Origin of the sequence: Streptomyces longwoodensis, from assembly GCF_001514125.1 — a bacterium.
GTDB classification, from domain to species: Bacteria; Actinomycetota; Actinomycetes; order Streptomycetales; family Streptomycetaceae; genus Streptomyces; species Streptomyces longwoodensis.
Genome location: NZ_KQ948568.1, coordinates 1 through 55469 on the forward strand (window position 1 = coordinate 1; position 55469 = coordinate 55469).

The following is a 55469-nucleotide window of genomic DNA, read 5'->3' on the forward strand; positions in this document are numbered from 1 at the left end:
CCTAGGGGGCGTCCAGGAACTCGCGGAGCGCGAAGGCCACCAGGGTGATCACCGCCGTCCACACCACGACCGCCGTGGTCGGGTAGGTCCAGGTGAACAGCACGACCGCCGCGACCACCAGGATGGCCGCGCCGATCCAGCGCTTGTAGCGGTGGACGAACCGCCCGACCGCGCCGAGCCGCAGTCCCGCCGACGTCGCCACGTCGCGCAGCCCGCCGACGCCCCTGCGGCAGCCGGTCCGGGTGAACACGGCGATCCGGGACGGGCCGCAGAGGAAGGCGCCGGCCGCGGTGAACAGGGCGACCGCGGCGAGCGCCCGCACACCGGCCCGCAGGAATTTGACCAGCGCGTCGTACACGGAGCCCGCGGCGGCTTCGGAGGCCGCGGGAGGCAGGTGGTTGAGGTAGGCGTCGCGGGCGACGGTGAGGCCGATGCCGAGCACCAGCATGGCCACGAACACGGCCAGCGCGGCCCCGATCAGCGCGTGGCGGCGGTTGAACGCCACGTACACCCCGGCGGCGGCGATCAGCAGGGCGATGACGGGCAGCCAGCCGCCGAGGATCTCCAGCACCCGCACGTACGACCTGATCTTGCCGATGTCCTGCGACGCGAACACCACGAAGTCCGTGTGGACGGCCGGGATCTTCGAGGCGGCGGAGAAGCCGGCGTCGACCAGCTGGTTCTTGACGTCGGCGACGATCGGGCCGAGGTCGATGACCACCTGGTTGTCCTCCAGCTTCACCGCGCCGTCGGACCGGCCCGTCAGGGCCTTGTCCAGCGCCGAGTGGGCCCTGCGGTTGCCGTTCACCCAGACGGTCTCGAAGGCGCTGCTCGTGACCACCCGCTCCACCGTGCTGTTGACCAGCTGCTTGAGCCCGTCCTCGATGGGGCCCTTCAGGCTGCCCACCAGCTGGGTCAGCCGGGGCGGGGCGTCACGCTGCGACGCCGCGTCCGTCAGCTCCTTGACCAGCGCGTCCACGTCGATCTGGGCGAGCACGGCGCCGGTGACCCGGTTGGTGACCGCCTTCTGCACGTCGGGGTCGCTCGCCAGCGGTCCGACGGTGGCGACGTAGCGGTCGGTGTCCTGCACGATGCTGTTCGCCCACACCGCGACGACGGACAGCAGTGACAGCAGCGCGGCGAGGAGGATCAGCAGGACCGAGCCGAGCGTGCGGAGGGGGTGGTGGCGCGGGGTCAGGGACGGGCCGGCGCTCTCCAGCGCGTGCACCCGCTGCCGCAACGCGTTCAGCTCATCGCGCTCCCCGGCCGGGAGCCCGTCGCCACCGCTGTCGTTCATGAGGCCAGCAGATGCGGGCGGGCCCGGGGGCGCCACCGGGGGCGGACCAGGCGGGTGATGGGTGAGCCGGGGGGCGGCGCGAGCCGCGCGGAGGTGCGGCGGGGGTGTGGCGCGGGCCGCGCGGAGGGGCGGCGGGGGCCTGGGGGGATTGCACGGAGTGCGGCGGGGGCGGCCCGATGGTGCAATGGGAGGGACATGACGCCGGGGGTGGCGCCGAGGTGTCACAGGGGGAAGCCGCGAGCACCAGAGGTGACGCCGTGAGCGACGAATTCGAAGAAGTGGGCCCGATCGACTACCTGGTCGTCGAGTTCCCCGGGAACCGGATGACCGGCGAGGGCCTCCCCCTCCTCGTCGACCTGGTGGACCGCGGCGTCATCCGCATCCTGGACCTCCAGTTCGTCCGCAAGGACGAGGACGGCTCCGTCTCCGGCCTGGAGATCACCGACCTCGACGGCGACGGCCGGCTGGACCTGGCCGTCTTCGAGGGCGTCTCGTCGGGACTCCTCGGCCAGGACGACCTGGAGGAGGCGGCCGGCGCGCTGGAGCCCAACACCTCCGCCGGCATCCTCATCTACGAGAACGTGTGGGCCGCGCCGTTCGCCGCCGCCCTGCGCCGCGGCGGGGGCCGGCTGGTCGCCTCCGGGCGCATCCCGGTGTCCGACCTCGTCTCCGCCCTCGAGGCGGCCGAGGCCACGCAGTAGGCACAGCGCTCGCGAGGGCGTTCCCGTACTTCAGGCAGGTTCCCGGGCATGCCCGGGCATTATCGTGCAGAAGGGACACCGTCATGCCAGGTCTTCTCCGCGGGGTCGCGCGGACCGCCGTCGTGGCCGGGACCGCGACCGCCGTCTCCAACCGGGTGTCACGCCGGCAGCAGGGGCGATGGGCGGCGCAGCAGGGCTACGACGCCCCCGCGGCGCAACCGGCGTACCAGGCGGCGCCGCCCGCGGCTCCGCCGCCTCCGGCCGCCCCCGACATGACCAGCAAGATCGAGCAGCTCAAGCAGCTCGGGGACCTCAAGGAGCAGGGCGTGCTCACCCAGGCCGAGTTCGAGGAACAGAAGCGGGTGATCCTCGGCTCCTGACCGCCCGCGGTTGTACCGTCTGCACGAGTTGACGGCGTTCGTGTGCGGGGGAGGCGGTCGGGATGACCGGCATCGGTGGGGATTCGACGGGGGCGGGGTCCGTGAGCGGGCCGAGGCCCGTCGAGGTCGACGGCTCCGGGTCCGTCGAGGTCGACGGCTCGGGTTCCGTCGCGGGGTCCGGGGTGCGGCTGCCGCACGTGCGGGGCTTCGCGCGGTGGCCGATGGAAGGGGGATCGCCGAAGGAGGAGGGCAAGGCGCTGCGGCGCCGGGTACCGCGCGGGGCGCACGCCGAGTTCGACCTGGACCCCGGCCGCCCGGACGCGGTCGCGGCCGTCGAGGAGTCCAACCAGGGGCGCATCCCGGAGCTGACGCCGATACGGGTGGGACGGATGGCCGCCTCGCCCTTCGCCTTCCTGCGCGGCTCGGCGGGCCTCATGGCCCACGACCTCGCCCGCACCCCGATGACCGGGGTCCGCGCGCAGATCTGCGGTGACGCCCACGCGGGGAACTTCGGCCTGTACGGCGACGCGCGCGGCGGCCTGGTGATCGACCTGAACGACTTCGACGAGACGGTCGACGGGCCCTGGGAGTGGGACCTCAAGCGCCTGGCCGCGTCGCTGGTGCTGGCGGGCCGCGAGGCCGGCGCCGACGAGGCCACCTGCCGGGCCGCGGCCCACGACGCCGCGGGCGCCTACCGCCGCACGATGCGGCTGCTGGCCCGGCTGCCCGTCCTCGACGCCTGGAACGCGATCGCCGACGAGGAACTGGTCTCCCACACCGACGCGCACGACCTGCTGGGCACGCTCGACCGGGTCTCGGAGAAGGCGCGCGCGAACACCAGCGGGCGGTTCGCCGCGCGGTCGACCGAGCCGACCGGGGACGGCGGCCGGCGCTTCGTGGACGCGGCACCGGTGCTGCGCCGGGTCCCGCACGCGGAGGCGGTCGCGGTCACCGCGGCCCTGGAGGACTACCTGGCGACCCTGCCGGAGGACCGCCACCCGCTGCTGTCCCGGCACGCCGTGCAGGACGTCGCCTTCCGCATCGTCGGCACGGGCAGCGTGGGCACGCGCTCCTACGTCGTGCTGCTCCTGGACCACCGCGGCGAACCGCTGGTGCTCCAGGTGAAGGAGGCCCGCGCGTCGGCGCTGGTGCCGCACCTGCGCACGGCCGGCTTGGAGGTGGCCCCCGTCGAGCACGAGGGCCGCCGGGTGGTGCTGGGCCAGAAGCGCATGCAGGTGGTCAGCGACGTGCTGCTGGGCTGGACGACCGTCGACGGCCGCCCCTTCCAGGTGCGGCAGTTCCGCAACCGCAAGGGCAGCGTCGACCCGGCCGCCCTGGCCGCCGACCAGATCGACGACTACGGCCGCATGACCGGCGCCCTCCTGGCCCGCGCCCACTCCCACAGCGCGGACCCCCGGCTGATCTCCGGGTACTGCGGCAAGAACGAGGAGCTGGACGAGGCCGTCGCCGCGTTCGCCGTCGCCTACGCCGACCGCACGGAGGCGGACCACGCGGACCTGCTGGCGGCGGTGCGGTCGGGGAGGGTCGCGGCGGAGACGGGGGTGTGACGGGGGTGCGCGGGGGGCCGCCTCCCCGGCGTCCCCCGGGGGCCCGTCGGGCGTGGCCTACGCTGGTCGGGTGACGACCCCCGAAGCTGAGCAGGCGCGGCCCGAGGAGCGGCTGGAGCGGGCCGTGCGCGCCGCCGAGCAGGCGCTGATCGAGTTCGAGATCGCCGTGGAGACCTTCCGCGTCGAGGTGGAGAACTTCTCCCGCCTGCACCACCAGAAGCTGGGCCCCATGTACGCCCGGATCGACGAGCTCGACGCCCTGATCGCCGAGGCGCGGGCCGCCCGCACCGGCGATCCCGAGGACCGGCGCCTGGCCGAGGAGGCGCGGGCGCGGGTGCTGCCGATGCCGGGGGTCGAGGAGTTGTTCCACGGCTGGATGGACGGCGACGGCCTGTTCCCGGAGGCCGCCGCGATGCTCACCGACCAGTCCGTGCGGCCGCCGGAGCGGGTGCGCCCCAGCGACGAGGCCCGCAGGCTCTACCGCGACCTGGCCCGCAAGGCCCACCCCGACCTCGCCCGCGAGGAGGACGACCGCAAGCGGCGCGAGGAGTTCCTCACCCGGGTCAACGGCGCCTACGCCCGCGGCGACGAGGCCCTGCTGCGCGAGCTGGCCGAGGAGTGGGCGGCCGGTCCGGTGCCGCCGCAGGACCGGCCCAGCCGCAGCGAGGAGCTGTACGCCCGCCTGGAGTGGCTGGCCCAGCGCAAGGAGATGCTGACGCAGGTCGCGAGCGAGCTGGAGGGCAGCCCGATCGGCTCGATGCTCCGGCTGGCTCCCGACGACCCCGACGGCCTCCTGGACGAGATCGCCGAGAAGCTGCTCGCCGACGTGGCGGCCCGCGAGGCGGAACTGGCCGGGCTGCTGGGCTGAGCCCCCTGGGCGGGCGGGATCCGTGGGGCCGGGATCCGTGGGGCCGGTGGGGGTTGCCGTCGCGTCCGGTAGCGTCGGACGCATGAGTTTCGGAGCTGGTGTGCCCACGGTCGAGGTCGGCGACCTCAAGGACGACGACTTCCTGCTGGACGTCCGCGAGGACGACGAGTGGCAGGCGGGCCATGCCGCAGGTGCCCTGCACATCCCCATCAGCGAGTTCGTCGCCCGCTACGGCGAGTTGACCGAGGCCGCCCCGCAGGACGGCCGGATCAACGTGATCTGCCGCTCCGGCGGCCGGTCCGCCCAGGTCACGATGTACCTGGTGCAGCAGGGCATCGACGCCGTGAACGTGGCCGGCGGCATGCAGCACTGGGAGGCCGCCGGCCGCCCCGTGGTCACGGACGCGGGCGGACCGGGCTTCGTCGTCTAGCAGCCGCAGCCGCGACCCGTCCCTACCGGTCGAAGTCCAGCTCCACGGCCTCGGTCACCGGGTGCGACTGGCACGCGAGCACGTAGCCGGCGTCCGTCTCCTCCGGCTCCAGCGCGAAGTTGCGGTCCATGCGGACCTCGCCGGAGACCAGGAAGGCCCGGCAGGTCCCGCACACCCCGCCCTTGCAGGCGTAGGGCGCGTCGGGGCGGTTGCGCAGCACCGTCTCCAGCAGGGACTCGCCCTCCTGGACCGGCCAGGTGCCCCCGCGGCCGTCGAGCCGGGCGGTGACCGTGCTGTGCGCGGGGGCCCCGGTGGTGACCGTCGGGGCGACCGGGTCCACGTGGAAGATCTCCTCGTGGATCCGCGCCCGCGGCACACCGAGGTCCCGCAGGGCCCGCTCGGCGCCCTGCACCAGGCCGTACGGCCCGCACAGGAACCAGCCCGCCACCGCCTCCACCGGCAGCAGCGCCGGCAGCAGCCCCGTCAGCCGCTCCCGGTCCAGCCGCCCGGACGGCAGCCCCGCCTGCTGCTCCTCCCGCGACAGCACGGTGACCAGCTGGAACCGCTGCGGGTAGCGGTCCTTGAGGTCGGCGACCTCCTCCAGGAACATCGTCGAGGCCGCCGTACGGTCGCCGCGGACGAGACAGAACCGTGCCCGCGGCTCGCGCTCCAGCAGCGTCGAGACGATCGACAGCACCGGGGTGATGCCGCTGCCGCCGACGACCGCCGCGTACAGCCCGGGAGCCGGTTCGAGCGTGAAGCGCCCGGCCGGCGTCATCACCTCGACCTCGTCGCCGACCTGCATCTCCTTGAACGCGTACGTCGAGAAGGCCCCGCCCTCGACCAGCCGCACCCCGACCCGCAGCGTGCGCGGTCCCGGCTCGCCGGGGGCCGGTGCGGGGGAGCAGATCGAGTACGTCCGGCGGACCTCGGCGCCGTCGGCCACGCGTCGCAGGGCGAGGTGCTGGCCGGGGGCGTGCCGGAACTCCGGGCGCAGCTCCTCGGGCACCTCGAGGGTGACGGCGACGGAGTCGTCGGTGAGCCGGTCCACCGCGGCCACCTGGAGCGCGTGGAAGCGGGCCATCACAACTCCTTGAAGTGGTCGAAGGGTTCGCGGCAGGCCAGGCAGCGGCGCAGTGCCTTGCACGCGGTGGAGGAGAACCGGCTGAGCAGTTCGGTGTCGGCCGAGCCGCAGTGCGGGCAGCGCACCGGTTCCTGCGGTTCGCCCTCGGTGGTGCCGGTGCCGGCGTGGGTGCGGGTCGCGCCGAGGGTCAGGGGGACCGGCTCGGACGCGGACCGGGTGCGCGGGGGCGCTATGCCGAACTCCCGCAGCTTGCGGCGCCCTTCGGGCGAGATGTCGTCCGTGGACCAGGCGGGCGCGAGCACCGTGCGCACGGTCACGTCGCGCACTCCGTGGGCGCGCAGGACGCGCTCGATGTCCACGGACATCGCCTCGATCGCGGGGCAGCCGGTGTAGGTCGGGGTGAGTTCGACCTCGACGGCGTCGGCGGCGTCGGCGGCGTTCGTCCCGCGTACGTGCACCGCGCGCACCACGCCCAGTTCGCGCAGGGTGAGCACGGGCAGCTCGGGGTCGGGCACCGAGCCGGCGACCTCCAGCAGCTCGGCCTCCAGCAGTCCGGCCTCCAGCGGGGTGGGGGTCACCATGACGCCCCCGGGTGGCTGCGGTGCAGGTGCTGCATCTCGGCCAGCATCCGGCCGAACGACTCGGTGTGCAGGCCCTGCCGGCCCGCGCCCGCCGTCCACGCCCCCGAGCGCGGCCCCTCGGGCAGGTCGAGGGTGGCCCGGCGCAGGACGTCCGCCACGGACGCCAGCCACTCGGCCTCCAGGGCGGCGCCGTCGACGTCCACGCCCTCCACCGGCTGGAACATCTCGCCGGTGAAGCGCCACAGCGCCGCGCAGGCCCGGTTCATCCGGGTGCGGCTCTCCTCGGTGCCGTCTCCGAGGCGCACGGTCCACTGCTCGGCGTGGTCGCGGTGGTAGGCGGTCTCCTTGACGGCCTTCGCGGCGAGCGGCGCGAACGGGCCGTCCCCGGCGGCGAGCCGGGCGTACAGCAGGTGCTGGTAGGTGGAGAAGTACAGCTGGCGGGCGATGGTGTGGGCGAAGTCGCCGTTGGGCTGCTCGACGAGCTGGAGGTTGCGGAAGGCGCGCTCCTCGCGCAGGTAGGCGAGCTCGTCCTCGTCACCGGCCATCGACAGCAGGACCCGGGCCTGGCCCAGCAGGTCCAGCGCGATGTTGGCGAGGGCGACCTCCTCCTCCAGGACGGGCGCGTGGCCCATCCACTCCCCCAGCCGGTGGGAGAGCACCAGGGCGTCGTCGCCGAGGGCGAGCGCGGCGGACACGGCGGGCGTGTCGGTCGACGGCGCGGTCACAGGTGCTGCACCCCTTCCGGGATCTCGTAGAACGTGGGGTGCCGGTACGGCTTGTCGGCGGCCGGCTCGAAGAACGGGTCCTTCTCGTCCGGCGAGGACGCGGTGATCGCCGCGGACGGCACGACCCAGAGGGACACGCCCTCGCCGCGGCGGGTGTACAGGTCGCGCGCGTTGCGCAGGGCGAGCTCGGCGTCCGGCGCGTGCAGGCTGCCGGCGTGGGTGTGGGACAGCCCGCGGCGCGAGCGGACGAAGACCTCCCACAGGGGCCAGTCGGTGGTGGTCATGCCTGCGGTGCTCCCGTCGTGTGCTTGGCGGCGTGGGCCGCGGCGGCCTCACGGACCCAGGCGCCCTCGTCGTGGGCGCGCTTGCGCTGGGTGATGCGCTGTTCGTTGCACGGGCCGTTGCCCTTGAGGACCTCCCGGAACTCCGTCCAGTCGATGGCGCCGAAGTCGTGGTGCCCCCGCTCCTCGTTCCAGCGGAGGTCCGGGTCGGGGAGGGTGAGGCCGAGGGACTCGGCCTGGGGGACGCAGATGTCGACGAAGCGCTGGCGCAGCTCGTCGTTGGAGTGGCGCTTGATCTTCCAGGCCATCGACTGCGCGGAGTGCGAGGACTCGTCGTCGGGCGGGCCGAACATCATCAGCGACGGCCACCACCAGCGGTCCACCGCGTCCTGCGCCATCGCGTGCTGCTCGGGGGTGCCCTTGCTCAGGGCCAGCAGCAGCTCGTAGCCCTGGCGCTGGTGGAAGGACTCCTCCTTGCAGATGCGGACCATCGCGCGGGCGTACGGCCCGTAGGAGCAGCGGCACAGCGGCACCTGGTTGGTGATCGCGGCGCCGTCCACCAGCCAGCCGATCGCGCCGACGTCCGCCCAGGTCAGGGTGGGGTAGTTGAAGATCGAGGAGTACTTCTGGCGGCCCGAGTGCAGCTTGTCCAGCAGCTCGTCGCGGCCGGTGCCGAGCGTCTCGGCCGCGCTGTAGAGGTACAGCCCGTGGCCCGCCTCGTCCTGGACCTTGGCCATCAGGATCGCCTTGCGGCGCAGGGAGGGCGCGCGGGTGATCCAGTTGGCCTCCGGCTGCATGCCGATGATCTCCGAGTGCGCGTGCTGCGCGATCTGGCGGACCAGCGTGGCGCGGTAGGCGTCGGGCATCCAGTCGCGCGGTTCGATGCGCTCGTCGGCGGCCACCGCGGCGTCGAAGGCGCGCGCGAGGGCGTCGTCGGCGTCCGTGGTGCCGACGGTGCCGACGGTGCCGTCCCTGCCCGTGCCCAGCTGGGTGCGGGCCGTCTGTTGCGCGGCTGCTGTCGCCATGCGGTCCCCCTCGACCTCGGTGTCTGGTGTTCGGCTGCGCGTCCGGGTCCGGTGGTGCGTCCGGTTGTCCGGGCTTCCACCGGTCTGCCGGATCTGCTCCCGACCGATCGTTCGGTTCGTGCGATTCCATGGTGGGATGCCCGTCGTAAGGTGTCAACCGCTGTGGATGACCGAGGTGGCTGCGCCGGGCGCCGGGGCTGAGTACCTTTCCGTGGGACCGCCGCGCTACGGCCGTCCGGGTGACTCCGGGCGGGGCCGCCGGAGGAACGGACGGAATCGAACGCCGGGTACGCCGGGACACCGGGGACCGCCGGGGACATAGGGGAACGGGGCGGAATGAACACGCACGACGGAGGCGCCGACGCCCCGGAGTCACGGGAGGCCGAGCGGCCCGGGGAGGTCGACGCGGTGGCCGGCACCCCCGACGCGCCGGAGGCGTCGCAGCCGCCGCCCCCCGGCCCCGCCACCGTCGAGCCCCGTACCGGTGTGGCCGCCCTCTCCCTGCGCTACCGGATCGGGGCCGCCGTGGCCCTCGCGGTGGTCGCCGCCGCCGTGTGCGTGCACCTCGGGATGGTGTTCCTGCACATCGCGCCCTCGAACACGGTGACGAAGGCGCACGGCAAGGCGATCGACGAATGGATCTACCCGGAGTTCGAGCAGAACTGGAAGCTGTTCGCGCCGAACCCGCTCCAGCAGAACGTCGCCGTGCAGGTCCGCGCGCAGGTGCGCACCGCCGACGGCGGTTCGCGCGAGACCGGCTGGTACGACCTGTCCGCGCAGGACGGCCGGGCCATCGACGGCAACCTGCTGCCGAGCCACACCCAGCAGAACGAGCTGCGCCGCGCCTGGGACTTCTTCACGGCCACGCACGACGACGACAACCGCGCCGCGGGCGTGCGCGGCACGCTGTCGGAGTCGTACCTGCGCCGGATCGTGGTGCTGCGCCTGGAGCGGGGCGGCGCGGCGGGCGCCGGCGGTGCGGTCGAGCGGGTCCAGGTCCGCTCCCGCACCACCAACGTGGCGGCGCCGTCCTGGAGCCGGGAGAAGATCTCGACCGACCCGGCCTACCGCGTCCTGCCCTGGTGGAGCGTGTCCGACGACGAGGCCCACGGAGGCGTGCAGTGAACCGGTTCGCCATGAGCGCCTCCCGGGGCATCGCCCGGGTCACCGGGACCGCCTTCGGCCCGTACCAGAGTGCCGTCGTCCGGATCGGTTTCGCCGGGACGTGGCTGCTGTTCCTGCTGCGCGAACTGCCGCACCGCGCCGAGCTGTACGGGCCCGACGGCCCGTGGAGCTGGTCGCTGGCGCGGCGCCTGATCGACGGCAACGGCGCGTTCACGGCGCTGATGTGGGCCGACTCGCGCGCGTGGTTCGAGATCGTCTACGCGCTCGCCCTGCTGTCCGCCGCGCTGCTGCTGGTGGGCTGGCGCACCCGCACGATGTCCGTGCTGTTCATGGTCGGCGTCCTCTCGCTGCAGAACCGCAGCGTGTTCGTCGGCGACGGTGGCGACAACGTGCTGCACCTGATGTCGGTCTACCTGGTCTTCACCCGCTGCGGCCGGGTGTGGTCGCTGGACGCGCGGCGGGCCCGTCGCGCGGACGCGGCACGCGCGCGGGGCGAGCAGGTCACCGACCGCGTCGGCCCCCTGCTGTGGTGCGTGACGGGGTTCGCGCTGGTGGCGGTGACGGCGTCCGGGCGGCTCTTCGAGGGCGAGTGGACCGTGCCGGTGCTGCTGTGGGCGGTCTGGGCCGCCCAGGCGGTGTGGTGGCTCGTCGGTCGGCGGGCGGCGTCGAGCGAGCCGCGGATCCTGGCCGACGTCGTCGGGAACCTGCTGCACAACGGCGCGCTGGTCGTGATCATGGCAGAGGCGTGCATGATCTACGCCACGGCCGGCTGGTACAAGATCCAGGGTTCGCGCTGGCAGGACGGCACCGCGGTCTACTACCCGCTGCACCTGGACTACTTCTCCCCCTGGCCCGCGCTCGGCGACCTGCTGTCCGCCAGCGGCACCATGGTCATGCTGGTCACGTACGGGACGGTCATCGTGCAGGTGGCATTCCCGTTCACGCTGTTCAACCGGCGCGTCAAGAACGTCCTGCTGGTGATCATGATGACCGAGCACGCCGTGATCGCGGTGGTGCTCGGGCTGCCGTTCTTCTCGCTCGCGATGATCGCGGCGGACTCGGTGTTCCTGCCCACCTCGTTCCTGCGCCGCCTCGGCGGCTGGGCGGCACGCGCGCGGGACGGCGTGCTCGCCGGGAGCGGTGGCATCCCCCGCCCGCGGCGGGGCGAGCACGAGCCGGCTCAGGCGCGCGAGGACGCCGAGGACCCCGAGGCCGCGCGCATAGGCTTCACGCCATGACCGACCCCGCGCACCCGGCGGACCCCGTAACCGTGCCCGTTCCCGTGAGCCCTGCCGAGCCCGTGACCGGGCCCGCCGCCGACCCCGTACGGCGGTGGCGGCGTCTCGTCGACACGGGCGTCGGCACCGTCGTGCTGCTCGACGGCTTCCACGCCCTCAAGCACGCGGTGCGGTTCGGGGCCGAGGTCCCGGTCGCGGTGACCGCCGACCGGGAGGCCGCGCTGGCCCTCGCCGACGACCTCGCCCCCGACGTGCGCGAGCCGCTGGCCGCGCTGCTGACCGAGGTGCCGAGGGCGACGTACGAGGCGCTGGTGCCGCGTCCGCACCCCACGGCCGTGGCCGCCCTCGCGGTACGGCCGCCCCGGGAGGCCAACCTCGCCGCGCTGGCCCGCGCCCCGCGCCGGGCGCCCGTGGTGGTCCTGGACAACCCGCGCAACCTCGGCAACGCGGGCGCCGTGATCCGGCTGGCCGCCGGCTTCGGGGCGACCGGCGTGGTCACCACCGGCACGCTCGACCCCTGGCACCCCACGGTGGTGCGCGGCGGGGCGGGGCTGCACTTCGCGACCGCCGTGGAGCGACTGGACGTCGAGGAGCTGCCGGCGGGCCCGGTGTTCGCGCTCGACCCGGAGGGCGACGACCTCCGGGGGGTGCGGCTCCCGGACGACGCCGTCCTCGCCTTCGGCTCCGAGCGCGCCGGCCTGTCCGCGGCCCTGCGCGCCCGGGCCGACCACCTGCTCGCCCTGCCCATGCGCCCCCAGGTCTCCAGCTACAACCTGGCGACCAGCGTGGCCATGACGCTGTACCACTGGAGCACGGCGGGGTTCCCGAGCGGGACCCAGCGGACCTAGCAGGTGACCGCGAGGTCCCGCCCAGCGGTTACGCCTCCCGGCGCACCTCGACCACGCGGAAGCGGTTCGCCACGAACGCGCCGTCGCACAGCGCGGCGTTCGCGGCCGGGTTGCCGCCCGAGCCGTGGAAGTCGGAGAAGGCGGCCGTCTGGTTGACGTACACCCCGCCCGTGAGGTTGAGGGAGAGCTGCGCGGCCTCCTCCAGGCAGACCTCCTGGACGGCCTCCTCGACCTCCGGGTCGGTCGTGTACGCGCCGACCGTCATCGCGCCCTTCTCCCGCACCGTGCGCCGCAGCAGCTCGACGGCGTCCGTGACCGAGTCGACCGCGACGGCGAAGGACACCGGGCCGAAGCACTCGCTCATGTAGGCGGCCTCGGCGTCCGGCTTGGCACCGTCCAGCTTGACCAGGACCGGGGTGCGCACCACGGCGCCGGGGAAGTCCGGGTTGGCCACCTCGCGGGAGGCGAGGGCGACCTCGCCGAGACCCGCGGCGGCCTCCAGCCGGGCCTTGACGTCCGGGTTGACGATCGCGCCCAGGAGGGCGTTGGCCCGCGCGTCGTCCCCGAGCAGGCCGTCGATGGCGCGCGCGAGGTCGGCGACGACCTCGTCGAAGGTCTTGGGGCCCTGATCGGTGCGGATGCCGTCGCGGGGGATCAGCAGGTTCTGCGGGGTGGTGCACATCTGGCCGCTGTAGAGGGACAGCGAGAACGCCAGGTTGGACAGCATGCCCCGGTAGTCGCCGGCGGACTCCACGACCACCGTGTTGACGCCGGCCTTCTCCGTGTAGACCTGCGCCTGCCGGGCGTTGGCCTCCAGCCAGTCGCCGAAGGAGGTCGAGCCGGTGTAGTCGATGATCCGGATCTCGGGCCGGGTGGCGAGGGTCTTGGCGATGCCCTCGCCGGGCCGCTCGGCGGCGAGCGCGACCAGGTTGGGGTCGAACCCGGCCTCGGTGAGCACCTGGCGGGCCACCTGCACGGTCAGCGCGAGCGGCAGCACCGCGCGCGGGTGCGGCTTGACCAGGACGGCGTTGCCGGTGGCGAGGGAGGCGAACAGGCCCGGGTAGCCGTTCCACGTCGGGAAGGTGTTGCAGCCGATGACCAGGCCGATGCCGCGGGGGACCGGCGTGAACTGCTTGGTCAGCGCGAGCGGGTCGCGCTTGCCCTGCGGCTTGGTCCACTCGGCGGTGTCGGGCGTGCGGACCTGCTCCACGTACGCGTAGGCCACCGCCTCCAGACCGCGGTCCTGGGCGTGCGGGCCGCCCGCCTGGAACGCCATCATGAACGCCTGTCCGGAGGTGTGCATGACGGCGTGGGCGAACTCGTGGGTGCGGTCGCTGATCCGCTTGAGGATCTCCAGGCAGACCACCGCGCGGATCTCCGCGCCCGCGTCCCGCCAGGCGCGCTGACCGGCCTTCATCGCGGGCAACAGCACGTCCAGGTCGGCGTGCGGGTAGGTCACACCGAGCTCGATGCCGTACGGCGAGACCTCGCCGCCCACCCAGTCGTCGGTGCCGGGCTGGCCGAGGTCCAGACGGGTGCCGAGGAGGGCGTCGAAGGCCGCCTTGCCCGCCGCCATGTCCAGGCTGCCGTTCTCGCCGTAGGCCTTGGGGTGCTCGGGGTGGGGGGACCAGTACGCGCGCGTGCGGATGGCCTCCAGCGCCTGGTCGAGGGTCGGCCGGTGCTGGGCGATGAGGTCGTGGGCGGTCAGTTCGGCGGCCATACGGGACCAACTCCTCGTCTCGGGAACTCCTCGTCGAGTTCATGACCTGGGCGGAAACCTGGGCGGGAACGCACGGTCAGGGTTAGAGTAACCGAACGATCGGTCGGGACAAGGGGGCCTGCCGCATCTGTGGAAAACCCCGTGCGGGAGGATCGCGCACATGACAGCACTCGACCTCAGCAGCCCCGTGGCCGTCGTCGGCACCGGCACCATGGGCCAGGGCATCGCCCAGGTCGCGTTGGTCGCCGGTCACCCCGTACGGCTGTACGACGCCGTTCCGCACCGGGCCCGGGAGGCGGCCGCCGCGATCGGCGCCCGCCTCGACCGGCTGGTCGAGAAGGGCCGGCTCACCGCGGCCGACCGGGACGCGGCCCGCGCCCGGCTGCGGCCCGCGGACGACCTGGCCGAACTCGCGGACTGCGCACTGGTCGTGGAGGCCGTCCTGGAGCGCCTCGACGTCAAGCAGGAGCTGTTCCGCTCCCTGGAGGAGGTCGTCTCCCCGGACTGTCTGCTCGCCACCAACACCTCCTCCCTGTCGGTGACGGCCATCGGCGGCGCCCTGAGCCACCCGGGCCGCTTCGTGGGCCTGCACTTCTTCAACCCGGCCCCGCTGCTGCCGCTGGTGGAGGTGGTCTCCGGGTTCGCCACCGACGTCACCTCCGCCACGCGCGCGTACGAAACCGCCCGCGCCTGGGGGAAGACCCCGGTCGCCTGCGCGGACACCCCCGGCTTCATCGTCAACCGCATCGCCCGGCCCTTCTACGCCGAGGCGTTCGCCGTGTACGAGGCCCAGGCCGCCGACCCGGCCACCATCGACGCGGTGCTGCGCGAGTCGGGCGGGTTCCGGATGGGCGCGTTCGAGCTGACCGACCTGATCGGGCAGGACGTCAACGAGTCGGTCACGCACTCCGTGTGGCAGTCCTTCTTCCAGGACGTGCGCTTCACGCCGTCCCTGGCCCAGCGCCGGCTGGTCGAGTCGGGCCGCCTCGGACGCAAGACCGGCCTCGGCTGGTACGACCACCGCGACGGCGCCGAGCGCCCCGAGCCGCACACCGCCGAGAAGCAGCAGCCGCCCGCGTACGTCGTCGCCGAGGGCGACCTGGGCCCGGCCTCCGAGCTGCTCGCGATGATCCGCGAGGCGGGCATCGAGGTCCGCGAGGAGGACGAGGACAACGGCACCCGGCTGGTGCTGCCCGGCGGCGGCCAGCTCGCCCTCGCGGACGGGCAGACCTCGGTGGAGTTCCGCGACGTCGTCTACTTCGACCTGGCGCTGGACTACCGCAGGGCCACCCGCATCGCCCTGTCCGCCTGCCAGGACACGGGCGCGCGGACGGTGTCCGAGGCGACCGGGCTGTTCCAGGCGCTGGGCAAGGACGTCAGCCTCATCGGCGACGTGCCCGGCATGATCGTCGCCCGCACGGTGGCCCGGATCATCGACCTCGCGCACGACGCCGTCGCCAAGGGCGTGGCTACCGAGGAGGACGTCGACACCGCGATGCGCCTGGGCGTGAACTACCCGCTCGGGCCCTTCGAGTGGAGCCGGCGCCTGGGCCGCACCTGGGCTTGTTCGGTGCTGGACGACCTGCACCAGCGGGATCCCTCGGGACGGTACGCGCCCTCGCTCGCCCTGTACCGTCACTCCTTCGCCACCGAGAAGCGGGAGGGCGCCTCGTGACCACCGCCAAGCGCGACACGTACACCCCCGAGACGCTGCTGTCGGTCGCCGTGCAGGTCTTCATCGAGCGGGGCTACGACGGCACGTCCATGGAGCACCTGTCCAAGGCGGCCGGCATCTCCAAGTCGTCGATCTACCACCACGTGGCCGGCAAGGAGGAGCTGCTGCGCCGGGCCGTCAGCCGGGCGCTGGACGGCCTGTTCGGGATCCTGGACGAGGAGCACGCGCGCGAGGGGCGCCCGGCCGACCGCCTGGAGTACGTCGTGCGGCGCATGGTCGAGGTGCTGATCGCCGAACTGCCGTACGTGACGCTGCTGCTGCGCGTGCGGGGCAACACCGCCACCGAGCGCTGGGCGCTGGAGCGCCGCCGGGACTTCGACCACCGGGTCGCCGAGCTGCTCAAGGCGGCCGCCGCGGACGGGGACGTGCGCGAGGACGTGGAGGTGCGGCTGGCCACCCGGCTGGTCTTCGGGATGATCAACTCGATCGTGGAGTGGTACCGCCCGGACGTCCGCGGCATGGGCGAGCGCGAGGTGGCGGACGCCGTGGCGCGGCTGGTCTTCGGGGGCCTGCGCAAGGTGTCGTGACACGCCGGGCGCCGCGTGCTCCCGGGGAACCGGGGCGGCGGCGGGCCCGCGCCGCGGCTCAGCCCTGCGGCTCCACGTCCTCCTCCTCGAACACCAGCAGCGTGCGCGTGCTGAGCACCTCGGGGATCGCCTGGAGCCGGGTGAGCACCAGCTCGCGCAGGGCGCGGTTGTCCGGGGTGTGCACCAGCAGCAGCACGTCGAAGTCGCCGCCGACCAGGGAGATGTGCGCGGCGCCGGGCAGGCGGCGCAGCTGCTCGCGCACCGTGCGCCAGGTGTTCTGGACGATCTTCAGCGTGATGTACGCGGACGTGCCGTGCCCGGCGCGCTCGTGGTCCACGCGCGCGCCGAAGCCGCGGATGACGCCGTCCTCGACGAGCCGGTTGATGCGGGCGTAGGCGTTGGCGCGCGAGACGTGGACGCGCTCGGCGACCGACCGGACCGAGGCGCGGCCGTCCGCCTGGAGCATGCGCAGGATGTCCTGGTCTATGGCGTCGAGGGGCCGCGGGGGCGGCAGGGGGACCCCCGGGTCGGGTCCTTCGGCCATTTGTTCAGCAGCCATGTCCCCCCGCCTCCCTGCCCTGGACGTACTGCGTCCATCTGAAGCTGTGCAGAACCGTTTGTCCACAGCCTGGGGCCACCCGTAGCCAAAATGTGCCGACGACCGAACAATCGGTAGGTGAGGCGGGTCACAGCCGACCCGCCTCCCGTAGCCGCTCCCACGAGGAGGTGCCGTCATGACGGTCATGGAGCAGCGAGGCGCTTACCGGCCCACGCCGCCGCCCGCCTGGCAGCCCCGTATGGACGCCGCGCCGCTGCTGCCCGACCCGGAGCCCTACCGCGTCCTGGGCACGGAGGCCGCCGCGAAGGCGGACCCCGGGCTGCTGCGCCGGCTCCACGCCGAGCTGGTCCGCGGCCGGCGCTACAACGCGCAGGCGACCGCGCTCACCAAGCAGGGCCGCCTCGCCGTCTACCCCTCCAGCACCGGCCAGGAGGCCTGCGAGGTCGCCGCCGCGCTCGCGCTGGAGGAGCGCGACTGGCTCTTCCCCAGCTACCGCGACACGCTCGCCGCCGTCGCCCGGGGCGTGGACCCCGTCGAGGCGCTGACGCTGCTGCGCGGCGACTGGCACACCGGCTACGACCCCCACGAGCACCGGGTGGCGCCCCTGTCCACCCCGCTCGCCACCCAGCTCCCGCACGCCGTCGGCCTCGCGCACGCCGCCCGCCTCAAGGGCGACGACGTGGTCGCGCTCGCCATGGTCGGCGACGGCGGCACCAGCGAGGGCGACTTCCACGAGGCGCTGAACTTCGCCGCCGTGTGGCAGGCCCCGGTGGTCTTCCTCGTGCAGAACAACGGCTTCGCCATCTCCGTCCCGCTCGCCAAGCAGACCGCCGCGCCCTCCCTGGCCCACAAGGCCGTCGGGTACGGCATGCCGGGCCGCCTGGTCGACGGCAACGACGCCGTCGCCGTCCTGGAGGTCCTCACCGACGCCGTGCGGCGCGCGCGGACCGGCGGCGGCCCCACGCTCGTGGAGGCGATCACCTACCGCGTCGAGGCGCACACCAACGCCGACGACGCCACCCGCTACCGCGGCGACGCCGAGGTCGAGGCGTGGCGCGACCACGACCCGATCCTGCTGTTGGAGCGCGAGCTGACCGGGCGCGGACTGCTCGACGAGGACGGCATCGACGCCGCCCGCCAGGACGCCGAGACGTTCGCCGCGGCCCTGCGCGAGCGGATGAACCAGGACCCGTCGCTGGACCCGATGGACCTGTTCGACCACGTCTACGCCGAGCCCACCCCGCAGCTGCGCGAGCAGCGCGCGCTGCTGACCGCCGAACTCGAGGCCGAGCAGGAGGGTTCCCACTGATGGCCACCGTCGCCCTCAAGCCGGCCACCATGGCGCAGGCCCTCACGCGCGCGATGCGCGACGCCATGGCCGAGGACCCCACGGTGCACGTGATGGGCGAGGACGTCGGCACCCTCGGCGGCGTCTTCCGGGTCACCGACGGCCTCGCCAAGGAGTTCGGCGAGGACCGCTGCACGGACACCCCGCTCGCCGAGGCCGGCATCCTCGGCACCGCCGTCGGCATGGCCATGTACGGGCTGCGCCCGGTCGTGGAGATGCAGTTCGACGCGTTCGCCTACCCGGCGTTCGAGCAGCTGGTCAGCCACGTCGCCCGGATGCGCAACCGCACCCGCGGCCGGATGCCCCTGCCGATCACGGTCCGCATCCCCTACGGCGGCGGCATCGGCGGTGTCGAGCACCACAGCGACTCCTCCGAGGCGTACTACATGGCGACCCCGGGCCTGCACGTCGTCACGCCGGCCACCGTCCCCGACGCCTACGGGCTGCTGCGCGCGGCGATCGCCTCCGACGACCCGGTCGTCTTCCTCGAACCCAAGCGGCTGTACTGGTCGAAGGACACCTGGAACCCGGACGACCCGCAGACCGTCGAGCCGATAGGCCGTGCGGTGGTGCGGCGCTCCGGGCGCAGCGCCACGCTGATCACCTATGGTCCGTCGGTGCCCGTGTGCCTCGAAGCCGCCGAGGCGGCCCGGGCGGAGGGCTGGGACCTGGAGGTCGTCGACCTGCGTTCCCTGGTGCCGTTCGACGACGAGACGGTCTGCGCCTCGGTCCGGCGGACCGGCCGCGCGGTCGTCGTGCACGAGTCGGGCTCCTTCGGCGGCCCGGGCGGGGAGATCGCGGCCCGCGTCACGGAGCGCTGCTTCCACCACCTGGAGGCACCGGTGCTGCGCGTGGCCGGCTTCGACGTCCCGTACCCGCCGCCCATGCTGGAGCGCCACCACCTGCCCGGCGTCGACCGCATCCTGGACGCCGTGGCGCGTCTGCAGTGGGAGGCCGGTCACTGATGGCACAGGTGCTGGAGTTCAAGCTGCCCGACCTCGGTGAGGGGCTCACCGAGGCGGAGATCGTGCGCTGGCTGGTCCAGGTGGGCGACGTCGTCGCCATCGACCAGCCGGTCGTCGAGGTCGAGACGGCCAAGGCGATGGTCGAGGTGCCCTGCCCCTACGGCGGTGTGGTCACCGCCCGCTTCGGCGAGGAGGGCACCGAACTGCCCGTCGGGGCACCGCTGCTGACCGTGGCGGTCGGCGCGGCGCCCTCCGACGGCCCCCAGGACGGCCCGGCCGACCGCTCCGGTGCCGCCCCGGCACGTGGTGCGGCCGAGGGCTCCGGCAACGTCCTCGTCGGGTACGGCACCGGCGAGCCCCCGGCCCGTCGGCGCCGCGTGCGGCCCACGGCGCCGCTCGCCCCGGCCGGTCCCGCTCCGACGGCCGCCGTGCCGACGCGGGCCGCCGGCGCTCGGGACACCCTCGGAACGGAGGCCCGGGACACCCTCGGAACGGAGGCCCCCCGCGCCACCGCGCACCGGAACGGCACCGGCACCGGCACCTTCCGGGGCGATGGGCCCGTCCCCGTCATCTCGCCCCTGGTCCGGCGCCTCGCGCGCGAGAACGGCCTTGACCTGCGGGAGTTGACCGGGTCCGGGCCCGACGGACTCATCCTGCGCGCCGACGTCGAGGAGGCGCTGCGGGCCGCCGCCCCGCAGGACGACAGGACCCGGCAGCCGGCCCTCGCCCACGCCCCCGCCCAGGCACCCGGGTCGGTCTCCTCCGCGCCCGCCGGAGGCATCCGCATCCCCCTGAAGGGCGTCCGGGGTGCCGTCGCCGACAAGCTCTCGCGCAGCCGGCGGGAGATCCCGGAGGCGACCTGCTGGGTCGACGCCGACGCGACCGAGCTGATGCGGGCCCGGGCCGCGATGAACGCGGCGGGCGGCCCGAAGATCTCCCTCCTCGCGCTGCTGGCCCGCATCTGCACGGCCGCCCTCGCCCGCTTCCCGGAGCTCAACTCCTCGGTGGACACGGAGGCCAGGGAGGTCGTCCAGTTCGACCACGTGCACCTGGGCTTCGCGGCACAGACCGACCGGGGCCTCGTCGTGCCGGTGGTGCGGGACGCCCACGCGAGGGACGCCGAGGCGCTCACCGCCGAGTTCGCCCGGCTGACCGAGGCGGGCCGGGCCGGGACGCTCACCCCGGCCGACCTGACCGGCGGCACCTTCACGCTGAACAACTACGGCGTGTTCGGCGTCGACGGCTCCACGCCGATCATCAACCACCCGGAGGCGGCCATGCTCGGCGTCGGCCGCATCGTGCCGAAGCCGTGGGTGCACGAGGGCGAGCTGGCCGTGCGCCAGGTCGTCCAGCTCTCGCTCACCTTCGACCACCGGGTGTGCGACGGCGGCACGGCGGGCGGTTTCCTGCGCTACGTCGCCGACTGCGTGGAGCGGCCGGCGGTCCTGTTGCGCACGCTGTGACGGCGCGGCCGGCGCGTTCCCCGTGATCGCGTCGGCCCGCATACTCGGGGGGTGACCCCGCACGAGCCCGACGACCCCGGCTCCCACGACCCCGCCGCCCGCGACCTCGGCTCCCACCCCCCTGGCTCCCACGCCTCCGGCGCCTACGACGCCGTCGTCCTCGCGGGTGGCGGTGCGCGACGGCTCGGCGGGGCCGACAAGCCGGGGCTGCGCGTCGGTGGCCGGGCCCTGCTGGACCGGGTGCTCGCCGCCTGCGCCGACGCCCGCACCACGGTCGTCGTCGCCGACCCGCGCCCGACCGTCCGCCCGGTGACGTGGGCCCGCGAAGACCCGCCCGGCGCGGGCCCGGTCGCCGCGCTGGACGCCGGTCTGCGCCGCACCGGCGCCGACCGGGTCGTCGTCCTCTCCGCCGACCTGCCCTTCCTCGGACGCGACACCGTACGGCGGCTGCTGTCCGCCCTGCGCTCGGGCGGCACGGACGGCGCCCTGCTCACCGACGCCGACGGCCGGGAGCAGCCCCTCGTCGCCGCCTACTCCGCGGCGGCGCTGCGCCGGGGCCTCGCCTCGCTCGGCGGCGCGCACGGCGGCCTCACCGGCCTGCCGCTGCGCCGGCTGACCGCCGCACTCGACCTCACCCGCGTCCCCGACCCCGTCGCGTCGTTCGACTGCGACACCTGGGACGACCTCGCCGCCGCCAGAGCACGCATCAGGGAGCATGGCCACGTGTTGGATGAATGGATTTCCGCAGTCAAGGACGAACTGGGCCTCGACCTGGACGTCGACACCGGCGTCCTGCTCGACCTCGCCCGGGACGCCGCCCACGGGGTGGCCCGTCCCGCCGCCCCCCTGACCACCTTCCTCGTCGGCTACGCCGCGGGGCGCGCCGGGGACGACCCGGAGGCCGTGGCGCACGCCGCCCGCAAGGCCGCCGCGCTCGCCCAGCGCTGGGCCGCCGAGGACTCCGCCGGGCAGCCCGACGTGGCACCCGACGCCACCCCGGACACCCGGCCGGACGCCGGATGACCGCCCGGGGCACCCGGGAGGACCGGGACGCCGACGACCTCGACGTCGAGGAGGCGCTCGCCCTCGTGAACGACGGCAACGGCTTCGACCGCGGGCCCGCCCGCGTCCCGGCCGCCGCCCCGGCGGAGGGCCGCGGGGGCCGCCCGAGCCGTGCGCACGACACTCCGCACCGGGCCACGCCCTGGCCGGAGGCCCGGGCCGTCGCCGCCCGGGCCGGCCGCGCCGCCGGAGCCCGTCGTACCCCCGTGTCGGTGAGCCTGGACGCCGCGCTCGGCCTGGTCCTCGCCGCTCCCCTGACCGCCCTGACCGACCTGCCCTCCTTCGACACCTCGGCCATGGACGGCTGGGCGGTCGCCGGCCCCGGCCCGTGGGACGTCCGGGACGAGGGCGTGCTGGCCGGGCAGACGGGGCCCGACACCCTCGCCGACGGCGAGGCCGTCCGCATCGCCACCGGTGCCAGGATCCCGGCGGACACCACCGCCGTCCTGCGCAGCGAGCACGGGCGCCTCGACGAGAAGGGGCGGCTGCACGCCTCCCCGGAGCCGTCCCCCGGCCAGGACATCCGTCCGCGCGGCCAGGAGTGCCGCAACGGCGACCAGTTGCTGCCCCACGGGGCGGTCATCACCCCGGCCGTCCTGGGGCTCGCGGCGGCCGCCGGGTACGACACGCTCAGCGCCGTGCCCCGGCCGCGCGCCGAGGTGCTGGTGCTCGGCGACGAACTGCTCACCGAGGGCCGCCCGCACGACGGTCTGATCCGGGACGCGCTCGGGCCGATGCTGCCGCCGTGGCTGCGCGCGCTGGGCGCGGAAGTCGTGGCCGTGCGCCGGCTGGGCGATGACGCCAAGGCCCTGCAGCGGGCCGTCGGCTCCTCGACGGCCGACCTGATCGTCACCACCGGGGGCACCGCCGGGGGACCGGTGGACCACGTCCACCCCGTCCTGCGCCGGCTGGAGGCGGAGCTGCTCGTCGACGGGGTGAAGGTGCGCCCCGGGCACCCCATGCTGCTGGCCCGCCTCGCGAACGGCCGGCACCTGGTCGGCCTGCCCGGCAACCCGCTGGCGGCCGTCTCCGGCCTGCTCACGCTCGCCGAACCGCTGCTGGGTGCCCTGGCCACCCGCCCGGCCCCCGAGCCGTACACGCTGGCCCTGCGGGACGCGGTGCACGGTCATCCGTACGACACCCGGCTGATCCCGGTCGTGCTGCGCGGCGACGCCGCGGTGCCGCTGCACTACAACGGCCCGGCGATGCTGCGCGGCATCGCGGCCGCCGACGCCCTGGCCGTGGTGCCCCCGGGCGGAGCGCGGGCCGGTCAGGAGACGGAACTGCTCGACCTGCCCTGGGCGGCGGCCGGAATCGGGGCGTGTTTCACGTGAAACACGCTCAGACCGCCTCGGTCTGCACCGGGCGGCTGACCGTGATCACCCGGTCCCCGGCGCGGAGCACGTCCAGCCGGGGGTCGGCGTAGTTCAGCAGGTCCTTGCCCCTTATCACCGCCACCACCAGGTCGGCGCAGGCCCGGGGGCTCCGGCCGGCCTCCTCGGCCGTGACGGGACGCTCGATGAGGTCCAGGCCGCTGCCGAGGGTCATCAGGTCCTCCAGCGTGCCGGCCACGACCGGGCTGACCATGGCGACCCCGAGCAGCCGGCCCGCGGAGCTGGAGCTGGTGATGACGGTGTCCGCGCCGGACTGCTTGAGCAGGGGCACGTTTTCGTCCTCGCGGGCGGCGACGACGATCGTGGCCCGCCGGTTGAGCTGGCGGGCGGTCAGGCTGACCAGGGCGGCGGTGTCGTCGCGCTGGGGAGCGACGATCACCCGGGCCGCGGTGCGCACCTCGGCCCTCATCAGGGTCTCGGAACGGGTGGCGTCGCCGGTGACGGCGACGAGGCCGTTGTCGCCGGCCATATCGGCCACCTTGCGCTGGGCGTCCACCACGACGATGCGTTCCTTGGAGACGCCCTGCCCCACCAGGGTCTCCACCGCGTGCCGGCCCTTGGTGCCGTAGCCGACCACGATCACGTGGTTGCGGATGCGGGAGCGCCAGCGGTGGATGCGGACCTGCTGGCGGGTGCGCTCGGTCAGCACCTCCAGGGTGGTGCCGACCAGGATGATCAGGAACAGCACGCGCAGCGGTGTGATCACCAGGATGTTGACCAGCCGCGCCGAGTCGCTGACCGGGGTGATGTCGCCGTAGCCGGTCGTGGAGAGGGTGACGGTGGCGTAGTAGGCCGAGTCGAGGAGGTCCACGCCGTCGTCGGCGTTGTCGTGGTAGCCGCCGCTGTCGAGGTAGACGATCAGGGTGGTGACCGCCAGCACGACCAGGGCCAGGGCGAGGCGCTGGAGCACCTGCTGGAGGGGCGGCCGGGCGGTGTGCACCGGCATGGTGAGCGAGCGGCTCGCCTCGGCGTCGTCCCGGGCGTCGCTGCGTGAGCGGTACCAGAGGGACTTCAGCAGGGAGAGCCTCCCCGGATCGCCGGGCCCGCTCCCGTGGTCCTTCATCGTGCTCCCCCTGTCATCGCGTGCCCCCTGTGGTGCGAACCGATCGATGGGCACCATGGTCGCGGGCCGCGTCGCCGACGTCAGCCCGCCACACGAGCCCGTACCCGGGTTTCGCCGATCGTTCCGGAGGATTTCCTTGCGCGACCACACCGTCGTCGTCGGATTCGGCACCAAGGGACGGTCCGCCATCCGGGCCGCCTGCGCCAACGGGCTGCGCAAGGAGCAGGTCGTGGTGGTCGACCCCAGCGCCAAGGTGGTCGAGGCCGCCGCGGCCGAGGGGTACGAGGGCGTCGTCGGCGACGCCACCCGCAGCGACGTGCTGCGCCGGGCGGAGGTGCAGCGGGCCGGGCGCATCATCATCGCCACCCAGCGCGACGACACCGCGGTCCTCGTGACGCTCACCGCCCGCCAGCTCAACCGCGGGGCGAAGATCGTCGCCGCGGTGCGGGAGGAGGAGAACGCGCCCCTGCTGCGCCAGTCCGGCGCCGACGACGTCATCACCAGCGCGGGGGCGGCCGGACGGCTGCTGGGCCTGTCGGTGCTGAGCCCGGCGGCCGGGCGGGTGCTGGAGGACCTGCTGCACCAGGGCACCGGCCTGGACATCGTCGAGCGCCCGGTGACCAAGGCGGAGACGGGCCGCGCCCCGCGCGACACGGACGACCTGGTGGTGAGCGTCGTCCGGGGCCACCGGGTGCTGGCGTACGACGACCCGGGCATCGGCGTGCTGGAGCCGATGGACCGGGTGGTGACCATCGTGCGGGTGGAGCCGCAGCACGGCTGAGCCGGGGACCGGGCGGGCACCGGCCGCGGGCGTACGGCCGGTGCGGCGACGAGTGCGCGGACCCGCCCCCGACCCGCCGTCGTGGCGCAGGGGACCGGGGGTAGCGTCCTTTGCATGCATGCGATCACGATTCCCGAACCTGGTGGGCCGCAGGCGCTGGTGTGGGCCGAGGTCCCCGATCCCGTGCCCGGCGAGGGCGAGGTCCTGGTCGAGGTGGTGGCCAGCGCCGTCAACCGCGCCGACATCCTCCAGCGGCAGGGCTTCTACGACCCCCCGCCCGGCGCGTCCCCCTACCCCGGCCTGGAGTGCGCCGGCCGGGTGGCCGCCATCGGGCCCGCAGTGTCCGGCTGGAGCGTGGGCGACGAGGTGTGCGCGCTGCTCGCGGGCGGCGGCTACGCCGAGAAGGTCGCCGTGCCGGCGGGCCAGCTGCTGCCCGTGCCCAAGGGCGTGGACCTCACCCGGGCCGCGGCCCTGCCGGAGGTGGTCTGCACGGTCTGGTCCAACGTGTTCATGGTCGCCCACCTGCGCCCGGGCGAGACGCTGCTCGTGCACGGCGGTTCCAGCGGCATCGGCACCATGGCGATCCAGCTCGCCAAGGCCGTCGGCGCGAAGGTCGCGGTCACCGCGGGGACGCGGGCCAAGCTCGAGCGGTGCGCCGAGCTGGGCGCGGACATCCTGATCAACTACCGCGATCAGGACTTCGTCGAGGAGGTCAAGAAGGCCACCGACGGCGCGGGTGCGGACGTCATCCTCGACAACATGGGCGCCAAGTACCTGGACCGCAACGTGCGGGCGCTCGCCGTCAACGGTCGGCTGGCGATCATCGGCATGCAGGGCGGGGCCAAGGCCGAGCTGAACATCGGGGCCCTGCTCAGCAAGCGCGCCGCCGTCAGCGCGACCTCGCTGCGGGCCCGCCCGCTGGAGGAGAAGGCGGCGATCGTGGCGGCCGTTCGCGAGCACGTCTGGCCCCTGGTGGACGGCGGTCACGTCCGCCCGGTCGTGGACCGCGAGGTGCCGATGCCGGACGCCGCCGAGGCGCACCGGATCGTGGAGGAGAGCGGCCACGTCGGCAAGGTGCTGCTGGTGACGTCACCGGCCTGACGACCGCGGCGCGCGGGGCTCACGGCTCCCAGGGCCCACGGCTTCCCGGGCTCACGGCTCCCACGTGCGGCGCAGGCGCAGGGCCAGGAACGCGATGCCCAGGCCCAGGCCGATGAGGATCAGCCCGCTGCCGAGCGGGACGATGCGCAGCACCCGCTCGGCGGGCTGCTCGGCCGCGGAGCCGGAGGCGCTGGAGGGCGTCACCGCGGGCGACGGGTCGGAGACCTGGCCGGTGCCGTCGCCCGCCAGGTCCTCGCCCGCGTCCTGGTCCTCGCCCAGGTCGGCCACCTGGTCCGGCTCGTCGGCCGCCCCGGCGTCGGTGTCCCCGGCCGGGTCGCCGGAGGCGTGCACGTCCTCGGTGCGCCCCGGCCGCAGGCGTCCCTCCCCGGCCCGGCTCCCGGCCCGCTCGGGGTCCCGGGGCGACGCGGACGCGGACCCGGAACGGCGCCCGCCGTCCGCCCCCGTCGCGGAGGCCGAGAGGGACCCCTGCGGGGACGCGTGTCCCGAGCCGGGTCCCGACCCGGGGTGGTCGCCGTGCGCCTGGCCGTCCGGCGGGTCCTGGTCATGACGGCCGCCCGCCCCCTGGTGCCCGCCGCCCGGGTGCGAGCCGGACCCCGGGTCGTCGCCGCCCCCGGAGCCGTGCTCGACCGCCGTACCGGCGGCCGTACCCGTGCCCGGGCCCGGCCCGGCCGAGGGAGTCGCCGACGCGGCCGACACCGCCGTACCGCCCTCGTGTGCTTCGTGCGGCGTGTCGAACGCGCCGACCGTCCCGCACGCGAGCAGCACCGCCCCCGTCACACACCCCGCACGCCACCATGCCGTCACGGGGACAAGCGTCACATGGGAGGACGAACACGGCATTTCCGGTGCACCCGTCCGTTCCTTCCGGGCCCGGTTGAGGAGAGCGAATCTTCAGCCATGGGGGGCGGCACCGTGATCGGGTGGGGGCGTGGGGGACAATGGGCGGCATGGAGATGCCGAGGAACGAAGGGTCGCCGGAGAACGCCCAGAGGATCCTGGTCGTGGGCCAGGACGGCATGGCGCTCGGGGGCATGGACGCGGACGACGACTCCCGCGAGACCCCGGTGACGGAGCAGGTCGAGCAGCCGGCCAAGGTGATGCGGATCGGCAGCATGATCAAGCAGCTCCTGGAGGAGGTGCGCGCCGCTCCCCTCGACGAGGCGAGCCGCGCCCGGCTCAAGGAGATCCACGCCAGCTCCGTGAAGGAGCTGGAGGACGGCCTCGCCCCGGAACTCGTGGAGGAGCTGGAACGGCTCTCCCTGCCGTTCAACGAGGAGGCGACGCCCTCGGACGCGGAACTGCGGATCGCGCAGGCCCAGTTGGTGGGCTGGCTGGAGGGCCTGTTCCACGGCATCCAAACCACGCTGTTCGCCCAGCAGATGGCCGCGCGGGCCCAGTTGGAGCAGATGCGCCGGGCGCTGCCGCCGGGAGCCGTGCCGGAGGGCGCGGACGACCCCCGCGCGGGCGGCCGTTCGGGCGGCCCGTACCTGTAGTCCCGCCGGTCCGCCGGACAACCGACACACACGAGGGGCCCGGCGATCTCGCCGGGCCCCGCTTCGTGACCGGCGGCTCAGGACGCCGGGTTGCCCGTGGACACCTTCAGCTCGATCTGCGGCATGCTCTTGGGGTCGACGTCCGTCCCCGCGGACGGGAACTGGTCCATCACCGTGCCGTCGCCGTAGGTGTTCTCGTCGACGGGCGTGACCTTCCACGTCCAGCCGGCGGCCTGGAAGCACTCCTTGACCGACTTGACGTACTTGAACTTGAAGCTCGGCACCCGGATCTTGCTGGGGTCGTTGTACGACTCCTCCGGCTCCGAGCACTCGCTCGCGTCGATCGTCTTGGACGTGTCCGGCCCGCGGTAGCCCGACGCGTGCGAGGCCGTCGCGGACGCCGAGGCGCTGCCACCGCTGCCGCCGCCCTTGTCGTCGTCCCCGCCCGCGTTCGCCATCAGCGCGGCGATCAGCGCGCCGACCGCCACCACCGCGACGAGCACCGAGCCGATGATGACCGGCCGGTTGCCCTTGCCGCCGCCCCCGGAGGACGCCGGGGCGGGGTGCTGCTGCGGGGTGAGGTTGTAGGTGGGCTGCTGGGCGCCGTAGGACGCGGGCGCCTGGTAGCCGCCCTGCTGCGGGTAGCCGTACGACGGCGCGGGCGTCGAGGGCTGCGGGGTGCCGTACGGGTTCGGCGCCGGGGTGTGCGGCTGGTACGGCGTCTGCACGGCGCCCGCCGGCGGGGTGCCCTGGCCGACCGGCGGGAACACCGCGGAGCCGACGCCGGAGCCGCTCTGCGTCGGCGCGCCCGGGACGATGCTCGGCGGGGCGGCCTGGAAGGAGGCGGCGACCCGCAGGCACTCGTCGCGCATGGCGACGGCGGTGGGGAAGCGTTCGTTGGGGTTCTTCTTCAGCGCGCGGGCGACCAGCGCGTCCACCGCCGGGGGCAGCGCGCGGTTGATCGAGGAGGGCGCGACCGGCTCCTCCTGCACGTGCGCGTACGCGATCGCGAGCGGTGAATCGGCGTCGAACGGCAGCCGCCCGGTCACCAGTTGGAACAGCATGATGCCGACCGAGTACAGGTCGGAGCGGGCGTCCACGCCCCGGCCGAGCGCCTGCTCGGGCGAGAGGTACTGCGGGGTGCCGACGACCATGCCGGTCTGGGTCATCGAGGTGACGCCCGACTGCATCGCGCGCGCGATGCCGAAGTCCATCACCTTGACGACGCCGCGCTTGGTCATCATCACGTTGCCCGGCTTGATGTCGCGGTGCACCAGCCCCATCTCGTGGCTGATCTCCAGCGCCGCCAGCACGTCGGCGGTGACCTTCAGGGCCTTGTCGGCGGGCATCGCGCCGAACTGCCGCAGGTCCTCGTCCAGGACCGAGCCGAGCGGGCGGCCCTCGACGTACTCCATGACGATGTACGGCGTCGTCATGCCGTCGACGTCGTCCTCGCCGGTGTCGAAGACGGAGACGATGTTGGTGTGGGTGAGCTTCGCCACGGCCTGCGCCTCGCGCCGGAACCGCTCGCGGAAGGCCTGTTCACGGCCGAGCTCGGTGTGCAGCGTCTTGATGGCGACCTGTCGGTCCAGCACGGCGTCGTACGCCAGGTGCACCGAGGCCATGCCGCCCTCGCCGAGCAAGTCGCGCAGCTGGTAACGGCCGCCGGCGAGCGCCCGCCCCGCGTACCGGCCGTGTGCGCCGTCCTGGCTCATCTCTTCGCGTCCCCCATCGGCCTTCCGGCGCCGGCCCGACTGTCACCGCCCCGGCCGTCGGTGGTGCGGACGGCGCGGGCAATGATCGAAAGTGTCATTACCGGCCAAGTCTGCCCGAGGGCACCGACACGTCAAGCTCGGTGCCCGTTCCGTGACCGTACGCGAAAGAAGCGTCGCGCAAGCGTTACAGCGGACCCGCATCGGCCCCACAGGATTTGCACGTGGAGAGCCGCTGGAGGTTTCATGTCCGGTCCGTCTCGGTCCGGTAACCCCGGACGACCCGGTCCGGCGGCTTGCGCGGAGGCTGTAGCGTGGCCGACGGAGACCGTGACAACACCGCGCGCACCGCGGGCAGAAACGACGGCGAGGACTGATGGCACAGCAGCAGCGCTCTCAGGGCCCGTCCGACCCCGAGGCGACTGGCGGCGGCATGTCGGACGCGCCGGAGCACTGGGGCAACGGCGGGCTCGTCGGCGACGGCCGGTACCGGCTGACCAGCAGGCTCGGCCGGGGCGGCATGGCCGAGGTGTTCGCGGCCGAGGACGTACGGCTGGGCCGCACCGTCGCGGTCAAGCTGCTGCGCGCCGACCTCGCCGAGGACCCGGTGTCCAAGGCCCGCTTCACGCGTGAGGCCCAGTCGGTGGCCGGGCTCAACCACCACGCCATCGTCGCCGTGTACGACTCCGGCGAGGACGTGGTGGGCGGCCAGAGCGTGCCGTACATCGTCATGGAGCTGGTCGAGGGGCGCACGATCCGCGACCTGCTCCTCAACGCCGAGGCGCCGGGCCCCGAACAGGCCCTGATCATCGTCTCCGGCGTGCTGGAGGCGCTGGCCTACTCGCACCAGCACGGCATCGTGCACCGCGACATCAAGCCGGCCAACGTGATCATCACCCACAACGGCGCCGTGAAGGTCATGGACTTCGGCATCGCGCGCGCCCTGCACGGCGCGTCGACCACCATGACGCAGACCGGCATGGTGATGGGCACCCCGCAGTACCTGTCGCCCGAGCAGGCCCTCGGCAAGGCCGTCGACCACCGCTCCGACCTGTACGCCACCGGCTGCCTGCTGTACGAACTCCTCTCGCTGCGCCCACCGTTCGTGGGCGAGACCCCGCTGTCGGTGGTCTACCAGCACGTGCAGGACATCCCGACGCCGCCGTCGTCGGTCGCGGAGGGCACCTGCCCGCCGGAGCTGGACGGCCTCGTCATGCGCTCCCTGGCCAAGGAACCCGACGACCGGTTCCAGACGGCCGAGGAGATGCGCGGCATGGTGCAGTACGCGCTGCAGATGCTGTACGACCAGGGCGGCCACACCGGCACCTGGAACACCGGTCCGGTCGACGCCGCTCCGGCCGCGGCGGCCGGGGCCGGGTTCGCGGCGACCTCCGTCATGGCCAACCCGGGCGCCGTCGACGGCACCTCGCAGATCCCCCAGCCGCTCCTGGTCGGCGGGTACGGCAACGGCGACGAGGGCGGCTTCGAGGGTCACGGCAACAAGGGCAGCGGGCGCGGCAAGCTGTGGGTGCTGGTCGTCCTCGCGGTGATCGCCGTCGTCGCGGGCGTGGCCCTCGCGCTGAACAACGCCGGCGGCAACGGCACCAAGGGCGGTACGACGAAGTCGCCGTCGCCCTCGCCGAGCGCCACCCGGGAGTCGTCCAGCCCGTCGCCGTCCGACGAGGAGAGCGACCAGTCCTCCGGGAGCTCCTCGGAGGAGGACTCCGGTTCGAACTCCGGCTCGCACTACTCACCGTCGTACAAGCCCTCCGACAAGCCGTCGTACTCGCCGTCGAGCGAGCCGAGCAGCGACCCCTCCTCCGAGCCGTCGAGCGAGCCGAGCGACGACCAGCCGAGCGACCCGGGCACGACCGGCGGCGGGACGACCGACGGGGGGACCACCGACGGCGGCACCACCGACGGTGGCACCACCACGACCGGCGGGACGACCGACGGCGCCGCGAACGGCGGTACCAACCCCGGCGGCACCACCGCCGGCTGACCCCGCTCTCCTCCCGCACGCGCGCGTGGGGCCGTCCGGCCCGCCACGCGCGTGTCGCGTTTCGGCCCCCGCCGCGCCCCCCGCCGGGCCCCGTGCACCGGTGGAAAAACCGACTTTTCCGGTTTCGTCCACGGGATCCACCTCACAGAGGACTCTTCCCGTGACCTGGGTGAGCGGGATAACGTGCCGTTGCTCCGGCCTCCTGCAAGGCTGTGACCAGCGTCCTTCCCGGCTCTGCGGATTTACTTGGAAATCCAAGCAAAAACGCAGGTCAGGAGGGGTTTCACAGAAATGTGGAGCACTGGGTAACGTGACTGTTGCAGGGCGCTCGCCGGGGCACCTGTCACGCCTGTTCCCGGCCGAGTGGCACCCACCCCGTGCCCGGATGTCGGAAAACAGGTGAGCCGCACTGGTTCCCGGCAACCCCGGGGGCCGGACCGACGGAGGAGCACACGTGACCGTGGAGAGCACTGCCGCGCGACAGCCGCGACGCAGCGCCGGAGGCAAGGCCGGCACCACCGGCACCAAGGCGGCCGGCACCACCGGCACCAAGCGCACCACCACTCGCACGACCGCCCGCACGGCGGCCGCCGAGCCCGAGCTCGTCCAGCTGCTCACGCCCGAGGGCGAGCGGGTGAAGAACGCCGAGTACGACCGCTACGTCGACGGCATCACCCCGGAGGAGCTGCGCGGCCTGTACCGCGACATGGTGCTCACCCGCCGTTTCGACGCCGAGGCCACCGCCCTGCAGCGCCAGGGCGAGCTGGGCCTGTGGGCGTCCCTGCTGGGCCAGGAGGCCGCCCAGATCGGCTCCGGCCGCGCCACCCGCGAGGACGACTACGTCTTCCCCACCTACCGCGAGCACGGCGTGGCCTGGTGCCGCGGCGTCGACCCGACCAACCTGCTGGGCATGTTCCGCGGCGTGAACAACGGCGGCTGGGACCCCAACGAGAACAACTTCCACCTGTACACGATCGTCATCGGCTCCCAGGCGCTGCACGCCACGGGCTACGCCATGGGCATCACCAAGGACGGCGCGGACAGCGCGGTGATCGCCTACTTCGGCGACGGCGCCTCCAGCCAGGGCGACGTCAGCGAGGCGTTCAACTTCGCGGCGGTCTACAACGCCCCGGTGGTGTTCTTCTGCCAGAACAACCAGTGGGCGATCTCCGAGTCCAACGAGAAGCAGACCCGCGTGCCGCTCTACCAGCGCGCCCAGGGCTTCGGCTTCCCCGGCGTCCGGGTCGACGGCAACGACGTGCTGGCCTCGCTCGCGGTCACCCGCTGGGCGCTGGAGCGGGCCCGGCGCGGCGAGGGTCCCGCCCTGATCGAGGCGTGGACGTACCGCATGGGCGCCCACACCACCTCCGACGACCCGACGCGCTACCGGCACGACGACGAGCGCGCGGCCTGGGAGGCCAAGGACCCGATCCTGCGCCTGCGCCGGTACCTGGAGTCCGTACACCACACGGACGAGGGATTCTTCGCGGAACTCGAGACCGAGTCCGAGGCGTTGGGCAAGCGCGTGCGCGAAGCGGTCCGCGCCATGCAGGACCCGGACCACTTCGCCATCTTCGAGAACGTGTACGCGGACGGGCACGCGCTCGTCGACGAGGAGCGCGCCCAGTTCGCCGCCTACCAGGCGTCGTTCGCGGACGTCGAGGGGGTCTGACATGGCAGCGGACGTGACAGCGAAGAACCTTCCCCTGGCCAAGGCGATCAACGAGTCGCTGCGCCGTGCCCTGGAGGAGGACCCCAAGGTCCTCATCATGGGTGAGGACGTCGGCAAGCTCGGCGGTGTCTTCCGGGTGACCGACGGCCTGCAGAAGGACTTCGGCGAGGACCGGGTCATCGACACCCCGCTCGCCGAGTCGGGCATCGTCGGCACCGCGATCGGCCTGGCGCTGCGCGGCTACCGGCCGGTGGTGGAGATCCAGTTCGACGGCTTCGTCTTCCCGGCCTACGACCAGATCGTCACGCAGCTCGCGAAGATGCACGCGCGCTCGCTGGGCAAGGTCAAGCTCCCGGTCGTCGTGCGCATCCCCTACGGCGGCGGCATCGGCGCGGTCGAGCACCACTCGGAGTCCCCCGAGTCGCTCTTCGCGCACGTGTCGGGCCTGAAGGTGGTCAGCCCGTCGAACGCGTCGGACGCCTACTGGATGATGCAGCAGGCCATCCAGAGCGACGACCCGGTGATCTACTTCGAGCCCAAGCGGCGCTACTGGGACAAGGGCGAGGTCTCCGCCGAGGCCATCCCCGGCCCGCTGCACAAGGCGCGGGTGGTGCGCGAGGGCACCGACCTCACGCTCGCCGCCTACGGCCCGATGGTCAAGCTCTGCCAGGAGGTCGCCGACGCGGCCGCCGAGGAGGGCAGGAGCCTGGAGGTCCTCGACCTGCGCTCCATCTCCCCGCTGGACTTCGACACCGTCCAGGCGTCGGTCGAGAAGACCCGCCGGCTGGTCGTGGTGCACGAGGCGCCGGTGTTCTTCGGCTCGGGCGCGGAGATCGCCGCGCGCATCACCGAGCGCTGCTTCTACCACCTGGAGGCCCCGGTGCTCCGGGTCGGCGGCTACCACGCCCCGTACCCGCCGGCGCGCCTGGAGGAGGAGTACCTGCCGGGGCTGGACCGGGTGCTCGACGCCGTCGACCGTGCCCTGGCGTACTGAGGAGAGGGTCGTGACGACGATGACCGAAGCGTCCGTGCGCGAGTTCAAGATGCCCGACGTGGGCGAGGGACTCACCGAGGCCGAGATCCTCAAGTGGTACGTCCAGCCCGGTGACACCGTCACCGACGGCCAGGTGGTGTGCGAGGTCGAGACCGCCAAGGCGGCCGTCGAGCTGCCCATCCCCTACGACGGCGTGGTGCGCGAGCTGCGCTTCCCCGAGGGCACCACGGTGGACGTGGGCACGCCGATCATCACGGTGGACGTCTCCGGCGGCGCCGCGCCGGCCGGGGCGGCCCCCGCGGCGGAGGCTCCCGCCGCGGCCGCTCCCGCCCCGCAGGAGGAGGCCCCGTCCGTCGGGTCCGGCCGCCAGCCGGTCCTCGTCGGGTACGGCGTGGCCACCACCTCCACCAAGCGCCGCCCCCGCAAGGGCCCGGAGACGCCCGCCGCGGCGGCCCCGGCCGCCCCGGCGGCCCAGGCGCTGCAGTCCGAGCTGAACGGCCACGGGGGCGCCCCCGCGGCCGTCGACCGGCCCCGCCCGCTGGCCAAGCCGCCGGTGCGCAAGCTGGCCAAGGACCTGGGCGTCGACCTGGCGGCGGTCACCCCGACCGGCCCCGAGGGCATCATCACCCGCGAGGACGTCCACGCGGCGGCGGCCCCGCAGCAGGCCCCCGCGCCCGTGGAGCCGGCCGCGCCCGCCCCGGCCGCCCGCCCCGCCGCCGTGGCCCCGGCCGCGGTCTCGTACGACGGGGCGCGCGAGACCCGTGTCCCGGTCAAGGGCGTGCGCAAGGCCACCGCGCAGGCGATGGTCGGCTCGGCGTTCACGGCGCCGCACGTCACGGAGTTCGTGACGGTCGACGTCACGCGCACCATGAAGCTGGTCGACGAGCTCAAGCAGGACAAGGACCTGCAGGGCCTGCGGGTGAACCCGCTCCTGCTGATCGCCAAGGCCCTGCTGGTCGCCGTCAAGCGCAACCCGGAGATCAACGCCTCCTGGGACGAGGCCGCGCAGGAGATCGTCCTCAAGCACTACGTGAACCTGGGCATCGCGGCGGCCACCCCGCGCGGGCTGATCGTGCCGAACATCAAGGACGCGCACGACAAGACGCTGCCGCAGCTCGCCGAGGCGCTGGGCGAGCTGGTGGCGACGGCGCGCGAGGGGAAGACCTCGCCGGCGGCGATGCAGGGCGGCACGCTCACCATCACCAACGTCGGCGTCTTCGGCGTCGACACCGGCACGCCGATCCTCAACCCCGGCGAGTCCGCGATCCTCGCGGTCGGCGCGATCAAGCTCCAGCCGTGGGTCCACAAGGGCAAGGTGAAGCCCCGTCAGGTCACCACGCTGGCGCTGAGCTTCGACCACCGCCTGGTCGACGGCGAGCTGGGCTCCAAGGTGCTGGCGGACGTGGCGGCGGTCCTGGAGCAGCCCAAGCGGCTGATCACCTGGGCCTGACCGCCCGCGCGCACACCGCGCGCTGAGAAAACCGTTCGGGCCCGCCGTGTGGATCACGGCGGGCCCGAGTGCTCGGTGCGGGGAGCCAGCGGCGTCGGCCGGCTCCCGGTGCGTGCGACGTCAGCCCAGCCGGGCGAAGCCGTAGTTGAGCAGGCGCGTGGCGTCGGTGGCGCGCTGGGTGGTCGACGTGGAGGCGAGGACCGTGCCGACGACGGTCTTGCCGCCGCGGGTCGCGGCGAAGACCAGGCAGTACTTCGCCTCGGGACCGGAGCCCGTCTTCACGCCGATGGTGCCGCTGTAGCTGCTCAGCAGCGTGTTGGTGTTGGTCCAGGTGCCCATGGTGCGGGTCGAACCGGTCCGGGTGATCGTCTTGGCCGTGTACGCCTTGGTCTTGACGATCGCGCGGAAGTTGGCGCTCTTCAGCGCGTTGCTGGCCAGCTTGGTCAGGTCCTTGGCGGTGGAGTAGTTGGACCCGTTGCCGATGCCGTCGAAGGAGTCGAAGTGGGTGTTGGTCATGCCCAGCGACCGGGCGGTGGTGTTCATCTTGCCGATGAAGTTCTTCACCCGCGCGGCCCGCGTGGTGCCGCTGCCGAACTTGTCGGCGAGGGCGTAGGCGGCGTCGCAGCCGGACGGCAGCATCAGCCCGTACAGCAGCTGACGCACGGTCACCTTGTCACCCACGATGAGGCGGGCCGACGAGGCGTTGTTGGCCACGATGTAGTCGCTGTAGGCCTTCTGGATGGTGACCTTGGCGTCCAGGTTCAGGTTCGCCTGCGAGAGCACGACCTTGGCCGTCATGATCTTGGTGGTGGAGCCGGTGGAGAGCCGGGTGTTGGCGCCCTTCGCGTACAGCTGCCCACCGTTCGCGTTGTTCATCACGAAGCCGGTCTTGGCGGCGATGGTGGGCGTGGTGACGGCCTGCGCAGGCGCCGCGGTGAGGGCAACGGTCGCGAACATCGCGCCGGTCGTCACGGCGACGGCTGCGGCTCGGCGGACTCGGATGCCCTGGGTTGCGGTTATCAACTGAAATACCCCGATTACGTCGAATGCCCCTGATGTGCGGCCGAGTTGAAAGGGGAAAGATGGTGGGGCCGCACGTACGAGACACGTAAGTAGCACAGAAGGTTGTGCGCCCGCTGCGGGGACTTTCCGACGTCACCGGTCCGGGGGACACCGCGGGGCGCCCCGGGTCCGCATGGTGGACGGCCGTACCGCATGGGTACGTGTTGTATCTATCCTGTTCGCATGCCTTCCGCCCCACCCGTGCCCACCCGCACCCCGGCCCCGCGCCCGAGCGCCCCCCGGGGCAAGCAGCCCCCCGCCGCCGACCGCGTCTACAGCCACGTCAAGCAGGGCGTCCTGGACCGCCGGTACGAGGGCGGCACGCTGCTCACCGAGGGCGAGCTCGCCGAGGCCGTGGGCGTCTCCCGCACCCCCGTCCGCGAGGCCCTGCTGCGCCTGGAGGTCGAGGGCCTGATCCGGCTCTACCCGAAGAAGGGCGCCCTGGTCCTGCCGGTCTCCGCCCAGGAGATCGCGGACGTCGTGGAGACCCGGCTGCTCGTCGAGGAGCACGCGGCGCGCAAGGCCGTCCCCGCCCCGGCCGGACTCGTGGAGCGCCTGGAGGAGCTGCTGGCCCGCCAGCGCGAGCAGGCCGCCGCCGGCGACCTGGCGGGGGCCGCCGTCACCGACCGCTGCTTCCACGCCGAGATCGTCCGCAGCGGGGGCAACGAGATCCTCTCCCGCCTCTACGACCAGCTGCGCGACCGACAGCTGCGGATGGGCGTGGCGATCATGCACTCCCACCCCGACCGCGTCGCCAAGACGCTCGCCGAGCACCAGGAGATCCTGGAGGCGCTGCGCGCCGGGGACGCCGGGGCGGCGGTCGCGGTCGTGCACCGGCACGTGGGCTGGTTCTCGCACCTGGCCCGGGGTGAGGTCCGGTGAGCACCCCGCGCAACTCCACCCTCCCGGGTGACCCGCCGGGCGGCCGGCGCGCGGTCACCGTGTGGGTGATCGGCGTCTCGGTCTACTTCGTCGCCGTCATCTTCCGCACGTCGCTCGGGGTGGCCGGGCTCGACGCCGCCGACCGCTTCCACGTGAACGCCTCGGCCCTGTCGACGTTCTCCATCCTCCAGCTGCTGGTCTACGCGGGCATGCAGATACCCGTCGGCCTCCTGGTGGACCGGCTCGGCACCAAGCGGGTGCTGGGCATCGGGGTCGTGCTGTTCACGGCCGGGCAGCTCGGCTTCGCGTTCTCCCCGTCGTACGGCACCGCGCTCGCCTCGCGGGCGCTGCTGGGCTGCGGCGACGCCATGACGTTCATCAGCGTGCTGCGGCTGGGCACCCGCTGGTTCCCCGCCCGGCGCGGGCCGCTGATCGCCCAGCTGGCCGGACTCGCCGGCATGGCGGGCAACCTGGTCTCCACGCTCGTCCTGGCCCGCCTGCTGCACGGCGTCGGCTGGACGGCGGCCTTCGCGGGCAGCGCGCTCGCCGGCGTGGTCGTGTTCGTCCTGCTGGTGCTGTTCCTCAAGGACCACCCCGAGGGCCACGCCCCCGAGCCGTTCGCGCACCAGGGCGCGGCCTACGTGCGCCGGCAGATCGCCGCCTCCTGGCGGGAGCCGGGGACCCGGCTGGGCCTGTGGGTGCACTTCACCACCCAGTTCCCGGCGATGGTGTTCCTGCTGCTGTGGGGCCTGCCGTTCCTGGTCGAGGCGCAGGGGCTGTCCCGGGCCACCGCGGGCGGCCTGCTCACGCTGGTCGTGCTGTCCAACATGCTCGTCGGACTGGTCTACGGCCAGGTCATCGCCCGGCACCACGAGGCGCGGCTCCCGCTCGCGCTGGGCACGGTCGCGGCGACCGCGGTGCTGTGGGCGGCCACGCTGCTCTACCCGGCCGACCACGCCCCGATGTGGCTGCTGGTGGTCCTGTGCGCGGTGCTGGGCGCCTGCGGCCCGGCGTCGATGATCGGCTTCGACTTCGCCCGCCCGGCCAACCCGCCCGAGCGTCAGGGCACCGCGTCCGGCATCACCAACATGGGCGGTTTCGTCGCCTCCATGACGACGCTGTTCGCGATCGGCGTGCTGCTGGACGCCACCGGCGACGACTACACCGTCGCCTTCTCCGCCGTCTTCGTCCTCCAGGCCCTCGGCGTCACCCAGATCCTGCGGCTGCGCCGCCGAGCGGCCCGCCGCGAGCGGGAGCGGCTGGTGGCGAGCCGGGTGGAGACGGTGCACGTCCCGGCGTGAGCCTCCCGTGCACGCAGTCCGAGCAGTCCGCGCCGTCCGCCCCGGCACAGCCCCGTCAGGGCGCGGCGGGGGCGCGCGTCACCGGCACGAGCGTGAGGTACGCGAGCCCCAGGACGCCCCGGTAGTGCATCCACTGGTGCCGGTGGCGGTCCAGGCGCTCGCGCGTCGCGGCGGCCAGCGGGTGTCCCGGGTGGGTGGCCAGCCAGACCTCCGCGTCCGCCTGGTAGCCCGACTCGAACGCGTCCCACTCGTCACGGTCCGCCGTCTCCACCCACTCGGGGCGGAAGCCGGCCTCCACGGCCAGGTCGAGCAGCCGGGACAGGTCGGGGTGGTCGTCGGCCGAGGCACCCGGCCACATCCCGGCCAGCTCCCGCGCGGTCGGCGGCCGCTCCCAGAACCCCTCGCCGAGCAGAACCCGCCCGCCGTCGGCGACCAGCCGCCGCAGCTCGCCCAGCGCCTCGCCCAGGTGCGCGGGCGGCTGCTGCGTGCTGAGCGCCTGACTGGACCCGACGCACAGCACCAGGTCGGCGGGCCCGCGACGGGTCCCCACGGCGGACTCCTCGACGAACGCCACCCGGTCCGCGAGCCCGCGCTCCCCGGCCGCCCGCCGCCCGCGCCGCAGGTCCTCGGCGTTCAGGTCCACGCCGACGCCCCGCGCCCCCGGGACGGCCTCCAGCACCCGCAGCAGCAACTCGCCCCAGCCGCAGCCCAGGTCGAGCACGGTCCGGGGCGCACCCGCGGCGAGCCGCCGCACGAGGTCACCGGCCCGCCGCTCGGACAGGGGCCCGTGGAAGACGAGCCGGCCGAGCCGGGGCGGGGCGTCTGCGTCTGGTGCGGATGCGTCGGTCATGGCAGAGCACGCTAGTTTCCGCCCGCCGCCCGGCGACACCGGTTAAACGCCGGGCGGCGACCCGGCCCGCACCCGGCCGCCACCCCGCCGGCTCCCTACGGCGTGACCGCGAAGTTGCGCAGGATCGCCGTCGTCAGGGCCGGGTCCCCCTCGGCCTTCACGCGGTCGGCGACCGCGTCCGGGCCGACCCGCCCGCAGGCCAGGCGCACGAAGGTCTCCCAGTCGAGCGAGAAGGAGGCGGCGGGGCCGAGGGCCGGCACCGTCTCCACCGTGCCGCGGCCCTGGATGTCGACCCGGACGGTGCGCAGGAACTCGACCGGGCCGTGCACGTCGAAGACGATCGCGGAGCTGCGGGGCGCGTCGGCGCGCTCGGCGACCACCCGGGGGAGTTCGTCGAGGAGCACGTCACGGGCGACGTACGCGCCGGGGGAGTCGAGGTTGCCGGGCCGGCCGAGGGAGGCGCGCAGGTCCTGCTCGTGCACCCAGACGTTGAACGCGTGGGAGCGCATCGACTCCTCGAGGGTGAGCTCGGCGCCGAGCGGGCCGCGCACCTTGGTCCCGGGGTCGCGCGACTCGTTGCGCAGCTGGCGGTTGCGGCGGATGACCATGAGCTCCAGCTCGGAGGTCATCTCCGGCGCGGTGTGGTGCCGGCGGACGTCGACCTGCATCTCCATGTAGCGCTGGTGCTCGTTGGTGACGTGGAAGAGGTCCCGCGGCAGGGAGTGGATGGGGCGGGGGTCGCCGTACATCTCGCTGTCGAGCCCGATCACGTGCGACACGATGTCGCGCACCGACCAGCCGGGGCAGGGGGTGCGCCGGTTCCAGTCGGCCTCCGCCAGGTGCTGCACCAGCTCGGATATCGCTTCGATGGAGTGGGTCCAGGCGTCGGCGTAGGGCTGGAGGGTGGGATGCAGACTCACGGAACGGGACCCCTCGGCGGTCGGTACACGGGCAGGTTGACGGCGTTGCCAGCGGGAAGTGGCTGCTCGGCGGGTGTCTTGAGCCTCCCCCGGCTGTCGGCTGCGCCCCAGCCGGAGTGCCCCCAAGTTACGCTGCTGTGAGGCACCCCGGCAGTGCTTTCGTGTGACGATCGTAGGCCCGTGTGGACGACTCGAATGCCAGGACGGTGGTAGTGTGCGCGCCTCTTTGATCCAGATCGCCGTGGACGAGGGCGAATCGGCCGAGGCCCGGCGGCGGCGGGCGGCCTCGCTGGTCCGTCAACAGGCGGGCGCGGCCGACCTGGTCGTGCTGCCGGAGCTGTGGACGACCGGGGCGTTCGCCTACGAGGCGTTCGCCGCGGAGGCCGAGCCGCTGGAGGGGCCGACGTACGAGCTGATGGCCAAGGCGGCGAGCGACGCGGGCGTGTGGCTGCACGCGGGCTCGATCCCGGAGCGCGACCCCGAGGGCCCGCTGTACAACACCTCGCTGGTCTTCTCCCCCTCCGGCGACCTGGCCGCCGCCTACCGCAAGATCCACCGCTTCGGCTTCGACCAGGGCGAGGCGGTGCTGATGGGCGCCGGGCGCGAGCTGGTGACGGTCCGTCTGCCCGGCACCACGCTCGGCGTGGCGACCTGTTACGACCTCCGCTTCCCCGAACTCTTCCGCGGTCTCGTCGCGCACGGCGCCGAGACCCTGATCGTGGCGGCGGGCTGGCCGGAGCGCCGCCGGGCGCACTGGACGCTGCTGGCCCGGGCGCGGGCGGTGGAGAACCAGGCGTTCGTGCTCGCGTGCGGAACGGCCGGGACGCACGCCGGAGTTGCCCAGGCGGGTCACTCGGTCGTGGTGGACCCGTGGGGCGAGGTCCTGGCGGAGGCGGGGTCCGGCGAGCAGGTCCTCACCGTGGAGTTCGACCCGGCGCGGGTCGCGGCCACCAGGGACCAGTTCCCCGCCCTGAAGGACAGGGTCCTGGGCCTGGAGCCGCCGACGGGCGCCTGAGGACCGGCCCTTGCCGGGCGGGTCGGTCCGGCCCGGTCCCTCAGTCGTCCTCGCGTTCCTTCTCCGCCAGGTGGATCACACACACCGTCACCGCGATCAGCAGCGCCGGGTCGGCGTCGTCGCGGACCACGTCGAGGCCGTAGGTCTCGCGCACGTGCAGCCAGCGCCGGGAGACGACGGCCAGCAGTTCGCCGTCGTACTCGACGGCGAACTCGCGGTCCATGATCTTCCCGCTGACGTCGAGGACCGTGCCGTCGACCAGCGTGACGCGGTAGTGGTTGCGCAGCAGGGAGAGCCGTTTGCGGCGCACGGTGGCCAGCGGCTCCCCCTCCCGCTCGATGACCATGGTGTCGCGCAGCGCGAACATCTTCTGGTGGATGTCGACGAGCACGCGCCCGCGGGTGTCCTTCAGCTCGAAGGTGTCGCGCACCCGCATGGCCTTGCCGTCGACGAGGAACACCTTGTTGCCCCGGTCGTCCTCGATCCAGTAGTCGTCACCGATGCTGAGGAGCCGGTCGCGTACGAGGAATCTCATGCCAGGACCGCTTCCCCGGCACCGGCCCCGAAACGCCGCCGATAGGCCGACGGGCTGAGCCCGGTCTCGCGCCGCAGCCGGGTGCGCAGGTTGGCGGCGGTGCCCAGGCCGCACCGGGCGGCGACGACGTCCAGCCGTCGCTCACCGCGCTCGATGAGCCGGCACGCGAGCGCCACGCGCTCCCCGGTGAGCCACGCCAGCGGGGTCGTGCCCAGCTGGGCGCGGAAGCGGCGGTGCAGCGTCGCCGGGGACACCGCCGCGTGCGCGGCGAGGTCCGCCACCGACAGCGGCTCCGCCAGCCGCTCCTGCGCCCAGGCGAGCAGCGGCCCCAGCGACTCGTCCCGCACGTCGGGCAGGGGCCGCTCCACGAACTGCCGCTGTCCGCCGTCGCGGTGCGCGGCGAACACCAGGCGCCGCGACACCGCGCCCGCGACCTCCGCGCCGTGGTCGCGGCGCACGACGTGCAGCCCGAGGTCGAGCGCGGCGGCGCTGCCCGCGGCGGTGAGGATGTCGCCCTCGTCGACGTAGAGCACGTCGGGCTCCAGCCGCACCCGGGGGTGCAGCCGCCGGAAGGTGTCGGCCCACATCCAGTGGGTCGTGGCCCGCCGCCCGTCGAGCAGCCCCGCCTCGGCGAGCGCGAAGCTCCCGGTGCACAGGCTCAGGATGCGTGCCCCGCGCGCGTGGGTGCGCCGGACGGCGTCCAGGACGTCCGGGCGGCGCGGGACGACGTTGTCGGGGCGTCCGGGCACCACCAGGGTGTCGGCGTCGTCCACGGCGTCCAGCGGGGCCGCGCCGGTCAGCGTGAAGAAGCCGTGGTTCATGCGCACATCGCGCGTGGGCGTGCACAGCGTCACCTCGTACAGCGGCTGCGGCAGCCCGAGTTCCGGCCGGGGCAGCCCGAACAGCTCGGTGGCGACGCCGACTTCGAAGGGGTTGGTCCCCTCGTCGACGATCACGGCGACCCGGTGCGGCGCGGACGACGGCCGGCCCGGAGCGGGGACCGACGAGCCCGGCACGTCCTGCGAGGATCCTTGCGGCATGTGCGATTCCTAGCACTCGTCCGCGCCACCGTCACCCCCCGAGGATGACGGACATGACGACCGAACGGACTTCTGCACGCACTCCCGAGCCCCTCTCCCTCGACGCCGTCCTGGCCTCCTTCACCCAGCGGTGGAGCCCCCGCATCGTCACGACCGTCAACGACTACGACGTGCGCGTCGCCCATGTGGAGGGCGAGCACGTCTGGCACGTCCACGACCACACCGACGAGTTCTTCCTGGTCCTCGACGGCGAACTGCACATCGCCCTGCGTGAGCCGGCCGGCGAGCGCACGGTGGTGCTCACCCGCGGCTCCCTGTTCACCGTGGCGCGCGGCACCGAGCACAAGCCGTACGCCCCCGTCCCCACCGACATCCTGGTGTTCGAGCCCTCCGGCACCCTCTCGGTCGGTGACCGCCACGACGAGGTCCCGTCCCACGTGGACGCGACGACGGGCCACACACTGCCCTGACCCCGCTCCCCACCTGGCACCCTGGACACATGAGCGACTCACCTCCCCGCCGTGCTCCCGGGCGCGTGCGCGTCCGCGCCCCCGAGCTGGTCGGCAGGGGTGGCTGGCTGAACACCGGCGGCCGCCCGTACACCCTGGCCGACCTGCGCGGACGGACCGTCGTCCTCGACTTCTGGACGTTCTGCTGCATCAACTGCCTGCACGTCCTCGACGAGCTGCGCGAGCTGGAGGAGCGGCACCGGGACACGCTGGTCGTCGTCGGGGTGCACTCGCCGAAGTTCGTGCACGAGGCGGAGCACGGGGCCGTGGTGGACGCCGTCGAGCGGTACGGCGTCGCGCACCCCGTGCTGGACGACCCGGAGCTCGCCACCTGGAAGCAGTACGCGGTGCGGGCGTGGCCCACGCTGGTGGTGATCGACCCCGAGGGGTACGTGGTCGCCCAGCACGCCGGTGAGGGCCATGTGCACGCCATCGAGCGGCTGGTCACGGAGCTGGAGGCCGAGCACGGGGCCAAGGGCACCCTGCGCCGGGGCGACGGCCCGTACGTGGCGCCGGAGCCGGAGGCGACCGCGCTGCGCTTCCCGGGCAAGGCGCTGGTGCTGCCCGGCGGGACGTTCCTGGTCAGCGACACCACCCGGCACCAGCTGGTGGAGCTCGCGGAGGACGGCGAGACGGTGCTGCGGCGCATCGGGTCCGGGGAGCGCGGGTTCACCGACGGCGGGCCCGGGGACGCGTCGTTCAACGAGCCGCAGGGGCTGGCCCTGCTCGACGGCACCGGCGTGGTCGTCGCCGACACCGTCAACCACGCCCTGCGCCGCCTCGACCTCGGCTCCGGCGCGGTGACGACGCTGGCGGGGACCGGCCGGCAGTGGTGGCAGGGCTCGGCGACGTCCGGGCCGGCCCGGGAGACCGACCTGTCCTCCCCGTGGGACGTGGCGGTGTTCGACGGGCAGGTGTGGATCGCCATGGCCGGGGTGCACCAGCTGTGGGCGTACGACCCGGCCGGGGGGACGGTGCGGGTGGCGGCGGGGACGACCAACGAGGGGCTGGTGGACGGACCGGTGGCCGAGGCGTGGTTCGCGCAGCCCTCGGGGCTGGCCGTGTCGGCCGACGGGGAGCGGCTGTGGGTCGCCGACCCGGAGACGTCGGCGCTGCGCTGGGTGGACCGGGCCGGCGTCGTCCACACCGCCGTGGGCACCGGCCTGTTCGACTTCGGGCACCGGGACGGCCCGGCGGGGCAGGCGCTGTTCCAGCATCCGCTGGGGGTCACCGTGCTGCCGGACGGCTCGGTCGCGGTGAGCGACACCTACAACCACGCGCTGCGCCGCTACGACCCGGCGACGGGTGGGGTGAGCACGCTCGCCACGGACCTGCGCGAGCCCAGTGACGCGGTGCTGGTGGGCGACGACCTCGTGGTGGTGGAGTCGGCCCGGCACCGGCTGACGCGGCTGCGCCTGCCGGAGGAGGCGGTGCGGGTGGAGGGCGTCGCCCACCGCACGCAGCGGGCGACGACGGAGGTCGCGCCGGGGGCGTTGGCGCTGGAGGTGGTCTTCGAAGCGCCGGCGGGCCAGAAGCCGGACACCCGGTACGGCCCCTCGACCCGGCTGCTGGTGTCCGCCACCCCGCCGGAGCTGCTGCTGGCGGGGGAGGGCGCGGACAGCGACCTGGTGCGCGCCCTCGAGCTGAACCCGGCGGTGCCGGAGGGCGTCCTGCACGTCTCGGCGATGGCCGCGAGCTGCGACGACGACCCGGACAACCCGTACCCGGCCTGCCATGTGCACCAGCAGGACTGGGGGGTTCCGGTCCGCCTCACCGAGGGCGGGGCGGACCGGCTGCCGCTGGTCCTGGCGGGGATGGACGGAACGGACTGACGTACCGGCCCGCGCGGTTCACGTGACCGCGGGTCAGACGCCGTAGCCGTCGCTGTAGCCGCCGGGGCCGTGGTGGTGGTGCCGCTCCTCCTCGACGACGGTCGTCGTGGTGGGGGGCACCATGACGCGCCTGCGGCGCGCGATGCTGCTGAAGGTCGTCACACCGATCAGGCCGACGATCATGAGGATGACGCCGACCAGGTCGAGGTTGACCCCCTGCATGTGCCAGTCGGTCGCGAACGTGAGAATGGCTCCCACGGCGATGAGGATGATGCACCCGCCGAGGCCCATGAGTGTCGCCTCCCTGTCCGGTCCGGTCCTTCCGGTCCGGACAGTCGGGTACCCCCGTTGTCAACCCCCATGCGGCGCGGGGGTGTTCCGGCCCCGGAGGCTAGGCCGTGTCCGCAAAGTCCCGCCTGCCCTGCGACGCCCGGCACGCACTCTCGCCGCACCGGGCGAACACCCGAGTACGGCCAGTACGCGGGCGTCCGCCCGGCACGCCGAGAGCACGCACCGGACGCCGCAGGGCCCGCCCTCCGGGCGGACGACGGGACTTTGCGGACACGGCCTAGCCCTCCAGGAACGCCGCCAGGGCGTTGGCCAGCAGGTACGGGTCCTGGTCGCCGCACAACTCGCGGGCGCTGTGCATGGAGAGGATCGCCACGCCGATGTCGACGGTGCGGATGCCGTGCCGGGCCGCGGTGATCGGGCCGATGGTGGTGCCGCAGGGCATCGAGTTGTTGGAGACGAACGACTGGAAGGGCACGCCGGCCTTCTCGCAGGCCGCGGCGAACACGGCCCGGCCCGAACCGTCGGTGGCGTAGCGGTTGTTGACGTTGACCTTCAGGATCGGTCCGCCGTTGACCCGCGGGTGGTGCGTCGGGTCGTGCCGCTCCGCGTAGTTGGGGTGCACGGCGTGGCCGGTGTCCGAGGACAGGCAGACGGTGCCGGCGAAGGCGCGGGCCCGGTCCTCGTAGGAGCCGCCGCGCGCGAACACCGAGCGCTCCAGCACCCCGCCCAGCAGCGGCCCGTCGGCGCCGGTGTCCGACTGGGAGCCGTTCTCCTCGTGGTCGAAGGCCGCTAGGACCGGAATGTACGGCAGGTCCGCCGCGCCCGGGCCGCCGGCCACCGCGGCCAGCGCCGCCGTACCGGCGTGTACGGACAGCAGGTTGTCCATGCGCGGGCCCGCGACGAACTCCTCGTCGCGGCCGAGGTAGGCGGGGCGTTCGACGGGGTGCGTCATGAGGTCCCAGCCGGTGACGGAGCCCCGTTCGAGGCCGTTCTCCTCCTCCAGGAAGGCGATCAGGTCGCCGTCGCGCACGTCGTGGCCGAGGCCCCACACGGGCTGGAGGTGGCGCTGCTTGTCCAGCTTGAGGCCCTCGGAGGCGACCGTGCGGTCGAGGTGGATCGCGAGCTGCGGGACGCGCAGCAGCGGCCGGTCGACGTTCACCAGGCGGCTGGACCCGTCGCGGAGGGTGAGCCGGCCCGCCAGTCCCAGGTCCCGGTCCAGCCAGGAGTTCAGCAGCGGGCCGCCGTAGATCTCCACGGCCACCTGGCGCCAGCCGTGCGCGCCGGTGTCGGGGAGCGGCTTGACGCGCAGGTTCGGGGAGTCGGTGTGCGCGCCGACGATCCGGAAGGGGGTGTGCGGGTCGGCGCCCTCGGGGACGTACCAGGCCACGATCGCGCCGCCGCGCAGCACGTACTTCCCGCCGCTCGTGCCGTCCCAGGCGTCGGTCTCGGCCAGGTGCCGGAACCCGGCCTTCTCCAGCCGCTCCGCGGCGGTGGCCACGGCGTGGTACGGCGACGGGCCGGCCGCGAGGAAGGACATCAGGTCGTCGGTGTGGCCGCGGTCGAAGCGGGGGGATTGGCTCATGGCATTCACCTTAACGACGGACGAGGGCCCGCTCCCCCTTACCGGGAGCGGGCCCTCGTGAGGACGGTGTGGAGGTGAAGAAGGGTGTGTCCCTTGCGTCCTCAGAGGTCCATTCGGACCTAGAACCTAGAACGCTGCCTCGTCGAGCTCCATGAGGTCCAGGGCGACGCCGGAGGCCACCTTGCGGGCCAGGGTGACGCCGGGCAGGACGGAGGCCGCGAAGAACTTCGCCGCGGCGATCTTGCCGGTGTAGAACGCCTGGTCCTTCGCGGAGGCGGTCTGCAGCTTCTCGGCGGCGATCGCGGCGCCCTTGAGCAGCAGGTAGCCGACGATGACGTCGCCGGAGGCCAGCAGCAGGCGGGTGGTGTTCAGGCCCACCTTGTAGATGTTCTTGACGTCCTGCTCGGTGGCCGCGAGGTCGGTCAGCATCAGGCCGACGATGGCCTCCAGCTCGACGGCCGCCTTGGCCAGGTGCTCGCGGGACTCGGCCAGCTCCTCGCCGCCGGTACCGAGGGCCAGGAAGGACTTGATGTCCTCGGCGAGGGAGTTGAGCGCGGCGCCCTGGTTGCGGACGATCTTCCGGAAGAAGAAGTCCTGGCCCTGGATCGCGGTGGTGCCCTCGTAGAGGGTGTCGATCTTGGCGTCCCGGATGTACTGCTCGATCGGGTACTCCTGGAGGAAGCCGGAGCCGCCGAAGGTCTGGAGCGACTGGGCGAGCTGCTCGTAGGCCTTCTCGGAGCCGTAGCCCTTGACGACGGGCAGGAGCAGGTCGTTCAGGGCGTGCTCGGTGGAGGCGTCCTCGCCGGCGGCCTCCTTGAGCTGGATGGTGTCCTGGATCGAGGCGGTGTACATCACCAGGGCGCGCATGCCCTCGGCGTACGCCTTCTGCGTCATCAGCGAGCGGCGCACGTCCGGGTGGTGGGTGATGGTGACCTTGGGCGCGGTCTTGTCCATGAAGTTGGCCAGGTCCGGGCCCTGGACGCGCTCCTTGGCGTACTCCAGCGCGTTGAGGTAGCCGGTGGAGAGCGTGGAGATCGCCTTCGTGCCGACCATCATGCGGGCGAACTCGATGATGCGGAACATCTGGCGGATGCCGTCGTGCTTGTCGCCGATCAGCCAGCCCTTGGCGGGGTGCTTGTCGCCGAAGGTCATCTCGCACGTGTTGGAGGCCTTCAGGCCCATCTTGTGCTCGACGTTGGTGGCGTAGACGCCGTTGCGCTCGCCCAGCTCGCCGGTCTCGAAGTCGAAGAGGTACTTCGGGACGAGGAAGAGGGACAGGCCCTTGGTGCCGGGGCCGGCGCCCTCGGGGCGGGCGAGCACGTAGTGGAGGATGTTCTCCGACATGTCGTGCTCACCGGAGGTGATGAAGCGCTTCACGCCCTCGATGTGCCAGGAGCCGTCCTCCTGCTGCACGGCCTTGGTGCGGCCGGCGCCCACGTCCGAGCCGGCGTCCGGCTCGGTGAGGACCATGGTGGAGCCCCACTGCTTCTCGACGGCGATCGAGGCGATGTGCTTCTGGACCTCGTTGCCCTCCTCGAAGAGGATGCCGGCGAACGCGGGGCCGGAGGAGTACATCCACACGGCCGGGTTGGCGCCCAGGATCAGCTCGGCGTAGGCCCAGATCAGGGAGCGGGGCGAGGTGGTGCCGCCGATCTCCTCGGGCAGGCCGAGGCGCCAGTACTCCGAGTCCATGAAGGCCTGGTAGCTCTTCTTGAAGGAGGCGGGGACCGGCGCGGTGTTGGTCTCCGGGTCGAAGACGGGCGGGTTGCGGTCGGCGTCGGCGAAGGACTCGGCCAGCTCGTTCTCGGAGAGGCGGGTCAGCTCCTCCAGGACGCTCTTGGCGGTCTCGACGTCCATCTCCTCGAACGGACCGGTGCCGTAGACCTTGTCGCGGCCGAGTACTTCGAAGAGGTTGAACTCGATGTCGCGGAGATTCGACTTGTAGTGCCCCATGGCGAAGGCTCCCGGCTCAGTGGAGAGGTCGGCGAGGCACTGGAATCCTCGCGCACGTCTGCGTACCAACAAGTAGCTCCGATGATGCTACCCGTCGGTAATAAGTCGCAACCCCATCCCCGTTTCTGTGACAGGTCACACCGCTACGCTTGCGCCCATGTACGGATACGGCCAGCCCATGGACGGCGGCGGCGCCCAGCAGCAGTACGCCCCGCCGCAGCAGCCCATGCCCGGTGGTGTCGGGGGGTACGGCCAGCAGCCGCCCCTGTATCCCGAGCCGTCCCCGCCCTCGCTCGCGGACGCCGTGCGCGCGTTCACGACCGGGCAGATGGCCGCCGAGGACTTCCAGCAGATCTTCGCCACCTCGAAGGTGTACTGCCCGCGCGGTGACACCCCCGGCTTCCTGGCGCTGCACAACACCCAGCAGCCGGTGATCCCGATGTTCAGCTCCCTGAAGGAGCTGCGCCGCTATGCGGGCAAGGAGTCCAAGTACTTCGTCATCACCGGCGCCGAGGTGATCGACCTGCTGCCGACCGGCTACGGCTTCGTCCTGGACATGGAGGGCGAGCACCGCATGGTCTTCGACGCCAAGGCGGTCGAACAGATGGTCGACTTCGCGATGCGCCGGATGTACGGCTAGGTCGTGTCCGCAAAGTCCCGTCGTCCGCCCGGAGGGCGGGCCCTGCGGCGTCCGGTGCGTGCTCTCGGTGTGCCGGGCGGACACCCGCGTACTGGCCGTACTCGGGTGTTCGCCCGGTGCGGCGAGAGTGCGTGCCGGGCGTCGTGGGGCAGGCGGGACTTTGCGGACGCGGCCTAGCGCCGTGCAGGTGCCTGGGGAGCCCGGAGGGAATGCCCTCCGGGCTCCTGCTGTTCTGGGGTGGCAGAAAGTTCAACGCTCAACTAAACTGGGCGTACCAAGGAGGTACCGACATGCCAGCTGTGACCGTCGAGAACCCGTTGACGCTGCCCCGTGTGACCGCACCGGCCGATGCCGTGGCGCGTCCGGTGCTCGGCGTCACGACCGCGCCGAGCGGTTTCGAGGGCGAGGGCTTCCCGGTGCGCCGGGCGTTCGCGGGGATCCACTACCGCCACCTCGACCCGTTCATCATGATGGACCAGATGGGTGAGGTGGAGTACGCGCCGGGCGAGCCCAAGGGCACCCCCTGGCACCCGCACCGCGGCTTCGAGACCGTCACCTACATCATCGACGGGATCTTCGACCACCAGGACTCCCAGGGCGGTGGCGGCACCATCACCAACGGCGACACCCAGTGGATGACCGCCGGCTCGGGCCTGCTGCACATCGAGGCCCCGCCGGAGTCGCTGGTGATGTCGGGCGGCCTCTTCCACGGCCTGCAGCTGTGGGTGAACCTCCCCGCCCGGGACAAGATGATGGCGCCCCGCTACCAGGACATCCGCGGCGGCCAGGTCCAGCTGCTCACCTCCCCCGACGGCGGCGCGCTGCTGCGCGTCATCGCCGGTGAGCTGGACGGTCACGCCGGTCCCGGCATCACGCACACGCCGATCACGATGATCCACGCGACGCTCGCGCCGGGTGCGGAGATCACCCTGCCGTGGCGCGAGGACTTCAACGGCCTCGCCTACGTCCTCGCGGGCCGTGGCTCGGTGGGCGCCGAGCGCCGCCCGATCCACCTGGGGCAGACCGCCGTCTTCGGCGCCGGCGGCTCGCTGACCGTCCGCGCGGACGACAAGCAGGACTCGCACACGCCGGACCTGGAGGTCGTCCTGCTCGGCGGCCGGCCGATCCGGGAGCCGATGGTCCACTACGGCCCGTTCGTGATGAACACCAAGGACGAGCTGATGCAGGCCTTCGAGGACTTCCAGAAGGGCCGCCTGGGCACCGTCCCGGCCGTCCACGGCATGACGGAGAGCGGCCCGGAGGCCTGAGCCTCCCGCAGCGTCCGGCGAGGGTGACGCGGCGTCGGATCTGACGTCGCGTCACCCTCGTGGCACGTCCGGCGGGACAGGCGGGCCGTGCCGTGGTGCGGTGGGGGTGTGCTGCTGCTTCCCCCGTCCGTCCGCCGGCTCGCCGCGTGGTGCGTCGTGGTGCTCCTGGTGTGCGGCGTCGGGTGGGTCGGGATCCGGCTGTGCGTGGAGTTCCGCACGGCCGTCACGCCCGTGCTGCTGGCGCTGCTGGGCACCGCGCTGCTGCGGCCGCTGCACCGGCGGCTGATGCGGGTGCGGGTGCCGCGGTCGCTGTCCGCGGGGCTCACCTGTGCCGCCGTCGTCGCCGTGGTGGGCGGCGCCGTGTACATCGTGGTCGCCGCGCTCGTCGACACCGGGGACCAGATCGTCGCCTCGCTGCGGGACGCGGCGCGCTCGCTCCCGCGGCACTTCGGGACGGCGGACGCCTCCCTGGACGACCTGACGTCCCACGGGCGCGAGCTGCTCGGCAAGTTCGGCGGGACGGCCGCGTCGGGCGTCGTCAGCGGGGTGAGCGTGGTCGGCGAGACCCTCGCGATGGCCGTGCTGGCGCTGCTGCTCGTGTTCTTCTTCCTGCGCGACTCCGACCGCGCGGTGGCGGCCCTGCGCTCGCTCGCCCCGAACGGCACCGCCGACCTGCTGGAGGCGATCGCCCGGCGGGCGTTCCGCGCCGTGGAGGGCTTCATGCGCGGTACGACGCTCATCGCGCTGATCGACGCCCTGTGCATCGGCGTCGGCCTGCTGGTGCTCGACGTGCCCGGCGCCGCCGGGCTGGCCGCGCTGGTCTTCGTCGGCGCCTACATCCCCTACCTCGGCGCCTTCATCTCCGGCACGGTCGCCGTGCTGGTCGCGCTCGCCGACCGGGGCTTCGTTACCGGGCTGTGGGCCCTCGGCGTGGTGCTGGCCGTGCAGGTCCTCGAGGGCCACGTCCTGCAGCCGGCCATCCAGAGCCGCACGGTGCAGATGCACCCGGCGGTCGTCCTGCTCGCCATCGCGGCCGGCGCGTCCGTCGCCGGCATCGTCGGCATGCTCCTCGCCGTCCCCCTCACGGCAGCGGCCTTCGGCATGATCAACGAACTCCGGGAGCGCTACGGCACCGGGGGCCCCGATCCGTCAGCACCCCCGGGCCGGACGACGTAGGGCCCCCGGGCCGCCCCTTCGCGTGAGGGAGAGGCCGAGAGCCCTCTTGTTCGCCGCGGGTCAGCAGCGGCCGTAGGTGCGGGTCGACCACACCGGGTGGGTCCAGTCCCGGTAGATCACGAGGTTGCTGTCGTCCTGCAGGCGCAGGTACGCGCCGGGGCTCACGACGGCGGCGTTCCAGATGAGGATGTTCTCCTTGGTGTAGACGGCCAGGTCGCCGTTGTCCTGGAACACCGCGTAGGCCCCGGGGTTGCCGTCGGTCGCGGTGTCCCACAGGTACCGGCCGTCGTTGCAGTACAGCACCAGGTTGCCGTCCCCCTGCATGATCAGGTGCGCCTTGCTGCTGTAGAACACGGCGTCGGCGTCGAACCTGTACGTCGCCTTGAAGTACACGTTCGCCGCGCTCGCCGACGGCGCTGTCGCCGTCGCGACGCCGACAACGGCGGCAGCAGCGGCCAGCACGGCCGCCATCCTCCTGCGGACTGACATGACTGTTCCCCTCCCAGGACTGGTCGGACTCGAACGCCCGGCGAGAGCCGGGCCCCCTTCCAGGCTCGCGAGGAACGCCCGGCGGCTCCATCCCAGAAATCTGGGGTGTCGACCGCACTACTCCTGCTCGCACAGCTCGAACCAGATGCTCTTGCCCTCGCCGCGGGGGGAGACCCCCCAGGTGTCGGCGAGGAGTTCGATGAGGAGCAGGCCGCGGCCCGAGGACGCCATCTCGCCGGGGCGGCGCTTGTGCGGGAGGTCGTCGCCGGTGTCGCTGACCTCGATCCGCATCCGCCGCCCGGCCGGCCCGCTCGACACCTCCGCGACCAGCAGCGCGTCGGTGTCGGTGTGGACGAGGACGTTGGTCAGCATCTCGGAGACCAGCAGGACCGCCGAGTCGACCTGGTCGGCCGAGGCCCAGTCGTGCAGCAGCTCGCGCAGCTGCTGGCGGGCGACGGCGATCCGCTCGGGCTCGGCCTGCGCGACCGTCAGCATCGTGCGGCGCGTCCTGGGCCGTGCGGGGGCGGCCGGGCCGAGACGGCCGGCGCCGTGCCGGCACAGCAGGAGCAGCGCGATGTCGTCCTCGCGGCGGTCGCTCAGCCGGCCCGTGGTGTGGTGGGAGGAGGGTCCGTGCACCGCCTGGACCAGGGAGTCGGCCAGTTCCTCCAGGCCGGCGTCGTGTCCCTCCAGGATGCGGCGGACCCGCTGCCAGCCGGTGTCCAGGTCGTGCCCGCCGGTCTCCAGGAGGCCGTCGGTGCACAGCATCATCGCCTCGCCCGGCTCCAGCAGCAGCCGGGTGGTGGGGTAGTCGGAGTCCGGGTCCACGCCCAGCGGCGGTCCGCCCGCCGTGGCGCGCAGGATGACCGTGCCGTCGGCCAGCCGGATCGCCGGGTCGAGGTGGCCCGCCCGGGCGGCCTCCAGGACCCCGGTGGCGGGGTCGACCTCGACGTAGAGGCAGGTCGCGAAGCGCAGGTCGGAGGGGTCGTCGTCGCTGGGGGCGATCGCGGCGAAGAAGCGGGAGGCGCGGGAGAGGACGGCGTCCGGGCGGTGGCCCTCGGCGGCGTACGCGCGCAGCGCTATCCGCAGCTGGCCCATCAGCCCGGCGGCCCGGACGTCATGGCCCTGGACATCGCCGATGACCAGCGCGAACCGTCCCCCGTCGGACGGGGAGCCGCCGGGCAGCGGGATCATGTCGTACCAGTCGCCGCCGACCTGGAGGCCGCCGCCGGTGGGTATGTAGCGGGCGGCCAGGGTCATGCCGGGTATCTCGGGGCCCAGGCGTGGCAGCATGCTGCGTTGCAGTCCGTCGGTCAGCTCGCGCTGGGTCTCGGCGGCGCCCGCGCGGGACAGCGCCTGGGCCAGCATCCGGGCCACCGTGGTCAGCACCGAGCGCTCGTCGGGCGTGAACGCCACCGGGTAGGCGAAGGCCGCCATCCAGGCGCCCATCGTGCGCCCGGCCACCGTCAGCGGCAGGAAGGCCCAGGAGTGGCGGCCGAACTGCTGGGCCAGCGGCCAGGTGAGCGGGTAGCGCTGCTTGTACTGCTCGACGCTGGACAGGTACACCGCGCGGCCGGTGCGGACCACCTCGGCCGCCGGGTAGTCGGTCTCCAGCGGCATGTGCAGGAACGGCATCTCGTCGCCGGGCCGCTGACCGTGGTGGCCGATGATGGTCAGCCGGTCGCCCTCCACCCCGAAGACGGCGAGGCCGTCCGGGGAGAAGCCCGGCATGGACAGCCCGGCCGCGACCCGCAGCACCTCCTCCGTGGAGCGGGCCTCGGCCAGCGCGCGGCCCGCGTCCAGCAGGAACGCCTCCCGCGAGCGCCGCCAGTCGCCGGTGACGGCGGTGCGTCCGGCGGAGGTGCCGGGGGCCGGCTCGGTGACCTCCTGGAGCGTGCCGATCAGCTCGTACGCCTTCTTCAGGGGGTCGAAGGACGGCTTCGAGCGGCTGCGTACGACCCGGATGATCCGGCCGTGCTCGTCCATGATCCGGATGCGGACCTCGGCCAGGGTGCCCTCGGCGACCGCGAGCTGCACGACGCCGGTGATCTCGTTCCAGTCGACCGGGTGGAGGCGGGCGCGGGTCTGGGCCTCGGTGAGGACCGTCCCCTCGGCGGGCAGGCCGAGCAGCCGGGCCGCCTCGGCATCGACCGTGACCAGGCCGGTGGACGTGTCCCAGTGCCAGACTCCGGTCGCGAGGGCGGCGAGAACCTCACCCACGGCGGGCAGGGGCTCACCAGTGCGCATTGCCCCACTTTAAGAAGACCGTCCCGGGACGTGCCACCGAGCGAGTGTGAGACCGGTCACTGCAGGGCCGTAATCGACGGACCGTAACGGAGGAGAGCCGGGGGTGAGCCGCCCGGTACGCTGGGGGGTGTTTCACGTGAAACACCGGCCACACCGGCTGCGACCGGGCAGTACCGGCCGAAACCCCCACCCCGATCCGCGAAGACTGGATGAACGACGATGCATCGGTACAGGTCCCACACCTGCGGCGAGCTCCGCGCTTCTGACGTCGGCACCGACGTCCGGCTGAGTGGCTGGCTGCACAATCGGCGCGACCTGGGCGGCATCCTCTTCATCGATCTGCGCGACCACTACGGCATCACGCAGCTCGTGGCCCGTCCCGGCACGCCCGCCTACGAGGCCCTGGACAAGCTGTCCAAGGAGTCGACCGTCCGCGTCGACGGCAAGGTCGTCTCCCGCGGCGCCGAGAACATCAACGCCGACCTGCCCACCGGCGAGATCGAGGTCGAGGTCGGCGAGGTCGAGCTGCTGGGCGCGGCCGCCCCGCTGCCGTTCACGATCAACACCGAGGACGGGGTCAACGAGGAGCGGCGCCTGGAGTACCGCTTCCTGGACCTGCGCCGCGAGCGCATGCACCGCAACATCATGCTGCGCACCCAGGTCATCT

Annotated in this window: 51 protein-coding genes and 1 pseudogene (1 of these 52 running past the window's edge); 31 read left to right on the plus strand and 21 right to left on the minus strand. The window is 73.3% G+C overall.

Translation table 11 applies throughout. The annotated features are described in order from the left end of the window. Window position 1: 1 nt before the first annotated feature. Complete coding sequence (locus AQJ30_RS35275) at window positions 2-1297, minus strand: hypothetical protein (RefSeq protein ID WP_245727293.1); 1296 nt, start codon at window positions 1295-1297, stop codon at window positions 2-4. Window positions 1298-1554: 257 nt separating this feature from the next. Between AQJ30_RS35275 and AQJ30_RS35280 the strand changes: the two genes are divergently transcribed. The 5 genes from AQJ30_RS35280 to AQJ30_RS35300 all read left to right on the plus strand — a co-directional run bounded on the left by AQJ30_RS35280 (window position 1555) and on the right by AQJ30_RS35300 (window position 5244). Then, window positions 1555-1998 (plus strand): DUF6325 family protein, encoded by a 444-nt coding sequence (locus tag AQJ30_RS35280; protein WP_211279167.1) that lies wholly within the window; start codon window positions 1555-1557, stop codon window positions 1996-1998. A gap of 83 nt (window positions 1999-2081) precedes the next feature. Further along, the gene (locus tag AQJ30_RS35285) at window positions 2082-2378 is read left to right on the plus strand and encodes an SHOCT domain-containing protein (RefSeq protein WP_067242010.1); all 297 of its coding nucleotides are present in this window, start codon (window positions 2082-2084) and stop codon (window positions 2376-2378) included. Window positions 2379-2440: 62 nt separating this feature from the next. After that, the gene (locus AQJ30_RS35290) at window positions 2441-3946 is read left to right on the plus strand and encodes a DUF2252 domain-containing protein (protein ID WP_079084528.1); all 1506 of its coding nucleotides are present in this window, start codon (window positions 2441-2443) and stop codon (window positions 3944-3946) included. A gap of 70 nt (window positions 3947-4016) precedes the next feature. After that, window positions 4017-4814: a hypothetical protein gene (locus AQJ30_RS35295; protein WP_067242014.1), complete on the plus strand. Its 798-nt coding sequence runs from the start codon at window positions 4017-4019 to the stop codon at window positions 4812-4814. Between the two features lie 100 nt (window positions 4815-4914). Next, a complete protein-coding gene (locus AQJ30_RS35300) occupies window positions 4915-5244 on the plus strand; it encodes a rhodanese-like domain-containing protein (protein WP_067242016.1) in 330 nt (109 codons plus the stop codon). Between the two features lie 22 nt (window positions 5245-5266). On the opposite strand, the gene AQJ30_RS35305 is transcribed toward AQJ30_RS35300, so the two are convergent. Genes AQJ30_RS35305 through paaA form a run of 5 tightly spaced genes read right to left on the minus strand, consistent with a single transcriptional unit; the run spans window position 5267 to window position 8940 of the window. Next, window positions 5267-6328, minus strand: coding sequence for a 2Fe-2S iron-sulfur cluster-binding protein (locus AQJ30_RS35305; protein ID WP_067242019.1), 1062 nt, complete (start codon window positions 6326-6328; stop codon window positions 5267-5269). Continuing rightward, window positions 6328-6909: a 1,2-phenylacetyl-CoA epoxidase subunit PaaD gene (paaD, locus tag AQJ30_RS35310; protein WP_067242022.1), complete on the minus strand. Its 582-nt coding sequence runs from the start codon at window positions 6907-6909 to the stop codon at window positions 6328-6330. Before paaD ends, AQJ30_RS35305 begins: the two co-directional genes overlap by 1 nt. Further along, window positions 6903-7634, minus strand: coding sequence for a 1,2-phenylacetyl-CoA epoxidase subunit PaaC (paaC, locus tag AQJ30_RS35315; RefSeq protein WP_067242025.1), 732 nt, complete (start codon window positions 7632-7634; stop codon window positions 6903-6905). Before paaC ends, paaD begins: the two co-directional genes overlap by 7 nt. Continuing rightward, window positions 7631-7918, minus strand: coding sequence for a 1,2-phenylacetyl-CoA epoxidase subunit PaaB (gene paaB / locus AQJ30_RS35320; RefSeq protein WP_067242028.1), 288 nt, complete (start codon window positions 7916-7918; stop codon window positions 7631-7633). The genes paaC and paaB overlap by 4 nt, the downstream gene beginning before the upstream one ends. Next, window positions 7915-8940: a 1,2-phenylacetyl-CoA epoxidase subunit PaaA gene (paaA, locus tag AQJ30_RS35325; RefSeq protein WP_067242030.1), complete on the minus strand. Its 1026-nt coding sequence runs from the start codon at window positions 8938-8940 to the stop codon at window positions 7915-7917. Before paaA ends, paaB begins: the two co-directional genes overlap by 4 nt. 336 nt (window positions 8941-9276) lie before the next feature. On the opposite strand from paaA, the gene AQJ30_RS35330 reads away from it, so the two are divergent. The 3 genes from AQJ30_RS35330 to AQJ30_RS35340 are packed head-to-tail and all read left to right on the plus strand — an operon-like array spanning window position 9277 to window position 12151. After that, on the plus strand, window positions 9277-10065 hold the full coding sequence (locus tag AQJ30_RS35330; RefSeq protein ID WP_067242033.1) for a DUF5819 family protein: 789 nt from the start codon (window positions 9277-9279) through the stop codon (window positions 10063-10065). Further along, on the plus strand, window positions 10062-11303 hold the full coding sequence (locus AQJ30_RS35335) for an HTTM domain-containing protein (protein WP_067242035.1): 1242 nt from the start codon (window positions 10062-10064) through the stop codon (window positions 11301-11303). Before AQJ30_RS35330 ends, AQJ30_RS35335 begins: the two co-directional genes overlap by 4 nt. Next, a complete protein-coding gene (locus AQJ30_RS35340; RefSeq protein WP_079084529.1) occupies window positions 11300-12151 on the plus strand; it encodes a TrmH family RNA methyltransferase in 852 nt (283 codons plus the stop codon). Before AQJ30_RS35335 ends, AQJ30_RS35340 begins: the two co-directional genes overlap by 4 nt. A 28-nt stretch (window positions 12152-12179) precedes the next feature. On the opposite strand, the gene paaN is transcribed toward AQJ30_RS35340, so the two are convergent. After that, window positions 12180-13871, minus strand: a complete 1692-nt coding sequence (paaN, locus tag AQJ30_RS35345; RefSeq protein WP_067242038.1) for a phenylacetic acid degradation protein PaaN — start codon at window positions 13869-13871, stop codon at window positions 12180-12182. 160 nt (window positions 13872-14031) lie between these two features. Here paaN and AQJ30_RS35350 point away from each other — a divergent pair, with 160 nt between their 5' ends. Continuing rightward, window positions 14032-15546, plus strand: a complete 1515-nt coding sequence (locus AQJ30_RS35350; RefSeq protein ID WP_067242041.1) for a 3-hydroxyacyl-CoA dehydrogenase — start codon at window positions 14032-14034, stop codon at window positions 15544-15546. Continuing rightward, window positions 15543-16133, plus strand: coding sequence for a TetR/AcrR family transcriptional regulator (locus tag AQJ30_RS35355; RefSeq protein ID WP_067242044.1), 591 nt, complete (start codon window positions 15543-15545; stop codon window positions 16131-16133). Before AQJ30_RS35350 ends, AQJ30_RS35355 begins: the two co-directional genes overlap by 4 nt. 58 nt (window positions 16134-16191) lie before the next feature. Here AQJ30_RS35355 and AQJ30_RS35360 read toward each other — a convergent pair whose 3' ends face one another. Beyond that, on the minus strand, window positions 16192-16677 hold the full coding sequence (locus AQJ30_RS35360) for an Lrp/AsnC family transcriptional regulator (RefSeq protein WP_067242046.1): 486 nt from the start codon (window positions 16675-16677) through the stop codon (window positions 16192-16194). Window positions 16678-16867: 190 nt separating this feature from the next. Between AQJ30_RS35360 and pdhA (AQJ30_RS35365) the strand changes: the two genes are divergently transcribed. Genes pdhA (AQJ30_RS35365) through AQJ30_RS35385 form a run of 5 tightly spaced genes read left to right on the plus strand, consistent with a single transcriptional unit; the run spans window position 16868 to window position 22864 of the window. After that, window positions 16868-18001 carry a pyruvate dehydrogenase (acetyl-transferring) E1 component subunit alpha gene (gene pdhA, locus AQJ30_RS35365; RefSeq protein WP_067242049.1) on the plus strand — a complete coding sequence of 378 codons (1134 nt, stop codon included), beginning with the start codon at window positions 16868-16870 and terminating at the stop codon, window positions 17999-18001. Beyond that, window positions 18001-19005 carry an alpha-ketoacid dehydrogenase subunit beta gene (locus AQJ30_RS35370; RefSeq protein ID WP_067242052.1) on the plus strand — a complete coding sequence of 335 codons (1005 nt, stop codon included), beginning with the start codon at window positions 18001-18003 and terminating at the stop codon, window positions 19003-19005. Before pdhA (AQJ30_RS35365) ends, AQJ30_RS35370 begins: the two co-directional genes overlap by 1 nt. Then, window positions 19005-20468, plus strand: a complete 1464-nt coding sequence (locus AQJ30_RS35375; protein WP_067242053.1) for a dihydrolipoamide acetyltransferase family protein — start codon at window positions 19005-19007, stop codon at window positions 20466-20468. The genes AQJ30_RS35370 and AQJ30_RS35375 overlap by 1 nt, the downstream gene beginning before the upstream one ends. Before the next feature lie 51 nt (window positions 20469-20519). Then, window positions 20520-21491: an NTP transferase domain-containing protein gene (locus AQJ30_RS35380; RefSeq protein ID WP_067242056.1), complete on the plus strand. Its 972-nt coding sequence runs from the start codon at window positions 20520-20522 to the stop codon at window positions 21489-21491. Beyond that, window positions 21488-22864: a molybdopterin molybdotransferase MoeA gene (locus tag AQJ30_RS35385; RefSeq protein ID WP_067242058.1), complete on the plus strand. Its 1377-nt coding sequence runs from the start codon at window positions 21488-21490 to the stop codon at window positions 22862-22864. Before AQJ30_RS35380 ends, AQJ30_RS35385 begins: the two co-directional genes overlap by 4 nt. Window positions 22865-22871: 7 nt before the next feature. Here the strand turns inward: AQJ30_RS35385 and AQJ30_RS35390 are convergent, their stop codons facing one another. Further along, complete coding sequence (locus AQJ30_RS35390) at window positions 22872-23987, minus strand: potassium channel family protein (protein ID WP_169808515.1); 1116 nt, start codon at window positions 23985-23987, stop codon at window positions 22872-22874. A 127-nt stretch (window positions 23988-24114) separates the two neighbouring features. Between AQJ30_RS35390 and AQJ30_RS35395 the strand changes: the two are divergent. Both AQJ30_RS35395 and AQJ30_RS35400 read left to right on the plus strand, forming a co-directional pair. Next, window positions 24115-24768, plus strand: a pseudogene (locus tag AQJ30_RS35395) (potassium channel family protein); the annotation flags it as partial. Between the two features lie 114 nt (window positions 24769-24882). Continuing rightward, complete coding sequence (locus tag AQJ30_RS35400; protein ID WP_067242060.1) at window positions 24883-25869, plus strand: NAD(P)H-quinone oxidoreductase; 987 nt, start codon at window positions 24883-24885, stop codon at window positions 25867-25869. Window positions 25870-25920: 51 nt separating this feature from the next. On the opposite strand, the gene AQJ30_RS35405 is transcribed toward AQJ30_RS35400, so the two are convergent. Next, the gene (locus tag AQJ30_RS35405) at window positions 25921-26694 is read right to left on the minus strand and encodes a hypothetical protein (protein WP_159052426.1); all 774 of its coding nucleotides are present in this window, start codon (window positions 26692-26694) and stop codon (window positions 25921-25923) included. 143 nt (window positions 26695-26837) lie between these two features. Between AQJ30_RS35405 and AQJ30_RS35410 the strand changes: the two genes are divergently transcribed. Next, window positions 26838-27383: a bacterial proteasome activator family protein gene (locus tag AQJ30_RS35410; protein WP_067242064.1), complete on the plus strand. Its 546-nt coding sequence runs from the start codon at window positions 26838-26840 to the stop codon at window positions 27381-27383. A gap of 77 nt (window positions 27384-27460) precedes the next feature. Here the strand turns inward: AQJ30_RS35410 and AQJ30_RS35415 are convergent, their stop codons facing one another. Continuing rightward, entirely contained in the window at window positions 27461-29098 is a 1638-nt protein-coding gene (locus AQJ30_RS35415) for a Stk1 family PASTA domain-containing Ser/Thr kinase (RefSeq protein ID WP_067242066.1), read from the minus strand. A 373-nt stretch (window positions 29099-29471) separates the two neighbouring features. Here AQJ30_RS35415 and AQJ30_RS35420 point away from each other — a divergent pair, with 373 nt between their 5' ends. The 4 genes from AQJ30_RS35420 to AQJ30_RS35435 all read left to right on the plus strand — a co-directional run bounded on the left by AQJ30_RS35420 (window position 29472) and on the right by AQJ30_RS35435 (window position 35213). After that, window positions 29472-31097, plus strand: a complete 1626-nt coding sequence (locus tag AQJ30_RS35420) for a protein kinase domain-containing protein (RefSeq protein ID WP_067242069.1) — start codon at window positions 29472-29474, stop codon at window positions 31095-31097. Between the two features lie 454 nt (window positions 31098-31551). Then, the gene (pdhA, locus tag AQJ30_RS35425) at window positions 31552-32769 is read left to right on the plus strand and encodes a pyruvate dehydrogenase (acetyl-transferring) E1 component subunit alpha (protein WP_067242071.1); all 1218 of its coding nucleotides are present in this window, start codon (window positions 31552-31554) and stop codon (window positions 32767-32769) included. Window position 32770: 1 nt separating this feature from the next. Next, a complete protein-coding gene (locus tag AQJ30_RS35430; protein WP_067242073.1) occupies window positions 32771-33763 on the plus strand; it encodes an alpha-ketoacid dehydrogenase subunit beta in 993 nt (330 codons plus the stop codon). A 10-nt stretch (window positions 33764-33773) separates the two neighbouring features. After that, entirely contained in the window at window positions 33774-35213 is a 1440-nt protein-coding gene (locus AQJ30_RS35435; RefSeq protein WP_067242076.1) for a dihydrolipoamide acetyltransferase family protein, read from the plus strand. Between the two features lie 120 nt (window positions 35214-35333). Here the strand turns inward: AQJ30_RS35435 and AQJ30_RS35440 are convergent, their stop codons facing one another. Beyond that, window positions 35334-36170, minus strand: coding sequence for a D-alanyl-D-alanine carboxypeptidase family protein (locus tag AQJ30_RS35440; RefSeq protein ID WP_079084531.1), 837 nt, complete (start codon window positions 36168-36170; stop codon window positions 35334-35336). A gap of 288 nt (window positions 36171-36458) precedes the next feature. Between AQJ30_RS35440 and AQJ30_RS35445 the strand changes: the two genes are divergently transcribed. Both AQJ30_RS35445 and AQJ30_RS35450 read left to right on the plus strand, forming a co-directional pair. Beyond that, window positions 36459-37157 (plus strand): GntR family transcriptional regulator, encoded by a 699-nt coding sequence (locus AQJ30_RS35445; protein WP_067242081.1) that lies wholly within the window; start codon window positions 36459-36461, stop codon window positions 37155-37157. Further along, window positions 37154-38458, plus strand: a complete 1305-nt coding sequence (locus tag AQJ30_RS35450; protein ID WP_067242083.1) for an MFS transporter — start codon at window positions 37154-37156, stop codon at window positions 38456-38458. The genes AQJ30_RS35445 and AQJ30_RS35450 overlap by 4 nt, the downstream gene beginning before the upstream one ends. 55 nt (window positions 38459-38513) lie before the next feature. Here AQJ30_RS35450 and AQJ30_RS35455 read toward each other — a convergent pair whose 3' ends face one another. Together AQJ30_RS35455 and AQJ30_RS35460 are read right to left on the minus strand one after the other, a co-directional pair. Then, window positions 38514-39308: an SAM-dependent methyltransferase gene (locus AQJ30_RS35455; protein WP_067242086.1), complete on the minus strand. Its 795-nt coding sequence runs from the start codon at window positions 39306-39308 to the stop codon at window positions 38514-38516. Between the two features lie 95 nt (window positions 39309-39403). Beyond that, window positions 39404-40228: a maleylpyruvate isomerase family mycothiol-dependent enzyme gene (locus AQJ30_RS35460; RefSeq protein WP_067242088.1), complete on the minus strand. Its 825-nt coding sequence runs from the start codon at window positions 40226-40228 to the stop codon at window positions 39404-39406. A 214-nt stretch (window positions 40229-40442) separates the two neighbouring features. Here AQJ30_RS35460 and AQJ30_RS35465 point away from each other — a divergent pair, with 214 nt between their 5' ends. Beyond that, window positions 40443-41243 (plus strand): carbon-nitrogen family hydrolase, encoded by an 801-nt coding sequence (locus tag AQJ30_RS35465; protein WP_067242091.1) that lies wholly within the window; start codon window positions 40443-40445, stop codon window positions 41241-41243. A gap of 40 nt (window positions 41244-41283) precedes the next feature. Here AQJ30_RS35465 and AQJ30_RS35470 read toward each other — a convergent pair whose 3' ends face one another. Both AQJ30_RS35470 and AQJ30_RS35475 read right to left on the minus strand, forming a co-directional pair. Beyond that, complete coding sequence (locus AQJ30_RS35470; RefSeq protein WP_067242093.1) at window positions 41284-41778, minus strand: LURP-one-related/scramblase family protein; 495 nt, start codon at window positions 41776-41778, stop codon at window positions 41284-41286. Further along, window positions 41775-42818, minus strand: a complete 1044-nt coding sequence (locus AQJ30_RS35475) for a GlxA family transcriptional regulator (protein WP_079084532.1) — start codon at window positions 42816-42818, stop codon at window positions 41775-41777. Before AQJ30_RS35475 ends, AQJ30_RS35470 begins: the two co-directional genes overlap by 4 nt. 53 nt (window positions 42819-42871) lie before the next feature. On the opposite strand from AQJ30_RS35475, the gene AQJ30_RS35480 reads away from it, so the two are divergent. Then, the gene (locus tag AQJ30_RS35480) at window positions 42872-43288 is read left to right on the plus strand and encodes a cupin domain-containing protein (RefSeq protein WP_067242098.1); all 417 of its coding nucleotides are present in this window, start codon (window positions 42872-42874) and stop codon (window positions 43286-43288) included. Between the two features lie 29 nt (window positions 43289-43317). After that, the gene (locus AQJ30_RS35485) at window positions 43318-45159 is read left to right on the plus strand and encodes an NHL domain-containing thioredoxin family protein (protein ID WP_067242100.1); all 1842 of its coding nucleotides are present in this window, start codon (window positions 43318-43320) and stop codon (window positions 45157-45159) included. 33 nt (window positions 45160-45192) lie between these two features. Here the strand turns inward: AQJ30_RS35485 and AQJ30_RS35490 are convergent, their stop codons facing one another. The 3 genes from AQJ30_RS35490 to AQJ30_RS35500 form a co-directional block, all read right to left on the minus strand. After that, complete coding sequence (locus tag AQJ30_RS35490; protein ID WP_067242103.1) at window positions 45193-45450, minus strand: DUF6458 family protein; 258 nt, start codon at window positions 45448-45450, stop codon at window positions 45193-45195. A gap of 277 nt (window positions 45451-45727) precedes the next feature. Then, the gene (locus tag AQJ30_RS35495; RefSeq protein WP_067242105.1) at window positions 45728-47032 is read right to left on the minus strand and encodes a M18 family aminopeptidase; all 1305 of its coding nucleotides are present in this window, start codon (window positions 47030-47032) and stop codon (window positions 45728-45730) included. A 126-nt stretch (window positions 47033-47158) separates the two neighbouring features. Beyond that, window positions 47159-48985 (minus strand): acyl-CoA dehydrogenase, encoded by a 1827-nt coding sequence (locus AQJ30_RS35500; RefSeq protein ID WP_067242107.1) that lies wholly within the window; start codon window positions 48983-48985, stop codon window positions 47159-47161. A 157-nt stretch (window positions 48986-49142) separates the two neighbouring features. Between AQJ30_RS35500 and AQJ30_RS35505 the strand changes: the two genes are divergently transcribed. The 3 genes from AQJ30_RS35505 (at window position 49143) to AQJ30_RS35515 (ending at window position 52069) form a co-directional block, all read left to right on the plus strand. Next, window positions 49143-49625, plus strand: coding sequence for an SseB family protein (locus tag AQJ30_RS35505; RefSeq protein WP_067242110.1), 483 nt, complete (start codon window positions 49143-49145; stop codon window positions 49623-49625). A gap of 290 nt (window positions 49626-49915) precedes the next feature. After that, window positions 49916-50893, plus strand: a complete 978-nt coding sequence (locus tag AQJ30_RS35510; RefSeq protein WP_067242113.1) for a pirin family protein — start codon at window positions 49916-49918, stop codon at window positions 50891-50893. A 108-nt stretch (window positions 50894-51001) separates the two neighbouring features. After that, window positions 51002-52069 (plus strand): AI-2E family transporter, encoded by a 1068-nt coding sequence (locus AQJ30_RS35515; protein WP_067242115.1) that lies wholly within the window; start codon window positions 51002-51004, stop codon window positions 52067-52069. A 60-nt stretch (window positions 52070-52129) separates the two neighbouring features. Here the strand turns inward: AQJ30_RS35515 and AQJ30_RS35520 are convergent, their stop codons facing one another. Both AQJ30_RS35520 and AQJ30_RS35525 read right to left on the minus strand, forming a co-directional pair. Continuing rightward, window positions 52130-52558, minus strand: a complete 429-nt coding sequence (locus tag AQJ30_RS35520) for a hypothetical protein (protein ID WP_079084533.1) — start codon at window positions 52556-52558, stop codon at window positions 52130-52132. A gap of 117 nt (window positions 52559-52675) precedes the next feature. Further along, complete coding sequence (locus AQJ30_RS35525) at window positions 52676-54802, minus strand: SpoIIE family protein phosphatase (protein ID WP_067242121.1); 2127 nt, start codon at window positions 54800-54802, stop codon at window positions 52676-52678. A gap of 219 nt (window positions 54803-55021) precedes the next feature. Between AQJ30_RS35525 and aspS the strand changes: the two genes are divergently transcribed. Beyond that, window positions 55022-55469 carry the 5' portion of an aspartate--tRNA ligase gene (aspS, locus tag AQJ30_RS35530; RefSeq protein WP_067242123.1) on the plus strand. Its footprint extends 1316 nt past the window's final position, so only the first 448 of its 1764 coding nucleotides appear in the window; its start codon is at window positions 55022-55024; the stop codon falls past the right edge of the window.

Coding starts and splice junctions, on each gene's coding strand:
- AQJ30_RS35275 (WP_245727293.1), bottom strand. CDS start 1,297: ATGAACGACAGCGGTGGCGACGGGCTCCCGGCCGGGGAGCGCGATGAG.
- AQJ30_RS35285 (WP_067242010.1), top strand. CDS start 2,082: ATGCCAGGTCTTCTCCGCGGGGTCGCGCGGACCGCCGTCGTGGCCGGG.
- AQJ30_RS35290 (WP_079084528.1), top strand. CDS start 2,441: ATGACCGGCATCGGTGGGGATTCGACGGGGGCGGGGTCCGTGAGCGGG.
- AQJ30_RS35305 (WP_067242019.1), bottom strand. CDS start 6,328: ATGGCCCGCTTCCACGCGCTCCAGGTGGCCGCGGTGGACCGGCTCACC.
- paaD (WP_067242022.1), bottom strand. CDS start 6,909: ATGGTGACCCCCACCCCGCTGGAGGCCGGACTGCTGGAGGCCGAGCTG.
- paaB (WP_067242028.1), bottom strand. CDS start 7,918: ATGACCACCACCGACTGGCCCCTGTGGGAGGTCTTCGTCCGCTCGCGC.
- paaA (WP_067242030.1), bottom strand. CDS start 8,940: ATGGCGACAGCAGCCGCGCAACAGACGGCCCGCACCCAGCTGGGCACG.
- AQJ30_RS35330 (WP_067242033.1), top strand. CDS start 9,277: ATGAACACGCACGACGGAGGCGCCGACGCCCCGGAGTCACGGGAGGCC.
- AQJ30_RS35340 (WP_079084529.1), top strand. CDS start 11,300: ATGACCGACCCCGCGCACCCGGCGGACCCCGTAACCGTGCCCGTTCCC.
- paaN (WP_067242038.1), bottom strand. CDS start 13,871: ATGGCCGCCGAACTGACCGCCCACGACCTCATCGCCCAGCACCGGCCG.
- AQJ30_RS35350 (WP_067242041.1), top strand. CDS start 14,032: ATGACAGCACTCGACCTCAGCAGCCCCGTGGCCGTCGTCGGCACCGGC.
- AQJ30_RS35360 (WP_067242046.1), bottom strand. CDS start 16,677: ATGGCCGAAGGACCCGACCCGGGGGTCCCCCTGCCGCCCCCGCGGCCC.
- pdhA (WP_067242049.1), top strand. CDS start 16,868: ATGACGGTCATGGAGCAGCGAGGCGCTTACCGGCCCACGCCGCCGCCC.
- AQJ30_RS35370 (WP_067242052.1), top strand. CDS start 18,001: ATGGCCACCGTCGCCCTCAAGCCGGCCACCATGGCGCAGGCCCTCACG.
- AQJ30_RS35375 (WP_067242053.1), top strand. CDS start 19,005: ATGGCACAGGTGCTGGAGTTCAAGCTGCCCGACCTCGGTGAGGGGCTC.
- AQJ30_RS35385 (WP_067242058.1), top strand. CDS start 21,488: ATGACCGCCCGGGGCACCCGGGAGGACCGGGACGCCGACGACCTCGAC.
- AQJ30_RS35390 (WP_169808515.1), bottom strand. CDS start 23,987: ATGAAGGACCACGGGAGCGGGCCCGGCGATCCGGGGAGGCTCTCCCTG.
- AQJ30_RS35400 (WP_067242060.1), top strand. CDS start 24,883: ATGCATGCGATCACGATTCCCGAACCTGGTGGGCCGCAGGCGCTGGTG.
- AQJ30_RS35410 (WP_067242064.1), top strand. CDS start 26,838: ATGGAGATGCCGAGGAACGAAGGGTCGCCGGAGAACGCCCAGAGGATC.
- AQJ30_RS35415 (WP_067242066.1), bottom strand. CDS start 29,098: ATGAGCCAGGACGGCGCACACGGCCGGTACGCGGGGCGGGCGCTCGCC.
- AQJ30_RS35420 (WP_067242069.1), top strand. CDS start 29,472: ATGGCACAGCAGCAGCGCTCTCAGGGCCCGTCCGACCCCGAGGCGACT.
- AQJ30_RS35430 (WP_067242073.1), top strand. CDS start 32,771: ATGGCAGCGGACGTGACAGCGAAGAACCTTCCCCTGGCCAAGGCGATC.
- AQJ30_RS35440 (WP_079084531.1), bottom strand. CDS start 36,170: ATGTTCGCGACCGTTGCCCTCACCGCGGCGCCTGCGCAGGCCGTCACC.
- AQJ30_RS35445 (WP_067242081.1), top strand. CDS start 36,459: ATGCCTTCCGCCCCACCCGTGCCCACCCGCACCCCGGCCCCGCGCCCG.
- AQJ30_RS35455 (WP_067242086.1), bottom strand. CDS start 39,308: ATGACCGACGCATCCGCACCAGACGCAGACGCCCCGCCCCGGCTCGGC.
- AQJ30_RS35470 (WP_067242093.1), bottom strand. CDS start 41,778: ATGAGATTCCTCGTACGCGACCGGCTCCTCAGCATCGGTGACGACTAC.
- AQJ30_RS35475 (WP_079084532.1), bottom strand. CDS start 42,818: ATGCCGCAAGGATCCTCGCAGGACGTGCCGGGCTCGTCGGTCCCCGCT.
- AQJ30_RS35480 (WP_067242098.1), top strand. CDS start 42,872: ATGACGACCGAACGGACTTCTGCACGCACTCCCGAGCCCCTCTCCCTC.
- AQJ30_RS35485 (WP_067242100.1), top strand. CDS start 43,318: ATGAGCGACTCACCTCCCCGCCGTGCTCCCGGGCGCGTGCGCGTCCGC.
- AQJ30_RS35490 (WP_067242103.1), bottom strand. CDS start 45,450: ATGGGCCTCGGCGGGTGCATCATCCTCATCGCCGTGGGAGCCATTCTC.
- AQJ30_RS35495 (WP_067242105.1), bottom strand. CDS start 47,032: ATGAGCCAATCCCCCCGCTTCGACCGCGGCCACACCGACGACCTGATG.
- AQJ30_RS35500 (WP_067242107.1), bottom strand. CDS start 48,985: ATGGGGCACTACAAGTCGAATCTCCGCGACATCGAGTTCAACCTCTTC.
- AQJ30_RS35505 (WP_067242110.1), top strand. CDS start 49,143: ATGTACGGATACGGCCAGCCCATGGACGGCGGCGGCGCCCAGCAGCAG.
- AQJ30_RS35510 (WP_067242113.1), top strand. CDS start 49,916: ATGCCAGCTGTGACCGTCGAGAACCCGTTGACGCTGCCCCGTGTGACC.
- AQJ30_RS35520 (WP_079084533.1), bottom strand. CDS start 52,558: ATGTCAGTCCGCAGGAGGATGGCGGCCGTGCTGGCCGCTGCTGCCGCC.
- AQJ30_RS35525 (WP_067242121.1), bottom strand. CDS start 54,802: ATGCGCACTGGTGAGCCCCTGCCCGCCGTGGGTGAGGTTCTCGCCGCC.